Genomic DNA, 57671 nt, shown 5'->3' on the forward strand with positions numbered 1-57671 from the left:
ACTCACTCGTTGCTCAGTTTTGAGAGCTCAAACTCTCAAGCTTCGACGAATGTTTCATTCACACATCCGTGTGGAACCGAAATATTCATCGGGTTTCGCTTCGAAGAAGCGAATTGCACCTTGAAAACTGGATACCGAAACGAAATTGCGTTTTAGAATATTCCTTTAAGCTGATCTTGTGTAAACAAGTGAAATAAAGGTAGCTGCCTTGAGTTTCATTCACACGTAAGTGTTGAACCGAAATTCAAAGCGAATCGTATTTACCATGTAAATACTAGGTTAAGCTACAAAGAGCACACGGAGGATGCCTAGGCGCCAGGAGCCGACGAAGGACGTGGCGAACAACGATAAAGCCTCGGGGAGCTGTAAGCAAGCTTTGATCCGGGGATGTCCGAATGGGGAAACCCGGCTGTCTTCATCGACAGTCACTTTCTGCTGAATACATAGGCAGAATAGAGGCAGACCAGGGGAACTGAAACATCTAAGTACCCTGAGGAAGAGAAAACAATAGTGATTCCGTCAGTAGCGGCGAGCGAACGCGGATTAGCCCAAACCAAGGAGCTTGCTCCTTGGGGTTGTGGGACGTCTCACATGGAGTTACAAAGGAACCGGTTAGATGAAGAGGTCTGGAAAGGCCCGCCAGAGAAGGTAAAAGCCCTGTAGTTCAAAACTTGTTCTCTCCGAGACGGATCCCGAGTAGTGCGGGGCACGTGAAACCCCGTATGAATCCGGCAGGACCATCTGCCAAGGCTAAATACTCCCTGGCGACCGATAGTGAAGCAGTACCGTGAGGGAAAGGTGAAAAGCACCCCGGAAGGGGAGTGAAATAGATCCTGAAACCGTGTGCTTACAAGAAGTCAGAGCCCGATCTATGGGTGATGGCGTGCCTTTTGTAGAATGAACCGGCGAGTTACGTTCCCGTGCAAGGTTAAGGTGAAGAGCTGAAGCCGCAGCGAAAGCGAGTCTGAATAGGGCGAATGAGTACGTGGACGTAGACCCGAAACCGGGTGATCTACCCCTGTCCAGGGTGAAGGTGCGGTAACACGCACTGGAGGCCCGAACCCACGCATGTTGAAAAATGCGGGGATGAGGTGGGGGTAGCGGAGAAATTCCAATCGAACCCGGAGATAGCTGGTTCTCCCCGAAATAGCTTTAGGGCTAGCCTCGGAAAAAAGAATCGTGGAGGTAGAGCACTGATTGGGTGCGGGGCCCGCAAGGGTTACCAAGCTCAGTCAAACTCCGAATGCCATAGATTTAGTTCCGGGAGTCAGACAGTGAGTGCTAAGATCCATTGTCGAAAGGGAAACAGCCCAGACCATCAGCTAAGGTCCCCAAGTGTGTGTTAAGTGGGAAAGGATGTGGAGTTGCACAGACAACCAGGATGTTGGCTTAGAAGCAGCCACCATTGAAAGAGTGCGTAATAGCTCACTGGTCGAGTGACTCTGCGCCGAAAATGTAACGGGGCTAAACACACCACCGAAGCTATGGCTTGATGCTTGCATCAGGGGTAGGGGAGCGTTGAATGCGGGTTGAAGGTGTACCGTAAGGAGCGCTGGACTGCATTCAAGTGAGAATGCCGGTATGAGTAACGAAAAGATCTGTGAGAATCAGATCCGCCGAAAGCCTAAGGGTTCCTGAGGAAGGTTCGTCCGCTCAGGGTAAGTCGGGACCTAAGGCGAGGCCGATAGGCGTAGTCGAAGGACAACAGGTCGAAATTCCTGTACCACCGTAATCCGTTATGAGCGATGGGGTGACGCAGTAGGGTAGTGACGCGGACTGATGGATGTCCGTCTAAGCAGTGAGGCTGGTGTGTAGGCAAATCCGCACATCGTAAGGCTGGGCTGTGATGGGGAGCGAAAATTGTAGTAGCGAAGGTCATGATCTCAGACTGCCAAGAAAAGCCTCTAGCCAGGAGAAGGTGCCCGTACCGCAAACCGACACAGGTAGGCGAGAAGAGAATTCTAAGGCGCGCGGAAGAACTCTCGTTAAGGAACTCGGCAAAATGACCCCGTAACTTCGGGAGAAGGGGTGCCTCGGTAGGGTGAATAGCCCGAGGGGGCCGCAGTGAAAAGGCCCAAGCGACTGTTTAGCAAAAACACAGGTCTGTGCGAAGCCGCAAGGCGAAGTATACGGGCTGACGCCTGCCCGGTGCTGGAAGGTTAAGGGGAGTGGTAAGCCTTCGGGCGAAGCTATGAACCGAAGCCCCAGTAAACGGCGGCCGTAACTATAACGGTCCTAAGGTAGCGAAATTCCTTGTCAGGTAAATTCTGACCCGCACGAATGGCGTAACGACTTGGGCGCTGTCTCAACGAGAGATCCGGTGAAATTTTAATACCTGTGAAGATGCAGGTTACCCGCGACAAGACGGAAAGACCCCATGGAGCTTTACTGCAGCTTGATATTGAATTTGGGTACGATCTGTACAGGATAGGTGGGAGCCGTTGAATCTTGAGCGCCAGCTTGAGAGGAGGCATCCTTGGGATACCACCCTGATCGTATCTAGGTTCTAACTTGGTACCGTAATCCGGTGCGAGGACAGTGTCAGGTGGGCAGTTTGACTGGGGCGGTCGCCTCCTAAAGAGTAACGGAGGCGCCCCAAGGTTCCCTCAGAATGGTTGGAAATCATTCGAAGAGTGCAAAGGCAGAAGGGAGCTTGACTGCGAGACCTACAAGTCGAGCAGGGACGAAAGTCGGGCTTAGTGATCCGGTGGTACCGCATGGAAGGGCCATCGCTCAACGGATAAAAGCTACCCTGGGGATAACAGGCTTATCTCCCCCAAGAGTCCACATCGACGGGGAGGTTTGGCACCTCGATGTCGGCTCATCGCATCCTGGGGCTGAAGTAGGTCCCAAGGGTTGGGCTGTTCGCCCATTAAAGCGGTACGCGAGCTGGGTTCAGAACGTCGTGAGACAGTTCGGTCCCTATCTGTCGTGGGCGTAGGAAATTTGAGAGGAGCTGTCCTTAGTACGAGAGGACCGGGATGGACGTACCGCTGGTGTACCAGTTGTTCCGCCAGGAGCACCGCTGGGTAGCTATGTACGGAAGGGATAAGCGCTGAAAGCATCTAAGCGTGAAGCCCCCCTCAAGATGAGATTTCCCAATTAGTAAGACCCCTTGAAGACGACGAGGTAGATAGGTTGGGGGTGGAAGTGCAGTAATGCATGGAGCTGACCAATACTAATCGGTCGAGGGCTTATCCTAAGAATAAAACGCAAATAAGTTTCGGATCCAGTTTTCAGGGTGTAACCTTGAAAGTATGTACAAGTGACATATGATAAGCGCATGGCTATTCATTCACACGATAAGTGATGAACCGAATAACCGTACGATAGAATTTGCATAGCAAATTCATGTTTGGTGGCGATAGCGGAGGGGTTCCACACGTACCCATCCCGAACACGACCGTTAAGCCCTCCAGCGCCGATGGTACTTGGACCGCAGGGTCCTGGGAGAGTAGGACGTCGCCAAGCAAGATTAAAGAGCACAGCCTTAATGGGCTGTGCTCTTTTTGTATACCATAAGGCTTTCGCGTTTTGGAAAATATACAAGAAACCCATACATATACTCCATTCCACTAAATTAATATGATTGGGGGATAACTACAATAAAGCTTACAACACTCTGCATATCGACCGATAGTGAAGTCAAACATAATGAAATTTATAAAGCAGCAAGTCTCCAACAACAGGGAGCCTTGCTGTTTGCCGTTACTGTTTTTTGAGGGGGAAGATTAAAAGTAAGGCTATAAATTTCTAGAGAACAGGTACTTTTGAAGCGAGATAGAAACGTTTCTATTAGAGTTTGAAAAGAAAATTCATAGCTTTGGGAGAGAAAAACTCAATCCGAACTGAATTTTTTAGACGAAGAGTCAGAAAAAAATATGCAAAATATGGTCCTTTAGGACTATGAAATAACAATATTTATTACAAAATTAAAGAGTTATTAATTTTGGCTTATGTGAGCTTGATACAAATTCAATCCATTATTTAGGAGGTTAAAGAGAGTTGCGGAAAAAGGCGGAATTTGTCGGATGATATCAGGTTGAATTTGTTACATTTATGTTAATGGCATGTAAAGATAAAATTGTTGTAGGATAAGGGGTTGGAGCTTCAATGTAAATCATAATGAGTTTAGTTTTACAAAATTCGTGAAAACCAAAAATTTCGTTTTAAACTAAATTAACAGATCATGATTGACAGATAACTAATACAAAAAGTGAAATTGTTGCTTTTGAAGTTTGGAAACAAATAACATAATATGGATTTTGTTTTATTTTTATGAGCTCCATCAATTTAGCCCTTTTGTCCCATGCCAAGCGGTTTTAAAGTTTGTATATTTAAAAACAGTTAGAAAGTGTTGGAAGAAAAAAAGAGATATAAGGATTTACTGTAAAATTATGAACTGCATAGAGGATGGAGGAATTCATTTGACAACTCGATCACAATCTTGGTTCGCAAAAACAGAGGTCCAACCGACTGCGAAGCTCCAACTATTTTGCTTCCCCTACGCTGGTGGTGGCGCTTACATATTTAACTCTTGGAAGTCTAGGTTCGCGCCTGATATTAACGTGTTGCCTATACAACTTCCAGGACGTGAAAGCCGCTCAACAGAAGCTCCAATGGATACTCTTCAGGACATCGTTCAATCGTTGATTCCCGCTATGGCCCCATACATGCATAAGCCGTTCGCTTTTTTTGGGCACAGTATGGGTGCACTGATTGCATTTGAAACAGCACGACAGTTGTACAGCAAAACTGGAAAGCTACCTGTGCATATCATCATATCTGGTAAATCCGCACCACATCTTCCATACTCCAAAAAACGACTCCATGATTTAGCAGACGATTCTTTCACCGAAGAGCTTCGTTTGATGCAGGGAACACCTGAAGAGGTGCTGCAAAATGCAGAATTGATGCAAATTATTATGCCTCGTCTGCGTGCAGATTTTAAGGTATGTGAAACTTATGTTTATCAGCCGGGAAATCCACTGGTATGTCCGATGACCGTTTTAGGCGGAATGAAGGATTTTGAGGTTAGCACAGATTCACTCCATGCCTGGCAACAGCATACGACATCACCTATGGATGTTCAGATGTTCGAAGGTAATCACTTTTTCATCCATGAACAAGAACAAGAAGTTATGAGCGCAGTCGAGAACATTCTTTCTACATCCTCGCCGATGGCCCACGCGGCGGCAGCTCATACAGCTTACAACACAAGCACCCTACAACCACGATTCAGACAGAGTTGAATGTCCCACACATCACGATACACTTCGTTATTACCATCTCAGCAACAATCGACAACCAACCCACAAACAAGATGCAAATTCCAGCATAGTTCAAAATCGCATTTTATTCTGTACGGATACTCATGCATCCAAACCCAGAGTTTATCTCAACGACGTCCACAGCCAATATAAAAAGTTCGCACTGAAAAAGTGTGGGCAACGAAAAGAGGGATGCCCTTGTTTCGATCAAATTCTGCTTTTCGGAGACTCGCACGTTATGTAAGGCCGTATAATCTATGGGTTTTCATAACGGTGATCGCCTCCTTGTGTTTGGCAGCTATTGACATTATTTTGGGTAAGGCTATTGAGCAAATGGCACAGGGGACATTCTCCTCTACCCAGAACATGATCTATCTGGTTGTTGGGATGACGCTAATTGGAATGCCCTGTAAGTTTGTGATGAGGTACGCTTCAGCGCGTTTTAGTGTTAGTGCTCTGCGCGACTTGAGAGGCGATCTCGTACATAAGTTTTGCGATTTACCGGTTTCCAGCGTGGAAAGGAAATTTACCGGAGATTTGGTATCCCGTCTAACCAATAATACGGCAGTATTACAGAACTTTTTTATCCAGCAGTTTTCCAATCTGTTTTATTTACCGCTTGTGTTTACGGCATCACTCATATTGCTTTTACTGACAAGCTGGAAACTGATATTGGCAAGTCTTGCGCTCATGCCAATAGGAATGATCATAACATCACTAATGAGCAAGCCGATTGAAAAATATTCCGCAGATCTTCAGGAGAAAATTGCTCATTTGAACGCTGTGGGGCAAGATGCAATCGGAGGAATCCCTATCGTCAAGGCATTCAATATGCAAGCTGTGCTGTTGAAGAAGTATATGGTGATTATGGAGGAGGTCGTCAAGCGCGGCTTAAGGCTAGAAAAGCGCTATGCAGCCATTACTCCAGTAGGTGTGATGATGCTGGCAACACCAATTATTTTGGTCATTGTATACGGAGGATACCTGATACAACATGGAGAGCTGAATGCTGGAGGCATAGTACTTTTTTTATACCTGATTTCGTTCATATTACAGCCGATTGCCATGCTGCCGACAATCATTTCGCAAATGAAGGAAGCGGGTGGAGCCGCAAAGCATTTGTTTGAGGTGCTGGATTGGCAGAATGAACGTCAGGACGGCGAAATGACCTTGGTAGATCAGAGGCGAGAGAATAGGGCGCCTCATTTGGAAGACGATGCAGATGGGGAAGCCAACCGAATGAGTGAAGGCGGAGCAGAAAGCGATGATGGCGTTGATGGTGTTGCTGTAGTCAGCTTTGAGCATTTGACCTTTGGCTACGATGAAGGGAACACAGTGCTGAAGGATATCAGCTTCCAGGCAGGGCAAGGGGATATGGTGGCGATTGTCGGTGCCAGCGGTGGCGGTAAAAGCACGATTTTCAAGCTGCTTTGCGGATTTAATGAACCTGGAGAGCATGCCGGAACCATTCAACTATTTGGAAAGAGTTTGACAGATTGGAATTTAACAAGCCTGCGCAGTCATATTTCGATGGTATCTCAGGAGTCGTCGCTTTTTCCGGCCACCATTGCAGAAAATATCGGATATGGACGTCTGGAGGCGACTCGGGAAGAAATTGTCGAGGCGGCGAAAGCGGCACATGCGCATGATTTTATTGTTCAACTTCCCGAGGGCTATGAAACCCTGTTGAGCGAGCGGGGAGGCGGATTGTCTGGCGGTCAAAAACAGCGTATTTCTATAGCAAGAGCATTACTGAAAAATGCTCCGCTGCTTTTATTGGACGAGCCGACTTCAGCACTCGATAGTCAGTCGGAGGCTCAGGTGCAGAATGCGATGAATGCGGTAATGCAAAACCGGACGGTACTGGTCATTGCTCATCGACTGTCAACCGTACGTCAGGCGAACCGTATTATTGTACTCGATCAGGGGAGCATTGTGGAATCGGGTTCTCATGAGGAATTACTAGGTCGTGATGGTGTGTACCGAAAGCTGTATTTGAAAAATTTTGAAGAAGAACAGCATACGGCGGAAAACGGTAATTCGTTGCCTGAGGAAAGGAGTGAGCGTCGTGACCTTCAAGCAGGGGTTTTATGAATTTAAGCAGTTGATGTCCCTGATGAAGCCGCATCGAAAATGGTATTTTACCGGGCTGGTTGGCAATAGTCTGACCAATGCCAGCATCACGATTTTACTTTCTTTCGTGGTGCATTATTTGCTGAATTTTGCGGTTAATGGCGATGTACAGGAGCTATACCGAGCGGTCTATTTGGTCAGTGGTACATTTTTGGCATTAAGTCTTATTTCCCCCCTGTGCAGCTATATGTATAAACGGTGTGTAAAGCTGGCGATTGCCGATGTACGAATGAAACTATTTGGCCACATTGTCAAGCTATCGTACGAAAAAGCCGAAAAACACCATTCGGGTGATCTTGTATCCCGTATGACGAACGATGTACAGGCGCTGGAGCAGGCTTACACCGTTCATATCCGCTCGATTATACTAGAAATTTCGCTTTTCTTGGGCTCGTTGGTCATTTTGATGGTTCTGGATTGGCGATTTGGGATTATGGCGGTTTTACTTGGGCTGGCTTCAGCCTGGATAAACGCTCATTTCGCGAAGAAAATGCGAAAGACGAGTGAAGAGTTACAGGGACGGATGAGCAGGTTCACGGAACGATTGAGTGATTTGCTTTCCGGTTTGCAGACGGTGAAGTTGTTTGGGTTGAGGACAAAGGTAGGTGGACTTTGTAACGATGCAAGCGAGGACATAAACCGCATCAGCATTCGGCAGGGACGTCATATGGGCTTGCAGGATATGTGCAATTTTGTCATAGAGTTCATCACGCTGGGCGGTGTGCTTGTCGCCGGATTGATTCTGGTATCGCAGAAGCAAATGGAACTGGGGGTATTGGGACAGATTGTGCAGCTGCAAACCGGTATTTCAACGGTGTTTTTGGAGCTAGGGGCGGCTGTAACACTGTTACAAAACTCCTTGGCAGGCTTGGCGCGTATTCGCGAAATTCTGGATGAGTCGAAGGAAGAGGAGCAGTTCCCCGCGGCTAAAAAGAAGGGACCGCTGACTAGGCTTATCGATCCCGAGACGGCAGCTTTATCAGCCCGTGAATCTGGGGGATTCTATGGCGATGTTGAGACCTTGCGTACAGACCACGCCATTGAACAGACTCCGGCTGCGCTGGAGCTGCACGACATCACCTTTGGCTATCAGCCTGACCATCCAACGCTGCAAAGGTTAAACTTGGTCGTGGCAGAAGGGCAGGTAACCGCGCTTGTCGGCCCGAGTGGTGGTGGCAAAAGCACAGTCATGAAGCTGTTGCTGGGATTTTACCCACCGGACGAAGGTGTGCTGCGGGTTCGTGGTCGCTTGGCAGAAGAATTTCCGTTGGATGAGGTCAGGGATTTAATGGCCTATGTACCACAGGAGGCTACGCTGTTCCACGGTACAGTAGCGGATAATATCCGTTTTGGCTCACCGGCTGCCACGGATGAAGAAGTAGAGGCTGCGGCCAAAACAGCCTATGCCAGCGGCTTCATAGGCGAGCTGCCAGAGGGGTACGACACGATTGTCGGTGAACGCGGAGCCAATTTGTCCGGCGGTCAAAGACAGCGGATCGCAATTGCCCGTGCTTTGCTCAAAAATGCACCGATTTTGCTGTTGGATGAAGCGACCTCGGCTTTGGATGCAGAATCGGAATATGAAGTCCAGCAGGGCTTAAATGAGCTGATGAAGGATCGTACGACATTAGTTATTGCCCATCGATTGTCTACGATTGAACGGGCGGATACGATCTGTGTCCTTGCCGATGGCGAACTGAAAGAGCAGGGTACCCATGATCAGCTCCTTGCCGAGGGAGGTCATTATGCAGAGCTGTATGAGCTTCAATTTCGAAAGCATCCCGAGGAACAAACCGCATAAATATGCGAATGTCCTTTTTACCAATATCTATTTTGCGAGGAGAGAGACGGATGACACAGCAAGATGTTCAATTATTTTCGCTAAGCCAGCCACAGCAACGGATTTGGTATACGGAGCTTCTGTATCCTAATCGGAACACATCAACAATTATTGCAACAGTAAAAATCAGGGGAACTGTTCGTATAGATGCCTTGCAACAAGCAATGAACCGGGTGATTGCCCAAAATGATTCTTTCCGTATCAAGATCACTGCTCAGGATGGGATTCCATATCAATATGTAGAGCCGTTTACGGCGGAAAGTATAGAAACGCTCCAAGTTACCCCGGAAGAAGCAAAGGAATGGTTAAAGCGCCATAATCCACAGCCATTCTCATTGTTGGATTCGCAGCTGTACCGATTTGTTATCTTGCAGCTCGCAGCAGAAGAAACATGGTTTAATTTTAAAATGCATCATATTATTTCAGACGGCGTGTCCATGAATCAGGCCATTAATGAAATCACCGGACATTATATGGATATTGTGCATGGTACAGGTCAAGATGCACCGACCAAAGGCAATCCATATCTGGATTTTATCCAGGTAGAGCAAAGCTATGAGCAATCAGACCGTTACCAAAAGGATAAAACGTACTGGACAGAAAAGTTTGCCGATTTGCCAGAGACTACAGGTTTGAAATCATATAACCCGCTGACACTGAGCACAGCTGCACGCCGGGAGAGCTTTATACTGGAACATGAGTTGTATCGTGGTGTTACGGCTTTTTGCGAGGAACATAAAATTAGTATTTTCACGTTCTTCCTGGCGGCTCTGTATATTTATTTGCATAAAGTGACGGGAGAGCAGGACCTAACCGTGGGGACACTCTATGCCAACCGTACGTCTAAGAAGGAAAAGGATACCATCGGTATGTTCGTCAGCACCGTGGCTACGCGTCTGTTGGTCGAACCAGAATCCGAACTGCTGACCTTCCTGCAAGGTGTAGGGAAGGAGCAGGCGTCCATTTTGCGGCATCAGCGTTACCCATACAACAAAATTATTCAGGATTTGCGTGAACAGCAAAGCAGTCTGGACATTCAGCGTCTGTTTGGTGCTTCCATCCAGTATCGTACATTGAGTTTCTCCCGGTTTGATGAAGCCATTCAGCAGGTAGATAACGATTTCTGCGGAGATACGGTGAACGACTTCGATATTCACATGGTTGAAATGCTGGATGACGATAGACTCGTGCTGTACCTAGATTATCGTACCGAGCTGTTTAGTGAACAGGAAATTGCTCGAATTATTCGACAATTTTTGAGTGTGGCGGAGCATATGGTGCAGGGCCCACACAAGCGGATACAGGAATTGTCGCTGATCAGTGAGGAAGAACGGGCACAAATCGTCGACGTATTCAATGCTACTGCGGTGGAATATCCACACGAAGCAGGCATTCATGAGTTGTTTGAGGAACAGGCTGAACGTACACCGAATCAGACATCAGTCGTGTTCGGAAATGCCCGTTTAACTTATGGCGAACTGAATGTAAAAGCAAATCGACTGGCTCACACGTTGCGCGGACACGGTGTTACCGCCGAGCAAACTGTAGGTATCGTTGCTGAGCGTTCCACCGATATGATTGTCGGCATGTTGGCGATTCTCAAAGCGGGCGGCGCATATGTGCCGATTGACCCTGATTATCCGGCTGAACGTGTCCGTTACCTGCTGGAAGATTCGGGGGCGAAGTTGCTGCTGGTGCAGCATGCAGAACAGCAACTGGAGGAATACACCGGAATCGTACTGGATCTGAGCGATGCTAAGGTGTACGGGGCAGAGAATGACCAAGGCTTGAATACCGTACATTGGGAGCAAAACGAGGCTTATCATGCGGATTATACCGATTATACTAATCTGAAAAATGAGATTTTAAATGAATCATCCTCGTCTGTCGTAGACAGCACTGCTGGAGAACAAGAACGTAAATTTGGAAACCGACTAGCTTATTTGATGTACACTTCGGGCACGACCGGACAGCCCAAAGGGGTTATGGTAGAACATCGCAATGTCGTGCGTTTGGTGAAAAGTACAAACTATGCGCAATTAGATGCTGATACACGCATTTTGCAAACTGGCGCCGTTGTCTTTGACGCGTCCACCTTCGAAATTTGGGGTGCGCTATTGAATGGTGGACAGCTCGTGCTGGTAAGTCAGGATGTCATTTTGGACGCTCCAAAGCTCAAGGCAGCCGTGCGCAACCATGGTATCACGACAATGTGGCTGACTGCGCCGCTCTTTAACCAGCTATCTCAGCAGGACTTGGAGCTGTTCGAGGGGGTACAAGAACTGCTGGTCGGTGGTGATGTGCTGTCCGTACCGCACATTAACCGGGTGCTGGAGGCTCATCCGTCCCTGCGGATCATTAACGGCTATGGGCCGACAGAAAATACAACTTTTTCTACAACTCATGCGATTGCCAGCGTGCAATTGGAAGCGGTGCCGATTGGGCGTCCGATTCACAACTCGACAGCGTATGTCGTAGACCGTTCCATGCAGCTTCAGCCTGTCGGGGCATGGGGGGAGTTGATCGTCGGCGGCGACGGGGTGGCACGTGGCTACCGGAACCGTCCGGATTTAACGGCTGAAAAGTTTGTAGACAGCCCGTTCCGCAGCGGAGAGCGCTGCTACCGCACAGGCGATTTGGTGCGCTGGAATGAGGACGGGACGTTGGAATACAAAGGACGGATTGACGCACAGGTGAAAATCCGGGGCTACCGGATTGAGTTGGGCGAGGTGGAAGCACAGCTGCTGAAGCTGGAGGCGGTGCAAGAAGCCGCCGTCATTGCACGTGAGGATGAGCAGGGGCAAAAGCAGCTCTGTGCATATGTAGTCACCCTTGCGAATATCGCGGCTAGCGAGCTGCGAAGCGCCTTGAGCCAAGAATTGCCGGGTTACATGGTACCGTCATATTTTGTGCAGTTGGAGCAATTGCCGTTGACACCAAATGGCAAAGTGGATCGTCGGGCATTGCCGCAACCAGAAGGAAGCGTGGATTCCGGTGAGGATTACGTAGCGGCACGTAATGAGGTAGAACGTACGCTAGTGTCTGTGTGGCAATCTGTACTTGGTATTGAGCATATTGGTGTGCTGGATAACTTTTTCCATCTGGGGGGCGACTCGATTAAGGCCATCCAGGTGTCTTCAAGACTGCTGCAAAATGGTTACAAGCTGGAAATGAGGGAGTTGTTCCAGTATCCGACGATTGCTGAGCTGAATGGACGAGTGCAGCGGGTGAGCCGTGTTTCCGATCAAGGAGAAGTCAGTGGAAACGTGGCATTGACACCGATTCAACACTGGTTCATTGAACAGCAGCCATCCAATCCTGAACACTATAACCAGGCTCTGATGCTGCATCGTGAGGATCGATTGGATGAAACGGCGCTTCGTCAGGCACTGCAACGCATTGTCGAGCACCATGATGCTTTGCGCATCGTATTCCGCCAAAATGCGGACGGTGGGTATGAAGCATGGAACCGTGGCGTGCAAGAAGGAGAATTGTACAGCCTCGAAGTAGTTGATTTTACAAATGAGTCTGACTTTGCTCATTTGCTGGAGGACAAAGCCAGCGAAATTCAAAGCAATATCCGTCTAGATGAAGGCCCTTTGGTGAAGCTGGGTCTGTTCCGTTGCACCGATGGAGACCATTTGTTGGTAGCGATCCACCATTTTGTGGTCGACGGCGTGTCTTGGCGTATTTTACTGGAGGATTTGGCATCCGGTTATGAGCAGGCTTTACAGGGCGAGTCTGTCCGTTTACCCAACAAAACGGATTCCTTCCGTCTGTGGGCAGATCAGCTATCCGCTTATGCGAACAGTGGAGCGTTGGAGAATGAGCGTGCGTATTGGGAGCAGATTGAGCAAGCAGGGAAGAGTCAGACATCCTTGCCTAAAGATTACACTCGTAAATCTCAGGCTAAGCCACAGCTTCGCGATGATCGGACACTGACAGTAGCGTGGACGGTACAAGAAACGGAACAATTCTTGAAACAAGCTCATCGCGCCTACAATACGGAAGCAAACGACCTGTTGCTGACAGCTCTGGGCACTGCAATTCAGGAGTGGGCAGGCATCCGTCAGGTGCTTGTAAATCTGGAGGGGCACGGACGGGAAGCCATTTTGCCGGATGTAGACATTACGCGTACGATCGGTTGGTTTACCAGCCAATTCCCGGTTGTACTCGATATGGGCGAGAAACAGAATGTGGGACGGCGTGTCAAGAACGTCAAAGAAGGACTGCGCCGTTTGCCGCATAAAGGGATTGGATACGGGATTTTGAGATATCTTTCTGCGCCTAGGGAAGGGGAAGCCGCTTTTGTCGCCGAGCCGGAAATCAGCTTTAACTATCTCGGACAATTCGATCAGGATTTAAAGAATAATGCCTTTCGCATGTCTCCTTATTCCATCGGAGCTTCCATTAGTGACACGTTAACCAAGCGGTATGCTCTGGATATCAACGGCATGATCACGGACGGTGCACTGGAGTTGACGATCAGCTACAGCAACAAAATGTTCATGAAAAAGTCAATCAAAAAGCTGGCTGATCTGCTTCAGGAGAGCTTGCGTGAGGTATTGGCTCACTGTGTGGAAAAAGAGTTGCCAGAGCTGACGCCAAGCGATTTGTCCTTCCAAGGACTGACGGCTGGAGAGCTGGATCATATTGTAGAGCAGACGGCTGCTGCGGGAGAACTGGAAAATATTTATTCGCTCACACCCATGCAAAAAGGCATCCTGTTCCACGGCTTAATGGAGCCGAAATCCGGGGCGTACTTTGAGCAGGCGACATTTGATCTGCAAGGCAGCTTTCAAGTGGAGGCTTTTGCCGAAAGCTTAAATCAACTGGTGGATCGACATCAAATATTCAGAACTAATTTTTATAGCGGCTGGAATGAGCAGCCTTTACAGGTGGTGTACCGCCACAAACATGCCGGGTTCCGTTTTGAAGATGTGCGTTCAATGGGACAAGAAGAGCAGGGCGCATACATTGCTGATTTTGCTGAGCGTGACAAAGTCGAAGGTTTTAATTTCAGCTCAGGCGAGCTGATGCGGGTGTCTGTTTTGCGTACAGGCGAGGAGTCGTACCGTTTTGTATGGAGCTTCCACCATATTTTGATGGACGGCTGGTGCTTGTTCCTGGTTGTGGGGGAAGCATTTAATACGTACTTTGCCATCCTCGAAGACCGCAAGCCGGAGCTTGTCCCGATAACGCCATACAGCGAATATATTGAATGGCTGGAGCGACAGGACAACGCGGAGGCTGAACGGTTCTGGAGTGATTACTTTGCTGGTTTCGAGCAGCAGACGGTATTGCCGCAGGCAAAACAGCTGGACGGTCACGCTAAAGAATATGAAGCGGACAAGCTTTCGTTTACACTGGGCCGCGAAGTGACGGAACGGATGAACAAGCTGGTTAAGCAAAAGCAAGTGACGGTCAACACCCTTCTGCAAGCAGCATGGGGCGTTGTGCTGCAACGGTATAACAACAGTCGGGATGTTGTATTTGGCAGTGTCGTATCCGGCAGATCAGCGGATATTCCGGGCATAGACAAAATGATTGGTTTGTTCATTAATACGGTTCCTGTACGGATTCACAGTGAGAAAGATATTACGTTTGCTGCGTTAATGAAGCAGATACAGGAGCAGGCACTGGCTTCCCGTGCTTATGAAACCTATCCGTTGTATGAAATTCAGGCCCTGACAGAGCAAAAACAGGACCTGGTGAACCATATTATGGTGTTTGAAAACTACCCAGTGGAACAGCGTATGGAGCAAATGGGTAGCCGTGGTGAGAATGGTTTTACAATTACAAATGCTTCCGTATCGGAGCAAACGAACTATGATTTCAACATTACGGTTGTGCCGGGTGATGAAATTCATGTCCATTTAGAGTACAACGCGCGAGTATTGGAACGTACAGCTATAGAGCAAATCCGCGGGCATTTGCTGCATATTATTGAAGAAGCGATTAACAGACCAGATGCGCTGGTAGATGAGCTTGAGTTGGTGACTGCTTCGGAAAAAGCGAAAATCATCGACGGTTTTGGATCAGTGGGCGTATCTGCATGGAGTGATGAAAAGCAATCAGAAGGGTTGTTTCACGCCTATGTGGAAGAACAAGCGCAGCTTGTGCCGGATCACGTGGCAGTTGTATACGAGGAGCGGCAACTTACGTATCGCGAGCTGAACGAGCGTGGGAACCAACTTGCTCGTAGATTGCGGAATGAAGGCATTGGGCGTGAATCCATTGTTGGTATTTTGAGCGAGCGCTCGGTGGACATGCTGGTCGGCGTATTGGCGGTATGGAAAGCCGGAGGTGCATATGTACCTTTAGATGCGGATTATCCGTCTGACCGTATCCGCTTTATGCTGGAGGACAGCGGTGCTACGGTGCTGCTTACGCAAACAGGTTTGCAGGAGCGTGCCCAAGCATGGCTGAATGAAAGCCGATGGGCTTTGGCCGAAGGAAAGGCTGAAGGTGAGCTGGAAACGGCGGTTAGCATTGAAACGATGGAAAGAGACAGCCTTAATGAGGGATTAAGCTTGAAATCAGATTCGCCATCTGACAGCGAAGCAGCATCCGAATCCGCAGCGAACTTGCGTCTGCATGCCGTGCTGGCGCTGGACGATGAGTCGCTGTACACCGGGGATCCCACGGATGTGGAGCACATCAATGAGCCGCAGGATCTGGCGTACGTGATCTACACGTCCGGGACAACGGGACGTCCGAAGGGCGTCATGATTGAGCATCGCAGCTTGGTGAATACAGCTGCGGCGTATCGCCGGGATTACCGTCTGAACCAGTTCCCGGTACGGCTGCTGCAATTGGCAAGCTTCTCCTTCGACGTATTCGTCGGGGATATCGCGCGGACGCTTTATAACGGTGGCACAATGGTCATCTGTCCGAAAGATGATCGCATTGACCCAAGCCGTCTATACGGCTGGATTCGCGAATATCAGATTACGGTGTTCGAATCGACCCCGGCCTTGATTGTACCGTTTATGCAGCATGTGCATGAACAGGGACTGGACATGAGTAGTCTGGAATTGCTGATTACCAGCTCGGATAGCTGCAACGTGACAGATTATCGGGTGCTGCAGGAACGGTTTGGCGCAGATATTCGCATTATGAACAGCTACGGAGTCACGGAAGCGGCAATCGACTCCAGCTTCTACGACGAAGAACTGTCGAAGCTGCCGGACAGCGGCAGTGTGCCGATTGGTCAGGCGTGGCTGAATGCGCGCTTCTACATCGTGGACAGCCAGCTGAATCCGGTACCGATCGGTGTGCTGGGCGAGCTGTGCATTGGCGGTGCCGGGGTAGCACGGGGCTACCTGAACCGTGCGGATCTGACGGCCGAGAAATTCGTAGCAAATCCGTATGTACCGGGTGAACGATTGTACCGCACAGGTGACTTGGCGCGGTGGATGCCAGACGGCAATGTGGACTTTATCGGCCGGATGGACTATCAAGTGAAAATTCGGGGCTACCGGATCGAGCTGGGCGAGATTGAAACGGCAATTCAGCGGGTGCCAGGTGTGCGTCAAGCGGTAGTCATTGACCGGACGGACGAACGTGGACACAAGTATTTGTGCGGATATATCACAGGAGAATCCGAGCTGCAGATCGAGGAGGTACAGGCCGAGCTGGAAGCAGGACTGCCAGCACATATGGTACCTACACGCTTGATGCGTCTGGAGACCTTGCCACTGACCAGCAACGGCAAAATCGACCGCAAGGCCTTGCCGGAACCGGAAGGAAGCATCCATACCGGCGCAGCCTATGTGGCTCCACGTACTACGGTAGAACAGGTTTTAGCTTCAGTGTGGGCCGGGGTGCTGGGCGTGGAAACGGTAGGCACGCAGGATAACTTCTTTGAACTGGGCGGCGATTCGATCAAAGCGCTGCAAGTATCATCCCGCTTGCTGCAAGCAGGGTATCGACTGGACATGAAGGATTTGTTCAGCAATCCGACGGTAGCGTCACTCAGTCCTTTGCTTCGTACAGATGGCAAGATTGCCAGTCAGGAAGAGGCAGTAGGCCAGGTAGATCTGACACCCATTCAACGGTGGTTCTTCGAGCAACAGCCGGTAGACCTGCACCACAGCAACCAGGCGATGATGCTGTATCGAGCAGGGCGCTTTGACGTCGACGCGCTGCGCTGTACGATGGAACGCATTGTCCAGCATCATGACGCATTGCGCACTGTATTCCGTGAGACGGAGCAAGGCTATGCCGCCTGGAACCGCAGTGTAAAGGAAGGCGAGCTGTTCACACTGGACATCGTAGATTTTAGCGGAGTTGAAGACGAATCCACCGCTGTAGAAGCCAAGGCGAGTGGAATTCAAGCCAGCATTCATTTGAGCGAGGGTCCGCTTGTGAAGCTCGGTCTGTTCCATTGCGCTGGAGGCGACCATTTGCTAATCGTGATTCATCATCTGGTTGTGGACGGTGTATCGTGGCGCATTTTGCTGGAGGACTTGGCAGCCGGATATGAGCAGGCCGTTGCAGGTAAAACGGGTAAAGCTATTCAACTGCCGCATAAAACAGATTCCTACCAGGTATGGGCCAAACAGCTGTCAGCCTACGCAAATAGTGTGACGATGGAGCGGGAGTTTGCATACTGGCAGCATATCGAACAGGCGGAAGCCAGCCTCGCGAAGCCTTTGCCGAAGGATTTTGCGAATGACAATGCACTGCTCGGAGACAGCGAGGTTGTGACGGTCCGCTGGACGAAGCAGGAAACCGAGCAGCTACTCAAACAAGCTCATCGCGCGTACAACACGGAAATGAACGACCTGTTGCTGGCTGCGCTCGGAAAAGCCGTCTATGACTGGTCTGGTTCCGAACGAGTGCTGGTCAACCTGGAAGGCCACGGACGGGAAGCCGTTGTACCCGACGTGGATATTACGCGCACAGTCGGCTGGTTTACGAGCCAATTTCCGGTTGTACTGGATGGAAGTCTGGGACAAGGTGGAAATACCGCTCGGCTGATTAAACGGGTCAAGGAAGGGCTGCGTCATATTCCGCAAAAAGGCATCGGCTATGGTATTTTGCGATACCTGTCAGATATGAATGTTCTGGAGAAAGCAGGCGTGCAGTTAAAGACTCAGCCTGAGATCAGTTTTAACTATCTGGGTCAATTCGATCAGGATTATAAAGGCAACGATCTGGAGCCTTCCTCCTATTCCATCGGTGTGCCTGTTAGCACGAACGCGGCTATGGATTTTGCACTAGATATCAATGGATTAATCGAGGATGGCGAGCTGATGTTCACTATTCGCTACGGTACCACACAATTCCGGCACGAAACGATTGCACGGCTTGGAGAACTACTGGCATCCGGCTTGCGTGAGGTGATTAGCCATTGCATTGCGCAGGAAAGAACGGTGTTGACCCCAAGTGATGTCTTGTTAAAACATGTAACGCTGGACGAGCTGGAGCAATTGGTGAAAGATACACAAGATATGGGTGAACTAGAAAATGTGTATGCTTTGACGCCGATGCAAAATGGCATGCTCTTCTTCAGTCTAATGGATGAGAGTTCGGCAGCTTATTTTGAGCAGGCAACCTTTGAATTGAATGGACGTTTTGATGTGGTTGCTTTCAGCAAAAGCTTTGATTTGCTCGTACAGCGTCATGAGGCGTTACGGACGAACTTTATCAGTTCATGGAAGGATGAACCTGTGCAGGTCGTCTTCCGTAATCGTAGCGGGCAATTATATTATGAAGACTTGCGCGGACTAGAAAAAGAGGAACGAGAAGCTTGTGTTGAAGCTTTTGTCATCGAGGATAAAGCGAAAGGATTCAATCTTGCAGAGGATGCACTCATTCGTGTCTCCATTTTGCAAACCGGGGATGATACGTACCACTTTGTTTGGAGCTTCCATCACATTTTGATGGATGGCTGGTGCTTGTCCTTTATGACACAGGAGGTATTCGGTAGCTATCTGGCACTGCGTGCGGGTCATGAGCCAACGCTGGAGCCTGTCACGCCGTTTAGTCGATTTATTGAATGGTTGGAGCGTCAGGACCGTGAGGCAGCCTTGCAATACTGGCGTGGATATCTGGCAGACTACGAGCAGCAAATTACGCTTCCTCAGCAAAAAACACAGCCTAAATCGATGCAAGATGGGGAATATGTTGCTGAAGATCTGGAATGTGACTTCCAGCCGGAGCTGGTTGCTCAGATCGAACGGGTGGCGAAGCAAAATCAGGTGACGGTCAACACGTTGATTCAGACCGTATGGGGCGTTCTGTTGCAAAAATATAACAACAGTTCGGATGTCGTGTTCGGTAGCGTAGTGTCTGGTCGTCCAGGCGATATTCCAGGTGTGGAGCACATGATCGGGCTATTTATTAATACGATTCCAGTGCGTGTGCAGTCTGAAGAGGGCGAAGCCTTTAACGAGCTGATGAAACGAACACAGCGGCAAGCGCTGGCGTCCAATGCCTATGATGCGTTCCCGCTGTATGAAATTCAGGCACTGACCGAGCAGAAGCAGGATTTAATCAATCATATTATGATATTTGAAAATTATCCGGTGGAGCAGCAGGTAGAGCAGCTGGGAGGCCAAGGACAGGAACCGTTCACGATTTCGAATGTGGTGGCTACAGAGCAAACCAACTACGATCTGAACGTAGCCGTTATGCCGGGAGAAGGCATAAAGATTCGCTTTATGTATAACACGCTCTGTTTTGATCGGAAAGGCATTGAGCGTCTGTATGGACATTTTACTCGCCTCCTGGAGCAAATTTCGCTCAACCCAAATGTTCGGGTTGAAGAGTTGGAATTGGTCACAGCAGCGGAAAAACAACAGATTACAGCGGCATTTAATGACACTGCTTGTGCATTTCCGTCCAAACAGACGATCCATCAGCTGTTCGAGGATCAGGTGGAGTGTACGCCAGACCAAGTGGCATTGGTGTTTGGAAATCAGAGTCTGACTTATCGGGAACTGAATGAACGGGCAAACTCATTGGCCCGAATGCTTCAAGCCCAGAGAGTAGGACCTGACAAGCTGGTGGGTCTGATGGTGCAGCGCTCAGTGGAAATGATTGTAGGTCTCCTGGCCGTTCTCAAAGCAGGTGGTGCTTATGTGCCAATCGATCCCGAATTTCCGTCCTCTCGTATTGAATACATGCTGGAAGACAGCGAGGCCGCAGTGCTTCTGACCAGTCGTGAGCTGGCAGAAGAGCACCATTGCCATGCCCATACCATGTTTCTTGAGGATGCAGCATTGTATCAGGGAGAAAGTAGCAACCTGGAGACGATTGCCCGCCCAGAGCATTTGGCTTACGTCATCTATACCTCGGGTTCGACTGGAAATCCGAAAGGAGTTATGCTCCAGCATCGCTCGGTACTCAACTTTATTACCGGGATGCGCGAAGCCATTGACTTTGAAACGAGCCAAACCATTTTGTCACTCACGACCATTTCATTCGATATTTTCGTCTTGGAAACCATCCTGCCCCTGCTGGGTGGAATGTCTGTTGTGCTTGGCGACCGCCAGCATCAGGTGAATCCGCAGGCGCTTGGTGAGTTGATTACTCAACATTCTATTGAGATGTTGCAAATGACCCCATCCCGGTTGCAAATGCTGCTGGGTCATGAAGCAGGTTCCCGCGCGCTGCGAAACGTGAAGGTCATTATGGTCGGGGGTGAAGCCCTTCCGTCCAAGCTGCTCGCAGCACTGCAAGAAATAAACGGTCCCCGCATTTATAACATGTACGGACCTACAGAAACGACGGTGTGGTCGGCCGTACAGGAACTGACCCATGCTCAAGACATTAATATCGGACGTCCCATCGCGAATACCCAAATCTATATCATGAATGCGAGTGGAGAGTTGCAGCCCGTCGGTGTGCCGGGCGAGTTATGTATTGCAGGGGAAGGATTAGCCCGTGGGTATTGGAAACGTGAAGAACTGACGGCTGAGAAATTTGTAAATAATCCATTTGCTGGTGGCAAGGCAGGCCATGAGCGGATGTACCATACAGGCGATTTGGCAAGATGGACGCCGGACGGCAACATTGAATATTTGGGGCGGATGGACCATCAGGTAAAAATCCGGGGCTACCGGATCGAACTGGGCGAGATCGAATCGCAGCTGTTGCAGGTGGAGTCGGTACAAGAAGCGGTCATCATGGCCCGTGGGGACGAAACGGGCCAAACACAGCTCGTGGCGTACTACGTCGCGAGTCAAGAGCTTGGCGCCGGTGAGCTGAGACATGAGCTGGGGCGGGAATTGCCGAGCTATATGATGCCGTCGTATTTCATTCAGTTGGAGCAGATGCCGCTGACACCAAACGGTAAAACCGACCGCAAGTCCCTGCCAGCACCGGAAGGCAGCCTGCAAAGCGGAGCGGATTATGTAGAGCCGCGCACTGCACCGGAACGGGCACTCGTAGCGGTCTGGCAATCCGTCCTAGGCGTGCCAACCGTCGGAATGTTGGACAATTTCTTTGACCTGGGTGGCGATTCGATCAAGGCGATTCAAATCGTGTCCCGTGCGTTCCAGGCAGGCTACAAGCTGGACATGAAGGATTTGTTCCGCTATCCCATCGTCGCAACCCTGGCACCGCATATGCACGAGGTCAGTCGTATGGCAGATCAGGGAGAAGTGAGCGGAGAGACGGCGTTGCTTCCGATCCAGCACGGGTTCTTTGCACAGGAGCAAGTGGATGCGCATCACTTTAATCAGGCCGTTATGCTGCACCGGGAGCAGGGCTTTGACGAAGCTGCTTTGCGTCAGGCGCTTGGCAAGCTGACGGAGCACCACGATGCTCTGCGGATGGTGTTCAGCAAGACCGAGCAAGGCTATAAAGCGTGGAACCGCAGAATACAGGAAGGCGAGCTGTATCACCTGGACGTGCTGGACTTTAGAAATTTGACGGATGAAGCCATGCTCAGCGCGGCAATTGAAGCGAAATCCACCGAAATTCAAAGCAGTATCCAGCTTCAAGAAGGACCGCTGTTAAAGGCTGGTTTGTTCCACTGTGCCGATGGGGATCATCTGCTGATAGTGATTCACCATTTGGCGGTGGACGGGGTATCCTGGCGTATTTTGTTCGAGGATTTGGCTACTGCCTATGAACAGTCTGTTCATCAGGAAGTGCTTCAGCTGCCGAACAAAACGGATTCCTTCCGTTCCTGGTCTGGGCGACTCTCCGCGTATGCGAATAGCACAGCCATGGAAAGTGAACACGCCTACTGGGAGCAACTGAACGCAGCCGCTTGGGCTGACCAAGTGCGTTTGCCTGAGGATCAAGCGCAGGCTGAGCCATTTATCCTAGCTGACACGGATACAGTGGTCGTCCAGCTTACGGAAGAAGAGACTGAACGGCTGTTGAAGCAAGCACACCGCGCATATAACACGGAAGTGAATGATCTGCTTCTGACTGCTTTGGGCATGATGCTGTACACATGGACCGGCCATGAACGCAGCCTGATCAACCTGGAGGGACACGGACGTGAGGATATTTTGCCGGATACGGACATTTCTCGTACGGTAGGCTGGTTTACGAGTCAATATCCGGTATTGCTGGACATCGGTCGTGATCACGCTTTGTCGGGACGCATCAAACAGGTCAAAGAGAGTCTGCGTCATATTCCGAATAAAGGAATGGGCTACGGTATATGGAGATATTTGAGTGAATCCGGCCAAACGGTTGGTCAGCAAGCAGATGCACGGCACCTTGGTCAATATCAAGCTTTTGTCGAGCCACAAGTGAGCTTTAACTATCTCGGCCAGTTTGATCAGGACTTGCAAAATAGCGATATGCGTTGGTCTCCTTACTCGATTGGATCGGTCGTTAGTGCCCGGACGAAGATGAAATATGCTCTGGATGTGAGCGGAATCGTAACGAACGGTATCCTGGAACTGGACATTCGGTATAACGGCAAAGCCTTCCGTAAGGACACCGTCCACATGCTGGCTAATCTGTTAAAATCCAACCTGCTTGAAATGATCGAGCATTGTGTTACGCAGGAGCGGACCGAATTGACTCCAAGTGATGTATTGCTAAAAGGTCTGACCCTGGAGCAATTAGAAACGATTAAGGAGCAGACCAAGACGGTTGGGGAACTGGAAAATATGTATCCGTTAACCCCCATGCAAAAGGGGATGCTGTTCCATAGTCTGATGAATGCAGAAACAGGCGTGTATTTTGAACAGGCGACCTTTGATCTGGAGGGCCACTTTGAACCGTCCCTATTCGAGGAAAGTCTGAAGCTGCTGGTTAGCCGACATGCTATATTACGGACGAATTTCTACAGTGGTTGGTATGGCCAACCGTTGCAGATCGTCTATCGTCATAAAAATCCGAGCTTCCGTTATGAGGATGTCCGAGGCCGTGAGCACGCTATAGCTGAATTTGTGTCCCAGGATAAAGCTCAAAACTTTGATTTAGGCAAGGATGCGCTCATGCGCGTAACCGTCTTCCGCACGGGTGATAGCTCCTACCGTTTTGTATGGAGCTTCCATCATATTGTGATGGACGGTTGGTGCCTGTCGCTGGTGACGGATGAAGTGTTTGGTGCCTATGTTGCCCTGCTGGAGCACAAGCAGCCAGAGCTCGCACTTGTCAAGCCGTATAGTGACTATATCGAATGGTTGGAAGATCAGGATGTACAGGAAGCGACCCGTTATTGGAGTGACTATTTGGCGGGTTTTGAGCAGCAAACCTTGTTGCCTGGTGAGAACACGCAAGCTTCTGTAGTTGCACGGGATGAAGAACCAGACGGAAGCGGTGCGGGTTCCCATTCCGGCTATGTTTCGGAAAAGCTTCCATTTATGTTGGGTAAAGAACGGACCGCGGCATTGAACCAAATGGCCAAGCAACAACATGTCACGATTAACACCTTGCTGCAAAGCGTGTGGGGCGTTATTTTACAGCAATACAATAATCATCAGGATGTTGTATTTGGTGGTGTGGTATCCGGTCGTCCAGCAGACATTCCGGGTGTGGAGAATATGATCGGGTTGTTTATCAACACGATTCCGGTACGTATTTGCAGTGCACCGGATGCTACATTTGCAGAAGTATTGCAGCGCACACAGGAGCAGGCTTTGGCCTCTGGTGTCTATGACACGTTCCCGTTATACGACATTCAGGCACTGACTGCACAAAAACAAGACCTAATTCATCACATTATGGTCTTTGAAAACTACCCGATCGGGCAACAGATGAAGCAGGTGGGCGGTTCCGGTGAGACAAGAGCACAAAATGGCTTCTCTATTGCCAATGTGGAACTTGCCGAGCAAACCAACTACGATTTCAACCTGATTGTCGTGCCTGACGAGGATATCTCCATCCTGCTTGAATACAATGCTCTGGTGTATAACCGATCTGCTATGGAGCGTATCCAGGGGCATATCGACCATGTCATCGGACAAATTGTGGACAATCCGAATATCCGTGTGAATGAGCTGGAATTGGTAACCCCGCAAGAACAGGCGCAGATCGTTCAGGTGTGGGGAAATACGACGGCAGCCTACCCGCAGGATCAGACGTTAAGTGTGCTGTTCGAGCAGCAGGTAGCGAACACACCGGAGCAGGTGGCGGTGCTGTGCGGAGCGGAGTCGTTGACCTACGCGGAGCTGAATGAGCGAGCCAACCGTCTCGCACGCACCTTGCGTGCCGAAGGTATTGAACCGGATCAGCCGGTAGGCATTTTGGTTCAGCGCTCGCTGGACATGATCGTGGGTATCTACGCGATCCTCAAAGCAGGCGGAGCTTACGTGCCCATCGATCCAGAATATCCGGCGGATCGTATCCGCTTTATGCTGGAGGACTCGGGCGCGAAGCTGGTGCTGACGCAATCGCATCTGGCAGAGCAAGCATCGCTGAGTTTCGACGGCCAGGTGCTGGTGCTGGATCGCGAGGACATTTACCACGAAGACGGCTCGAATCTGGAACCACTGGCTGGACCGCACCATGTAGCCTATGTCATCTATACCTCTGGCTCCACCGGGAAACCGAAGGGCGTGATGGTGGAGCACCATTCTGTGCTGAATCGGATTTTATGGATGCATGCTCGTTACGGCTTGAGTGCGGAAGACACGATTCTGCAAAAGACGGCCTTCACGTTCGACGTGTCGGTGTGGGAGCTGTTCTGGTGGTCGCTGGTCGGCTCGAAGGTGAGCTTGCTGTCGGTGGGAGGGGAAAAGAACCCGGAAGACATCGTCGACACGATTGCCCGCGATGGCGTGAGCACGATGCACTTTGTACCCGCCATGCTGCATGCGTTCCTGGAGTACGTGGAGCAGCAGCCGCGGGAAGTGATGCAAGCGAAGCTGGGTACGTTGCGCCATGTCTTTGCCAGTGGTGAAGCATTACCGCCACAGCATGTCGCACGGTTCCAACGGCTTGTGTCGAGCCTGGCTGGAGCGAAGCTGGTCAACTTGTATGGCCCAACCGAAGCGACGGTGGACGTATCGTACTTCGATTGCGAGCCTAATGAAGCCTATTTGGTCATTCCAATCGGGAAACCGATTCAGAATATTCGTCTGTACATCGTGAAGGAAGGCACGGAGCAATTGCAGCCGATCGGGGTTGCAGGGGAGCTGTGCATCGGCGGTATCGGGGTAGCCCGCGGTTACCTGAACCGACCGGAGCTGACGGCCGAGAAATTTGTGAAAGATCCGTTTGCTGGCGGGGAAGCAGGCTATGAGCGGATGTACCGCACAGGCGATTTGGCGAGATGGATGCCGGACGGCAACATTGAATATCTGGGCCGGATCGACCATCAGGTGAAAATCCGGGGTTACCGGATTGAGCTGGGTGAGGTCGAATCGCAGCTGCTCCAAGTGGAATCGGTACGAGAAGCCGTGGTCATGGCGCGTGCAGACGAAACGGGCCAAAAACAAATGGTGGCGTACTATGTCGCGGGGCAAGAAATGGGTGCCAGCGAGCTGAGAAGTGAGCTGGGCCGGGAGCTGCCAAGCTACATGGTGCCATCGTACTTTGTACAGCTGGAGCAGATGCCGCTGAGTCCAAATGGCAAAATCGACCGCAAGGCCCTGCCAGCACCGGAAGGCAGCCTGCAAACCGGAGCGGATTATGCTGAGCCGCGTACCGCGCAAGAACGTGCTCTGGCAGCGGTCTGGCAGTCAGTACTGGGACTACAGACTGTTGGTATTTTGGACAATTTCTTTGATCTGGGCGGCGATTCGATCAAGGCGATCCAAATCGCATCGCGTGCGTTCCAGGCTGGCTATAAGCTGGACATGAAGGATTTATTCCAGTATCCAACGGTTGCAACACTGGCACCGCATATGCACGAGGTCAGTCGTATGGCAGATCAAGGAGAAGTGAGCGGGGAAACCGCTTTGCTTCCGATCCAGCATTGGTTCTTTGCGCAGGAGCGCGAGCGTCCGCAGCACTTTAATCAGGCGGTCATGCTCTATCGTGCCGAGGGCTTTGATGAGACGGCGGTTCGCCAAGTCATGGATCACATCGTGAAGCATCATGATGCGCTTCGTACAGTTTTCCGTCAGACTTCCTCGGGTTATACGGCTTGGACACGCGGTGTAGATGAAGGCGCGTTGTATACGCTGGAAACCGCAGACTACCGTGAACAAGTAGCCTATGCGGAAGTGATGGAAGCGAAGGCAAATGAAATTCAAAGCAGCATCCACCTGTCCGCAGGACCTTTGGTCAAACTCGGATTGTTCCGCACAGCAAAGGGAGATCATTTGCTCATAGCCATTCACCATTTGGTGATAGACGGGGTGTCGTGGCGGATTCTGTTTGAAGATTTCTCGACAGGCTACGAGCAGGCGATCAAGGGCGAGTCGGTACGATTGCCCTATAAAACGGATTCCTTCCAAACATGGGCACGGGAGCTGTCGTCTTACGCCAACCGTCCTGCGGAGGCATCGGATACAGTCTACTGGAAGGAGCTGGAACAGGCCAAAGCGGAAGCGGCGCCGCTACCTAAGGATTTTGCCTATGAGGGCTCCTTGAATGCAGACAGCGAAGTGCTGACGGTAGAGTGGACCGAAGCTGAAACCCAGCAACTGCTGAAGCAGGCCCATCGCGCCTATAACACCGAGGTCAATGATTTGCTGCTGACCGCGTTAGGATTGGCGATGCACAATTGGACAGGCGCCGGACAGGTGCTGGTGAATCTGGAGGGACATGGCCGGGAAGCAATCCTGCCAGAGGTGGATATAACACGTACAGTAGGCTGGTTTACGAGCTTGTATCCGGTGCTGCTGGACACAGATGTCAACCTGACGCTGGCCCAGCGGATTAAAGAAACGAAGGAAGGTCTGCGCCGCATTCCACATAAAGGGTTGACCTATGGCACATGGCGCTACCTGTCCCCTGCGTTCGCGTCGGATGAAGCGCAGGCGATTGGAGCAGAACCGGAAATCAGCTTTAACTACTTGGGACAGGTCGATCAGGATGTGCAAAATAGTGGAATCACATTGTCATCCTATAGCGCAGGGGAGACAGAGGATGCCCATTCACCGTTACTCTACACGCTGGATTTGAACGCGATGATCTCGGAAGGCACGCTGCACTTGACGATCGCTTACAGTCGTAAGCAGTATCGCAAAGAAACGCTGGAACGTGTGGCGGGACTTCTGCAATCCGCTTTGCAAGAGGTGATTACACATTGTGTCGCTCAGGAACAGCCGGAGCTGACGCCGAGTGATGTGTCCTTCCAAGGTCTGACGACTGGAGAACTGGAACACATGGCAGCGCAGGCCGCACATATAGGTGAGCTGGAAAATGTATACGCGCTGACGCCGATGCAAAAGGGCATGCTCTTTTACAATCTGATGGACTCGCAATCGGGAGCTTATTTTGAACAGGCCTCCTTTGATCTGCAAGGACATTTTAATATCGATGCGTTTGCGGCAAGTTTGGATGTATTGATGCAGCGGCATACGGCACTGCGCACGAATTTCTACAGCGGCTGGAAGGATGAACCGCTGCAGGTCGTGTACCGCAATAAGCGCAGCGAACTCTATGTGGAAGACCTGCGGGATATGGAGCAAGAGCAGCAAAACGAGTACATCCTCGAATATACGCGTAAAGACAAGCAGAGAGGCTTTGATCTGGCACAAGATGCCTTGATGCGTGTCGCTGTTTTGCGTATAGGTGAGGCTTCGTACCGTTTTGTATGGAGCTTCCATCATATCGTGATGGACGGCTGGTGCTTGTCGCTGGTGACCAATGAAGTGTTTGCAAGTTATTTTTCGATACTGGCCCATAAACAGCCGGAACTGGCCCCTGTAACGCCATACAGTCAATATATCGAATGGCTGGAGCAGCAGGATCGTCAGGCCGCATCAGGTTACTGGAGCAAGGTTCTGGAAGGATATGAGGAACAGTCCCGCCTGCCACAGGCTAAAATTCAGGGCAAAACAGGATATCAGGCGGAGCGTCTAGATTTTGACTTGGGCGCGGAGCTAACGGCAGGCATTCAGCGCATAGCCAAGCGTTATCAGGTAACGATCAATACGTTGATGCAGACGGTGTGGGGCCTTTTGCTGCAAAAATATAATGGCACAGATGATGTGGTGTTTGGCAGCGTGGTATCTGGACGTCCGGCAGACATTCCAAATGTGGAGCACATCATAGGTCTGTTTATCAATACCATTCCTGTACGCATCCGCAGTCAAGTGGACAGCTTATTCTCAGACGTGATGAAGCAAACCCAGGAGCAATCCATTGCTTCCCATGCCTATGATACGTACCCGCTGTATGAAATTCAGGGATTGTCAGAGCTTAAGCAGGATTTGATCAATCATATTCTTATTTTTGAGAACTATCCGGTAGAGGAACAATTGGAGCAATTAGGCAACGACGATGAGTCCAGCTTCAGTATCACCGGAGCCGAGTCTGTCGAGCAGACCAACTATGACTTTAACCTGGTGGTACTGCCAGGGAACACCATTCACATGAGTTTTGGTTATAATGCACTGGCCTTTGAACGGGAAAGTGTAGAGCAAATTCGAGGTCATCTGGTACAGCTGCTGGAACAGGTGACAGCGAAGCCGGACATTCGCGTACATGAGCTGGATATGGTAACCGCGCAGGAGCGTGAGCAAATCGTCGAGGTTTGGGGCAATACAACGGTAGCCTATCCAAACGAGCAAACGATTCATGGCTTGTTCGAGGCGCAAACCGCGCGGACGCCGGAGCAGACAGCACTGTTCTTCGAAGGAGAAGTGCTGACCTATCGCGAGCTGAATGCACGCGCCAATCGATTAGCTCGTACCCTGCGTAGTCAAGGTGTAACGAAGGATCGTCTGGTGGGTCTGATGACCGAGCGCTCGGTGGACATGATCGTAGGTATCTTCGGGATTTTGAAGGCCGGGGGTGCATATGTCCCCATCGATCCGACGTATCCAGAGGAGCGTATCCGCTACATGCTGGACGACTCAGGGGCGAAGCTGTTGTTGACACAAAGCCATCTGGTGGACAAAGCAGCTATCGACGGTCACGTGCTGGTGTTAGATGGGGAGCAAACGGTGTACCACGAAGATGATTCCAATTTGGAGCCGTGGTCTGGTCCGAACGATTTGGCGTATGTGATTTATACGTCGGGTACAACGGGGCAGCCGAAGGGTGTAATGCTCGAGCATCACGGGCTATGCAATCTGAAAACGTATTTTGATCAGACGCTTCGGATGAGCACGTCGGATCATGCGTTGCTGTTCGCCAGCTATTCGTTTGATGCGGCTTGCTGGGAAATCTTCCAAGCGCTGTTCTGTGGAGCCACGTTGTATGTGCCAACGTCAGAAACGATTTTGAACTACGAGCGGTTTGAGCAATATATGGCGGATCATCAAATCACCGTGGCCGCTTTGCCGCCGACCTATGCGGTGTATCTGGAGCCGGGACGGATGCCAAACCTGCGTATTCTGTTCACTGCGGGTTCTGCATCTTCAACAGAATTGGTGTACAAGTGGAAGGATCAGGTCGCGTACTACAATGGCTACGGTCCCACCGAAAACTCGGTGGCGACGTCCATCTGGCCGGTATCCGAGGATGAGAGAGCCGGACAGCTGATTTCTATCGGACGCCCTGTGCCGAATCATCGGGTATACATGGTGGATGTGCATGGACATTTGGCTCCGGTGGGCGTAGCGGGTGAGCTGTGCGTGTCCGGTCCGGGTCTGGCTCGGGGTTATCTGGATCGTCCAGAGCTGACGGCTGAGAAATTTGTATCGAATCCGTTTGCAGCTGGCGAAGCAGGCTATGAACGAATGTACCGTACAGGTGACTTGGCGAGATGGATGCCGGATGGAAACATCGAATATTTGGGCCGGATCGACCATCAGGTGAAAATCCGGGGCTACCGGATCGAGCTGGGTGAGGTCGAGGCACAGATTTTGAAAGTGGAGGACGTACAAGAGGTCATCGTACTGGCCCAGGCAGACGAACAGGGGCAAAACCAACTGGTAGCGTACTATGTCGCTGAACGAGATGTAAGCGCTGGTGAGCTACGCAGTTTACTGGGTGAGGAGTTGCCAAACTACATGGTGCCATCGTATTTCATCCAGCTGGAGCAAATGCCGCTGACACCGAACGGTAAAATCGACCGCAAGGCCCTGCCAGCACCAGAAGGCAGCCTGCAAAGCGGAGCGGACTATGTAGAGCCGCGCACAGCGCTGGAGCAGACGTTAGTGTCCATTTGGCAGGCTGTATTAGGAACGAAGAGAGTCGGGATTTTGGATAATTTCTTTGATCTGGGCGGCGATTCGATCAAGGCAATCCAGGTATCCTCCCGTTTGCTGCAAGCGGGCTATAAGCTGGACATGAAGGATTTGTTCCAATATCCTTCTGTCTCGTTGCTGAGTGGTTATGTACACAAGGTCAGCCGTACAGCCGATCAGCGGGTAGTTTTGGGAAGCGCCAAGCTAACCCCGATTCAGCAATGGTTCTTTGGACAATCCTCGGCAGAGCCGCATTATTTTAACCAGTCGGTGATGCTGTATAGAGCACAAGGCTTTGATGAAGCCGCATTGCATCAAACGGTGACCAAGGTAACGGAGCATCATGATGCGCTACGTATAGTCTTCCGTCAGACCGAACAGGGCTATGAAGCGTGGAATCGCGGTTTGAACGAAGGTCAGCTATACAGTCTGGACGTTGTTGATTTGACGGGTATCGAAGACGCTGCAGATGTGGCGGTGGCGATTGAAACGAAAGCCAATGCCATCCAAGGTTCCATTCGTCTGAACGAAGGACCGCTGGTGAAGCTGGGACTTTTCCGCTGCATGGATGGGGATCATCTACTGATTGCCATTCACCATTTGGTCGTAGACGGGATTTCGTGGCGGATTGTGTTTGAGGATTTTGCCACGGGATATGAGCAGGCGGTTCGTGGAGAAGCCATTCGTTTGCCCTATAAAACGGACTCGTTCTCCACTTGGGCAGAGCGCTTATCACAATATGCGAATAGTCCGGCCATCGAAGATGAACGCGAATATTGGCAGCGTCTTGCCCAAATAGAAATTGCATCGTTGCCTAAGGATCAAGAAAGAGCGGAAGGACAGCATTATCCGCTGAGAGACAGTGAAATTGTGACCGTGGCTTGGAGCGAGCAGGAAACACGACTGCTGCTACAGGAAGCACACCGTGCGTACCACACCGAGGTCAATGATCTGCTGTTAACCGCACTCGGTACAGCGTTATATAACTGGAGCGGTCAAGAGCGCGTGCTGGTCAATCTGGAGGGACATGGCCGGGAAGCCATTGTTCCAGATATCGACATCACCCGTACCGTGGGCTGGTTTACAAGCCAATATCCGGTGCTGCTGGGTGTGGACGGAAAGGCAGAAGTAGGGCAGCGAATCAAGCGGGTGAAGGAAGACCTGCGCCATGTACCGCATAAGGGCATTGGCTACGGCATTTTGAAATATATGTCTCAGGATGATGCCCATCATTCCCTTGCCTTGCAGCCTGAAATTAGCTTTAACTATTTGGGACAATTTGATCAGGACTTGGAAAATGGAGATATCACGCTGTCTTCACATCCAGGTGGAGAGCCGATGAGTGATCATACCGTACTGGAGCATCCTTTGAATGTGAACGGAATGGTTACAGCGGGCGCCCTGACACTGGAAATTCGCTATGACCGCAAAGTATATCATCAGCAAAATGTAGAAAACTTTGCGCAGTTGCTGCAGGAAAGCTTGCAGGAAGTGATCGCTCATTGTGCCTCCAAAGAGCGGAGTGAGCTAACACCAAGCGATGTATTGTTCAAGGGCTTGTCACTGGAACAACTGGAACAGTTGACGGAGCAAACTTCTTCTGTAGGCGAGCTGGAAAATGTGTATGCTCTTTCGCCTATGCAGAAGGGGATGCTGTTCCATAATCTGATGGAGCCGGAGTCAGGCGCCTACTTCCAGCAAGCGTCGTTTGATCAAAAAGGAAGCTTTGATGTTGAAATTTTCCGCAAGAGTCTGGATGTACTGACACAGCGTCATGAAGCGCTGCGGACGAATTTCCATATGTTTGAGACAGGGCACAGTCAGGAGCCATTGCAGATCGTGTTCCGTCACAAAGATAGCGACCTTTCCTTCCAGGATGTACGCGGCATGCAGGAAGCGGAGCAACAGGCGTATATCCAGGCGTTTAAACTGGAGGACCAAGCTAGAGGCTTTAATCTCGGAACCGATGCACTCATGCGCGTACAGGTATTGCAAACAGATGAAGAAACGTATCACTTGGTATGGAGCTTCCATCACATTGTCATGGATGGCTGGTGCTTATCGCTGGTTACTGGTGAAGTGTTTGGTACGTACTTTGCGCTGCTGGAGCAGAAGCAGCCAGAGCTTGCTCCTATCACACCGTATGGCCAATATATCGAATGGCTAGAGCGTCAGGATGAACGTGCGGCAAAAGAGTATTGGAGCAGCTATTTGGCGGGCTTTGAACAGCAGACGTTATTACCTGGATCGGATACTTCACCGAAAGACCAAGTGGCGGACAGCGGAGATCATACTGTATCCACTACAACAAGCGACACCAGCGAATATATCTCTGAAAAAATAACGGTAGATCTGGATCCAACGTGGAGCGAAGCCATACACCGGATTGCGAAGCAGCAGCAGGTCACGATTAATACGCTGATGCAGAGCGTGTGGGGCCTTATTTTGCAGAAATATAACAACAATGAGGATGTTATTTTCGGTAGTGTCGTATCGGGACGTCCAACAGATATTGCCGGCGTAGAGCATATGATCGGTTTGTTCATTAATACGATCCCGGTTCGGATTCAAAGTGAACGGAATGCCACTTTTGTGGAAGTGATGCGGAAAACGCAGGAACAGGCACTGGCCTCGGGAGCCTATGACAGCTTCCCTCTGTATGAAATTCAGGCGTTGACCGAGCAGAAGCAAAATCTGATTAACCACATTATGGTATTTGAGAATTATCCGGTAGAGGAGCAAGTTGAGCAGCTGGGTGAAGTTCGTCCGTCCGCTTTTGAAATTACGAATGTAGAGGTTGTTGAGCAAACGAATTATGATCTGGACTTGATTGTGATGCCCGATGAGCTTTTCCGCATCATGTTCAGATATAACGCCAATGTATACGACCGGTCTACGATAGAGCGGATGCAAGGACATGTACTGCATGTCATCGAGCAAATTATCGACAATCCGCATATCCGATTAAATGAGCTGGAATTGGTGACACCGGAAGAGCAGGCGCAGATCGTTCAGGTGTGGGGAGATACGGCGGCAGCCTATCCGCAGGATCAGACGCTAAGTGCAACGTTTGAGCAGCAGGCGGCACGAACACCGGATCAGGTGGCAGTGTTGTGCGGAGCGGAATCGTTGACCTACGCGGAGTTGAATGAACGCGCGAACCGTTTGGCTCGGACGCTGCGTGCGGAAGGTGTTGAACCGGATCAGCCTGTAGGCATACTGGTTCACCGTTCGCTGGACATGATCGTAGGCATCTACGCGATCCTCAAAGCAGGCGGAGCCTACGTGCCGATCGATCCGGACTATCCGGCGGATCGCATCCGCTTTATGCTGGAGGACTCGGAAGCGAAGTTGGTACTGACGCAATCGCATCTGGCCGAGCAAGCATCACTGAGTTTTGACGGCCAGGTGCTGGTGCTGGATCGTCATGAGCAGTCTGGCCAAGACATTTACCACGAAGATGGCTCGAATTTGGAGCCACTGGCCGGACCGCACCATATAGCCTATGTCATCTATACGTCCGGCTCCACAGGGAAACCGAAGGGCGTGATGGTGGAGCACCATTCCGTTTTGAACCGGATTTTGTGGATGCATGATCGTTATGGCTTGAGTGCGGAAGATACGATTCTGCAAAAGACGGCCTTCACGTTCGACGTGTCGGTGTGGGAGCTGTTCTGGTGGTCGCTGGTCGGCTCAAAGGTAAGCCTGCTGTCGGTCGGCGGGGAAAAGAACCCGGAAGACATCGTCGACACGATTGCTCGCGATGGCGTGAGTACGATGCACTTTGTACCTGCCATGCTGCATGCGTTCCTGGAATATGTGGAGCAGCAGCCACGGGAAGTGATGCAAGCGAAGCTGGGAACGCTGCGCCACGTTTTTGCCAGTGGCGAAGCATTACCGCCACAGCATGTCGCACGGTTCCAACAGCTTGTGTCGAGCCTGGCCGGAGCAAAGCTAATCAACCTGTATGGGCCAACCGAAGCGACGGTGGACGTATCGTACTTTGATTGTGAACCGGATGAGGAATATGGAGTTATTCCGATCGGAAAACCGATTCAAAACATTCGTCTGTACATCGTGAAGGAAGGCACGGAGCAATTGCAGCCGATCGGGGTTGCGGGTGAGCTGTGCATCGGCGGTGTCGGCGTAGCCCGAGGTTATCTGAACCGTCCAGAACTGACGGCCGAGAAATTTGTGAAAGATCCGTTTGCTGGCGGGGAAGCAGGCTATGAGCGGATGTACCGCACAGGCGATTTGGCGAGATGGATGCCGGACGGCAACATTGAATATCTGGGCCGGATCGACCATCAGGTGAAAATCCGGGGTTACCGGATTGAACTGGGCGAGGTCGAATCGCAGCTGCTGCAAGTGGAATCGGTACGCGAAGCCGTAGTCACGGCTCGCGCGGATGAAACGGGCCAGAAACAAATGGTGGCGTACTATGTCGCCGGACAAGAAATGGGTGCCAGCGAGCTGAGAAGTGAGCTGGGCCGGGAGCTGCCAAGCTACATGGTGCCATCGTACTTTGTACAGCTGGAGCAAATGCCGCTGAGTTCAAATGGCAAAATTGACCGCAAGGCCCTGCCAGCACCGGAAGGTAGCCTGCAAACTGGAGCCGATTATGTCGCACCGCGGACGTGGGTGGAAGTGAAACTGGCACAAATTTGGCAGGATGTGCTGGGTCTGGCGCAGGTCGGTGTGAAGGAAAACTTCTTTGAGATTGGCGGACACTCGCTGCGGGCGACGACACTGGCCTCGAAGATTCACAAGGAGCTGAACAAACCGCTTCCACTGCGCAGTATTTTTGAAGCACCAACCATTGAACAATTAGCAGTCGTACTGGAACAGCTGGATCAAGTAACATACGCGTCCATTCCGGTAACGGAAGAACGCAGCTTCTACCCGTTATCTTCGGCGCAAAAACGACTGTATGTATTGCATCAGTTCGACCCGAATGATGTGAACTACAACATGCCGTCGGTGCTGCAAGTGAGCGGCCCGCTGGATGTGAAACGAGTAGAAGATGTGTTCCGTCAATTGATCGATCGCCATGCAACCTTGCGTACCCGCTTTGAGCTAGTGGACAATGAGCCGATGCAATGGGTTGAGGACACCGTGCCGTTCGAGGTGGAATATACGAAGGTACAGGCAGAGCGTGCGACTTCGGATACAGATCAAGACACAGCTACGTACACGACGATCAGCCAGGAAGCACAAGAACGGGTTCGGCAGTTTGTCCGTCCGTTTGATCTGCAAGCTGCACCGCTGCTGCGGGTAGGCTTGGTGGACTTGGGCGTACAAGGAGCAGAGCAAGCACCACAGTATCTGCTCATGCTCGACATGCACCATATCGTTTCGGATGGTGTGTCGATGGAGGTACTGACCGATGAATTTGTTCGCTTGTATGGCGGTGAAGAGCTATCGCCATTGCGGATTCAGTACAAAGACTATGCGGTATGGCAGCAAAGCGAAGCCCATCAGGAGTGGATGCAGCGTCAGGAAGCGTACTGGCTGGGTACCTTCCGGGGCGGAGTGCCTGTGCTGGATCTGTCAACCGACTTTGCCCGCCCGGCGGTGCAGAGTACGGCAGGGGATACGATCGAATTTGCACTGGAGCGTGAAGTTAGCGAACGCCTGAAAGAACTGGCTTCGCAAACAGGTTCAACCTTGTATATGGTGCTGCTGGCGGCGTACACTACGCTCTTGCATAAATACACAGGCCAAGAAGATATCGTAGTGGGAACGCCGATTGCCGGAAGACCGCATACGGAACTGGAGAGCCTGGTAGGTGTCTTCATCAACACGCTGGCAATCCGCAATTATCCGTCTGGCGACCAATCGTTCCTGGATTATCTGCAAGAGGTGAAGGAGCATGCACTCAGTGCTTATGAGCATCAGGACTATCCTTTTGAAGAGCTGGTTGAAAAGCTGGATTTGACGCGGGATACGAGCCGGAATGCGCTGTTTGACACGATGTTTGAGTTGAAAACATTGGAGCAGCAGGAATTGCAGCTGGAAGGTCTGACCTTACATTCGTATCCGATAGCCAATAATACGGCCAAATTTGATCTGACCTTGGATGCAGTGGAGCAACCGGAGGGTATTCTGTGCAGTCTGGAATACAGCACGGCGCTGTACAAGTCTGAAACCATCGCGCGGTTGGCGCAGCATTTTACCGAGCTTGTACGTGCAATTACACTGCATCCGCAGCAGCTACTGGCAGCTTTGGAGCTGGTACCTGCCGAGGAAAAAGCACAAATCATCCATGGATTTGGAAATGTGGGGGTATCGGATGTTGCTGCGGTTGAAGCAGAAGCCTTATACCATACCTTTCTGGAAGAACAGGCACAGCTTGTGCCGGATCACGTGGCGGTGGTGTACGAGGAGCAGCAGCTTACGTACCGGAAACTGAACGAGCGTGCGAACCAATTGGCGCGTAGATTGCGGAATGAAGGCATTGGACGCGAGTCGATTGTCGGCATTTTGAGTGAGCGTTCGGTAGACATGCTGGTCGGCGTATTGGCCGTGTGGAAAGCTGGAGGCGCCTATGTACCACTGGATGCAGACTATCCGTCCGAACGTATTCGTTTCATGCTGGAGGACAGCGGTGCGACGGTACTGTTGACCCAGACGGGCTTGCAGGAGCGTGCACAGGTATGGCTGGAGGAAAGCCGTCAGGCCTTGACGGGAGGGCAGTTTAAGGCCGAGTTAGAAACAGCGGCTGGAGCTGGAACGATGGAATCAGGTACTCTCCATGGAACCTTGAATGGAACAGCAGATTCGCCACCTGACAGCGAAGCAGCATCCGAATCCGCAGCGAACTTGCGTCTGCAGACGATGCTGGCGCTGGATGATGAGTCGCTGTACATCGGTGATACAACAGACGTCGATCACATCAACGAACCGCAGGATCTGGCGTATGTGATCTACACGTCCGGGACAACGGGACGTCCGAAAGGCGTCATGATCGAACATCACAGCTTGGTCAATACGGCTGCGGCGTATCGTCGGGATTACCGTCTGAGCGAGTTCCCGGTACGACTGCTGCAGCTGGCGAGCTTCTCCTTCGACGTATTCGTCGGGGATATCGCGCGGACGCTCTATAACGGCGGCACGATGGTCATTTGTCCGAAAGATGACCGGATTGATTTTAGCCGCTTGTATGGCTGGATTCGCGATTACCAGATTACCGTGTTCGAATCGACCCCGGCCCTGATCGTACCGTTTATGCAGCATGTGCATGAACAGGGACTGGACATGAGCAGTCTGGAACTGCTGATTACCAGCTCGGATAGCTGCAGTGTGACGGATTATCGGGTGCTGCAAGAACGATTTGGCGCAGATATCCGCATTATGAACAGCTACGGCGTCACGGAAGCGGCGATTGACTCCAGCTTCTACGATGAAGAGCTGTCGAAGCTGCCAAGCAGCGGCAGTGTGCCGATTGGCAAAGCGTGGCTGAACGCACGCTTCTACATCGTGGACAGCCAGCTGAATCCGGTGCCGATCGGCGTACTGGGCGAGCTGTGCATTGGCGGAGCCGGAGTGGCACGAGGCTACCTGAATCGTGCGGACTTGACGGCCGAGAAATTCGTAGTGAATCCGTATGTACCAGGTGAACGATTGTACCGCACAGGCGATTTGGCGCGGTGGATGCCGGACGGCAATGTGGACTTTATCGGCCGGATGGATGATCAGGTCAAAATCCGGGGCTTCCGGATTGAACTGGGCGAGGTGGAAGCACAGCTGCTGACCGTGGAAGGCATTCAGAAAGCCATCGTCACCGCCTGGGAAAACGAAGACGGAGACAAGGATTTGTGTGCGTATGTCGTAGCCTCTGAGGCGCTGAATTTGCCCGAGCTGCGCAACATGCTGCAGCCCAAGCTGCCGGGTTATATGATCCCGACGTATGTCGTACAACTGGATCATTTCCCGCTGACACCAAACGGGAAAATTGACCGCAAAGCGTTGCCTGCGCCGGAAGCGCGCCTCGAAGGAGGCACGGCGTACGTGGCACCGCGGACACTGCTGGAAGAGCAACTGGTACGTATTTGGCAAAGCGTTTTGAATCATCGGCAGATAGGCATCCAGGATAACTTCTTTGAAGTGGGAGGACATTCTCTGCGCGCCACAACACTGATGGCGAAAATCCATCAGGAGCTGAACTACAAGCTGGCCCTGCGAGATATTTTCCAATATCCGACGATTGAGCAACTGGTGCAGGTGATGGGAGAAGATCAGACACAGCAAACGTATGTATCCATCCCTGTTGCGGAGGAGCGCGTATATTATCCTGTTTCCTCGGCGCAAAAACGGATGTACGTGCTGAGTCACTTGGAAGGTGGAGAGGTTAGCTACAATATGCCAGGCGCTTTGATCATTGAAGGTTCCTTGGATAAAACGCGACTGGAGCAAGCCTTCCGCCAGCTGATTGCCCGTCATGAAGCCCTGCGAACCCGATTCGACATGGTGGATGGCGAGGTGATTCAATGGATTGAATCGGGCGTCGCATTCAACGTGGAACATGTGCAGGCAAGCGAAGAAGAGACCCAGCAGTATGCACTGGACTTTGTACGTGCATTTGATCTCGCACAAGCACCGTTGCTGCGGGTTCAGTTGGTGGAAAACGGACCAGAACGTCACGTCATGCTCTATGACATGCACCATATTATTTCGGATGGCGTGACTGAAGGCATTATCGTGCAGGAGTTCTCTCAATTGTATGAAGGTAAGGAACTGCCGCCACTTCGCATCCAATACAAGGACTATGCCGTTTGGCAGCATGCTGATATGCAAAGTGAACGTCTTCGTGAGCAGGAAAGCTATTGGCTGAACACGATGGCTGGTGACATTCCAGCGCTGGATATGCCAACGGATTTTGCAAGACCAGCCGTACAGCGTCTGGAAGGAGCTAGATTGGAATTTGCGATCAGCCTGGAGGACAGCGAGCAGTTGAAACAGCTGGCCGCTCAAACCGGCTCCACCTTGTACATGGTGTTGCTGGCCGCGTATAGCACGCTCTTGCATAAATATTCGGGGCAGGAGGACATCATCGTCGGCACGCCGATTGCCGGAAGACCGCATGCGGAACTGGAGGGCTTGGTAGGCGTATTCCTCAACACGCTGGCGATCCGCAATTATCCGGCTGGCGACAAGACGTTCCTGGATTACTTGCAAGAGGTCAAAGAGCATGCGCTCAGTGCCTATGAACATCAGGAGTATCCTTTTGAAGAACTGGTTGAAAAGCTGAATTTAACGCGGGATACGAGCCGGAATGCGCTGTTTGACACGATGTTTGAGTTGAAAACATTTGAGCAGCAGGAGTTCGAACTGGAGGGTCTGACCTTTAAGACGTATCCGACGGACAATCATACGGCCAAATTTGATCTGACCTTGGATGCAGTGGAGCAGCCGGAAGGCATTCTGTGCAGTCTGGAATACAGCACGGCGCTGTACAAGCCTGAAACCATCGCGCGATTGGCACAGCATTTTACCGAGCTTGTTCGTGCAATTACGCTCCATCCGCAGCAGTCACTGGCAGCTTTGGAGATGGTAACCGTCGAGGAAAAGGCACAAATCATCTACGGTTTTGGAGATGTAGGGGTATCGGATGTTGCTGCGGTAGAAGCAGGAGCACTGTTCCATACCTTTGTGGAAGAACAAGCGCAGCTTGTACCGGATCACGTGGCGGTGGTGTACGAGGAGCAGCAGCTTACGTACCGCACACTGAACGAGCGTGCGAACCAATTGGCGCGCAGACTGCGAAATGAAGGTATTGGACGCGAGTCGATTGTTGGCATTTTGAGTGAACGTTCGGTGGACATGCTGGTCGGCGTATTGGCGGTGTGGAAAGCTGGAGGTGCCTATGTACCGCTGGATGCAGACTATCCGTCCGAACGTATTCGTTTCATGCTGGAGGACAGTGGTGCGACGGTACTGTTGACCCAAACGGGCTTGCAGGAGCGTGCACAGGTCTGGCTGGAGGAAAGCGAAGCTACAGTCGAACCCGCAGCGCACTTGCGTCTGCATACCGTGCTGGCGCTGGACGATGAGTCGCTGTATACCGGAGACACCACCGATATCGAGCACATCAACGAACCGCAGGATCTGGCCTATGTGATCTACACCTCCGGTACAACGGGACGTCCGAAGGGCGTCATGATTGAGCATCGCAGCTTGGTGAATACGGCTGCGGCGTATCGTCGGGATTACCGTCTGAACCGGTTCCCGGTACGATTGCTACAACTGGCGAGCTTCTCCTTCGACGTGTTCGTCGGCGATATTGCGCGGACGCTTTATAACGGCGGCACGATGGTTATCTGTCCGAAGGACGACCGGATTGATCCAAGCCGTCTATACGGCTGGATTCGCGACTATCAGATTACGGTGTTCGAATCAACACCGGCCTTGATCGTACCGTTTATGCAGCATGTATATGAACAGGGACTGGACATGAGCAGCCTGGAATTGCTGATTACCAGCTCGGATAGCTGCAGCGTGACGGATTATCGGGTGCTGCAGGAACGGTTTGGCGCAGATATTCGCATCATTAACAGCTATGGTGTTACGGAAGCGGCGATTGATTCCAGCTTCTATGATGAAGAGCTGTCGAAGCTGCCAAGCAGCGGCAGTGTACCGATTGGCCAGGCGTGGCTGAACGCACGCTTCTACATTGTGGACAGCCAGCTGAATCCGGTGCCGATCGGCGTACTGGGTGAGCTGTGCATTGGCGGAGCCGGGGTAGCACGAGGCTACCTGAACCGTGCCGACCTGACGGCCGAGAAATTCGTAGCGAATCCATATGTAGCCGGTGAACGATTGTATCGCACAGGCGACTTGGCGCGGTGGATGCCGGACGGCAATGTGGACTTTATCGGCCGGATGGATTATCAAGTGAAAATCCGGGGCTACCGGATCGAGCTGGGTGAGATTGAAACGGCGATCCAGCGGGTGCCGGGTGTGCGTCAAGCGGTAGTCATCGACCGGACGGATGAGCGTGGACACAAGTATTTGTGCGGATACATCACAGGAGAAGCAGAGCTGCGGATTGAGGAGGTACAGGCTGAGCTGGAAGCTGGACTGCCAGCACATATGGTACCTGCACGCTTGATGCGTCTGGAGACCTTGCCACTGACCCACAACGGCAAAATCGACCGCAAGGCCTTGCCGGAACCGGAAGGAAGCATCCATATCGGTGCAGCCTATGTGGCACCGCGTACCACGGTGGAGCAAGTACTGACTGCGGTATGGGCCGGGGTGCTCGGTGTGGAAGCGGTAGGCACGCAGGATAACTTCTTCGAACTGGGTGGCGATTCGATCAAGGCCTTGCAAGTATCCTCCCGATTGCTGCAAGCAGGTTATCGACTGGAGATGAAAGACCTGTTCAGTCATCCAACCGTGTCTGCATTGGCACTGAAAGTCCAAACGGTGACCCGATTGGCGGATCAGAGCGAAGTGGTGGGCGCTGTGAAACTGACACCTGTTCAACAATGGTTCTTTGAGCAGAACCTGACGGATGCTCATCATCATAACCAGTCCATTATGCTGCATAGCAAGGACGGTTTTGATGAAACGGCCCTGCGCACAGCGATGGATCACGTCGTGAGCCATCACGACGCACTGCGTATCATTTTCCGTCCTACGGAGTACGGATATGAAGCTTGGAACCGTGCGGTTGGGGAGGGCGAGCTGTATACGCTGGATCGGGCCGACTTCAGAAATGAGTCTGAGGTATCTGCGGCGATCGAGGCCAAAGTGAATGAAATTCAAGCGGGTATTCATGTAAGCGAAGGACCGCTGGTGAAGCTGGGGCTGTTCCATTGTCCCGATGGAGATCATTTGCTGATGGCTATTCATCACTTAGTGGTGGATACCGTATCTTGGCGCATTTTGTTTGAGGATATTACGACCGCCTACGAGCAGGCATTGAACGGACAAGCCGCTCGTCTTCCGCACAAAACGGATTCGTTCCGCACCTGGGCTGATGGGCAGTCTCAATATGCGAACGGCCCGGCAATGGTAGCAGAACTCGCATTCTGGCAAGAAATTGAACAGGGAATGTATGAGCCGCTTCCAAAAGACGAATCCCATTCTCATTCCTTGAATAGGGACAGCGAGAACATTACGGTCACGTGGACAGCTCAGGAAACGGAGCAGCTGTTAAAACAGGCACATCGTGCCTACAACACGGATATGAATGATTTGCTGCTTACCGCATTGGGACTGACGATTTATCGCTGGGCGGGCCTGGAACGAGTGCTCGTGAGCCTGGAAGGTCATGGACGGGAGTCCATTTTGCCAGAACTGGATATTACGCGCACCGTGGGCTGGTTTACGACTCAATTCCCGGTTGTGCTGGATATGAGCGTGGGGCAAGACCTTTCACAACGCATCAAACATGTGAAAGAAGGACTACGCCGCATTCCGCAAAAGGGCATTGGCTACGGGATGTTGAGATACCTGTCCGCAGCACGTGAGCAAGAGCGTTTTGTAACCGAACCCGAAATCAGCTTTAACTATTTGGGACAATTTGACCAAGATATGCAAAATCAATCCATTGGCGTATCTCCTTACTCTAGCGGTGCAGAGCTTAGCGCCCATGCAGCTAGAACGCACACGCTGGATATGAACGGACTGATTTCCGAAGGCGAGCTGCAATTGACGATCAGCTACAGCAAGCAGGAGTATCGCCATGAAACGATGGAGCAGCTAGCTGAAGCGTTTAGAATCAGTTTGCAGGAAATCATTACGCATTGCACAAGCCGCAAACAGCAAGAGCTGACGCCAAGCGATGTCATGCTTAACAATGTAACCATGGCCGAGCTGGATCAGTTGGTAGAGCAGACTCGTGACATGGGGGAACTGGAAAATGTATATGCGCTGACGCCGATGCAAAAAGGCATGTTGTTCCATAGTCTGATGGATGCAGAGTCGGGAGCTTATTTTGAACAAACGACCTTTGATTTGCACGGACGCTTCCAAGCGGATATTTTCCAAGATAGCTTGAATCATTTGGCGCAGCGGCATGAGATATTTAGAGCCAATTTCATCAGCGGTTGGCAGGATGAGCCCGTGCAGGTCATTTTCCGCCGCAAGGATGTTGGTTTCAAATGTGAAGATTTGCGTCATCTGAATGAGCAGGAGCGTGACGCGTATGTGCAGGAATTTATTCGCAAGGACAAGGCAGCCGGATTCGATTTGTCCCGGGATGCGTTGATGCGCGTGGCGATTTTACGAACAGGTGACGAGGATTATTATTTTGTGTGGAGCTCTCATCACATCTTGATGGATGGCTGGTGTGTGGCGTTAGTCACGGATGAGGTGTTTGAGGCTTATTTTGCAGCCGTGGAGCATAGAGAGCCGAAGCTTGCCCCCGTTACTCCATACAGTCAGTATATTGAGTGGCTTGAAGCACAGGATGTAGGGGCTGCAGCTTCCTATTGGAAGGATTATTTGCTCGGCTATGATCAGCAAACTTCGATTCCGACCGGAAAAGTAGGCGTGAAAGCGGACGGTGCACAATTTGAGCATATCCTGTGCGATCTGGGCAAGGACTTGACCGGACGTATGGAAATGGTGGCCAAGCAGCACCACGTGACCGCGAATACATTGCTGCAAACAGCCTGGGGCTTGCTGCTCCAAAAGTACAACGGTAGTGACGACGCTGTTTTTGGCGGTGTAGTGTCTGGTCGTCCAGCGGATATTCCGGGGATCGAAAATATGGTGGGCTTGTTCATTAACACCATTCCAATACGGATCCGCAGCGGGGCTGAGGACACCTTTGCCGACATGATCAGAACGAATCAGAAGCAGGCGCTGACTTCTCAAGATTATGAAACGTATCCGCTGTATGAAATTCAAGCCTTGAGCGAGCAAAAGCAAGATCTGATCAACCACATTATCGTGTTTGAAAACTATCCGGTGGAGGAGCAGGTCGAGCAACTTGGCGAAGGTGCAGAGTCGGATTTTGAAATTCGCAATGCGGGCATGATTGAACAAACCAACTATGATTTCAATCTGGTCGTTATGCCGCAGGAAGCGATGAAAATCCGATTTGAATACAATGCGAAGTTATATGATCGTGAAGCCGTTGAACGGACTCAGGGCCATCTGATACAGCTGTTGGAGCAGGTGGTGGCGAAGCCGGACATTCGAGTGCAGGAGCTAGATATGGTAAGTGAGCAGGAGCGCGAGCAAATTCTCAGCGTATGGGGAAATACAGCTGCTGAGTATCCAAGCGAGCAAACGATCCATGGCTTGTTCGAGACACAAACGGCGCAGACACCGGAGCAGGCAGCGTTGTTCTTCGAAGGAGAGCAACTGACCTATCGCGAGCTGAATGCACGTGCGAATCGTCTGGCTCGTACCTTGCGTAACCAAGGCGTGACGAAGGAGCGTTTGGTGGGTCTGATGACCGAGCGTTCGGTGGACATGATCGTGGGCATCTTCGGGATTTTAAAAGCCGGGGGTGCATATGTACCCATCGATCCGACGTATCCAGAGGAGCGTATCCGCTACATGCTAGACGACTCGGGTGCGAAGCTGCTGTTGACGCAAAGCCATCTGGTGGACAAAGCAGCTATCGACGGTCACGTGCTGGTGCTAGATGGGGAGCAAACGGTGTATCACGAGGATGATTCCAATTTGGAGTCGTTGTCTGGTCCGAACGATCTGGCGTATGTCATTTATACGTCGGGTACAACGGGGCAGCCGAAGGGTGTTATGTTGGAGCATCGCGGTCTATGCAATCTGAAAACGTATTTTGATCAGGCGCTCAAGATCCGCACGTCGGATCATACGTTGCTGTTCGCCAGCTATTCGTTTGATGCGGCTTGCTGGGAAATCTTCCAGGCGCTGTTCTGCGGAGCCACGTTGTATGTGCCAACGTCAGAGACGATTTTGAATTACGAACGGTTTGAGCAATATATGGCGGATCATCAAATCACCGTGGCCGCTTTGCCGCCGACCTATGCGGTGTATCTGGAGCCGGAGCGGATGCCAAACCTGCGTATTCTGTTCACTGCGGGTTCTGCATCTTCAACAGAATTGGTGTACAAGTGGAAGGATCAGGTCGCGTACTACAATGGCTACGGTCCAACTGAAAACTCGGTGGCGACATCCATCTGGCCGGTATCCGAGGATGAGAGAGCCGGACAACTGATTTCCATCGGACGCCCTGTGCCGAATCACCGGGTATACATGGTGGATGTGCATGGACATTTGGCTCCGGTGGGCGTAGCGGGTGAACTGTGCGTGTCCGGTCCGGGTCTGGCTCGGGGTTATCTGGATCGTCCAGAGCTGACGGCTGAGAAATTTGTATCGAATCCGTTTGCGGCTGGCGAAGCGGGCTATGAAAGGATGTACCGTACAGGTGACTTGGCGAGATGGATGCCGGACGGCAACATCGAATATTTGGGCCGGATCGACCATCAGGTGAAAATCCGGGGCTACCGGATCGAGCTGGGTGAGGTCGAGGCACAAATTTTGAAAGTGGAGGACGTACAAGAGGTCATCGTACTGGCACAAGCGGACGAACAGGGGCAAAACCAACTGGTGGCGTACTATGTTGCTGAACGGGAAGTGAGCACTGGTGAGCTGCGCAGCTTACTGAGCGAGGAGCTTCCAAACTACATGGTGCCTTCGTATTTGGTGCAGCTGGAGCAGATGCCGTTGACACCGAACGGTAAAATCGACCGCAAGGCACTGCCAACACCGGAAGGCAGCCTGCAAAGCGGAGCGGATTATGTAGCACCGCGGACATGGGTGGAAGTGAAGCTGGCGCAAATTTGGCAGGATGTGCTGGGTCTGGCACAGGTCGGTGTGAAGGAAAACTTCTTCGAGATTGGCGGACACTCGCTGCGGGCGACGACGCTGGCCTCGAAAATTCACAAGGAGCTGAACAAGCCGCTTCCACTACGCAGTATTTTTGAAGCGCCAACGATTGAACAACTGGCAGCGGTCATGGAAGGTCTGGATCAAGTGGCGTATGCGTCCATTCCGGTGACGGAAGAACGCAGCTCCTACCCGCTTTCCTCGGCGCAAAAACGACTGTATGTGCTGCATCAGTTCGACCCGAATGATGTGAACTACAACATGCCGTCAGTGCTGCAAGTGAGTGGTCCGCTGGACGTGAAGCGAGTGGAGGACGTGTTCCGTCAATTAATCGCCCGCCATGCGACCTTGCGTACCCGCTTTGCACTGGTGGACAGTGAGCCGGTGCAATGGATTGAGGACACCGTGCCGTTCGAGGTGGAATATACGAAGGTACAGGTAGAGGGTGCGACTGCGGACACGATGGTCAGCAAGGAAGCACAAGAACGTGTGCAACAGTTTGTACGTCCGTTCGATCTGCAAGTCGCTCCGCTGCTGCGAGTAGGCTTGGTAGATTTGGGTGTACAAGGAAACGAGCAGGAACCGCAGCATTTGCTCATGCTCGATATGCACCATATCGTCTCGGATGGTGTGTCCATGGGAGTACTGACCGATGAATTTGTCCGCTTATACGACGGTGAAGAGCTTTCGCCAATGCGTATCCAGTACAAGGATTATGCGGTATGGCAGCAAAGCGAAGCCCATCAAGAGTGGATGCAACGCCAGGAAGCGTACTGGCTCGACACCTTCCGGGGTGAACTGCCTGTGCTGGATCTACCTACGGACTTTGCCCGTCCGTCGGTACGAAGTACGGCAGGTGATACGGTGGTGTTCGGGCTGGAGCGCGAAGCTAGCGAACGTCTGAAGGAACTGGCGGCGCACACAGGCTCTACGCTGTATATGGTGCTGCTGGCTGCGTACACCGCGCTCTTACACCAATACAGCGGGCAAGAAGATATTGTGGTCGGCACACCGATTGCCGGACGACCGCATGCAGATTTGGAACCGATCCTCGGGATGTTCGTCGGTACGTTGGCATTGCGAAACTATCCGACAGCGGAACATACCTTCCGCAGCTACGTGGAAGAAGTGAAAGTTTGTGCTCTGCAAGCCTATGAACATCAGGACTACCCATTTGAGGAACTGGTGGAAAAGCTGAACGTGAAGCGGGATATGAGCCGCCATCCGCTGTTTGATACGATGTTTACCCTGCAAACCACCGAGGAAGGCGAGTTGCAGCTGGCAGATCTGAGCTTCCGTCCATACGGCTTGGAACAAACGCCAGCGAAGTTTGATTTGACGCTGGAAGCCAGAGAGGAAGAGGCAGGTATCCAGTTCGGATTGCAGTATGCAACTGCGTTGTACGAGCGCGAAACGGTAGAACGGATGACGCGTCACTTTGTTCGCTTGGCCGAAGCCGTCGCGGCGAACCCGGATGCGAAATTGGGTGAGCTGGAGTTGATTACGGCAGAAGAAACCGAGCAGATTCTGAAGGTGTTCAATGATCCGAATGCGCACAGCCTGCTTGGAGCATTACAAGGCCGTTCGCTCAGCGAGCGCTTTGAAGAGCAAGCGAAGCGCAACCCTGAGCGGATAGCAGTTGTGTCTGGGGCCACCGCGCTGACCTACACTGAGCTGAATGAGCGTGCGAACCAATTGGCTCGTGTGTTACGAGCGGAAGGGGTCGAAGCAGATCAACCGGTTGGCGTATTGCTGGAACGTTCTGCGGATATTCTGGTGAGCATTCTGGGGGTACTTAAGGCCGGAGGCGCATATGTACCAATGGATACGGTGTATCCACAGGAGCGCATCGACTACATGCTCCAAGACAGTGGGGCCAAGATCGTGATTACAAGCAGAGTCGCCAACCTGTCGCTCAGCTTGCCATCCACAGTTCGAGCTGTAGTCTTGGATGACGAGGACGTTCAAGCTCAGTTGGGAGCACAGGATGCTGGCAATCTGATCCCTGTCGCTGGCCCGCACAACCTGGCCTATATGATTTACACGTCAGGTACCACCGGTCAGCCGAAAGGGGTCATGATCGAGCAGGGCAGTGTTAGCAATCTGGTAGATGCTTTATTGGAACGAGTATACAGCCGTCATGAACAGCCGCTTCATGTCGCATGGCTGTCGGCATTTGTATTTGACGCTTCAGTGAAGCAAATCTTTGCCAGCTTGCTGTTAGGCCACACCCTGCATGTGGTGTCCCGTGACGTCAGTCTGAGCGGAGAGCATTTGATCACCTACTACCGCACGCACCGGATTGATCTGTCGGACGGCACACCTGCGCATCTGCATATTTTGAACGAAAGTGTCAGTGTGACGGAAGCGCCGGAAGTGAAGCATTACCTGATCGGTGGCGAAGCATTATCCGTGCAACTGGTAAATGTGTTCTTGCACAAGTGGTCCGGGTATCGTCCAGTCATTACGAACGTGTATGGCCCGACCGAAACGACGGTAGATGCGACTGCTTATACGATTGAAGATGTGGAGTCCCTGAACGTACTGCTGGAAAAAGGGGAGCACACAGTATCCATCGGAACGCCGATAGCGAACCAGTCGGTGTACATCCTGAACAGCCAGCAACAGCTGGTACCGATCGGTATCGCAGGTGAGCTTTATATCGGAGGTGCAGGTGTGGGACGAGGATACCTGAACCTGCCGGAGCTGACGGCAGAGAAGTTCGTCCTGAATCCGTTCGCTGATGCGGCAGCAGCTGATCCAGCGGATCACGCAAACCGGATGTACCGGACGGGCGACTTGGCACGGTGGATGCCAGACGGCAGTATTGAGTATTTGGGCCGGATCGACCACCAGGTGAAAATCCGGGGGTACCGGATCGAACTGGGCGAGGTGGAAGCGCAGCTGCTGACCGTGGACGGCATTCAGAAAGCCGTGGTCACAGCATGGGACAACGAAGACGGACACAAGGACCTGTGTGCCTATATCATAGCTTCAGAGTCCCTGAGTTTGCCGGAGCTGCGCAATGCGCTGCAGCCGAAGCTGCCGGATTACATGATCCCGACGTATGTGGTACAACTGGATCGTTTCCCGCTGACACCGAACGGGAAAATCGACCGCAAGGCGTTGCCGGCACCGGAAGCACGCCTCGAAGGAGGCCTGGAGTACGTTGCACCGCGGACACCGCTGGAAACCAAGCTAGCCCAAATCTGGCAGGATGTCTTGAAGCTGTCCAGCGTAGGAGTTACCGACTCATTCTTTGACGTGGGTGGACACTCCCTGCGGGCAACGACGCTGGTGGCTAAAATCCATCAGGAACTGGACAGTCGGATTACGCTGCGTGAGGTGTTCCAACACTTCACGATTGAGCAGCAAGCCCAGCTCATCGCAACGCACGGTACAGACACCTATACGGTGATCCCTGCGGCGGCGCAACAGGCGTACTACCCGGTTTCCTCGGCTCAAAAACGATTGTACATTTTGAGCCATCTGGAAGGTGGGGATCTCAGTTACAATATGCCGGGTGTATTAACCGTGGAGGGACCGCTTCAGGCCGATCGGCTGGAGGATGCGTTCCGTCAGTTAATAGCCCGCCATGAAACGCTGCGGACTTCCTTTGAAATGGTGGAAGGCGAGGTCGTTCAGCGGGTTTACGATCAAGTGGAGTTTGCAGTAGAACACCTGCAGGCCAGGGAGTCCGAAGCCGAAGCCTATATCGAGTCCTTTGTACGCAGCTTTGATCTTCGCCAGGCACCACTGCTGCGTGTCCGTCTCATTCAAACTGGACCAGAGCGCCACCTCCTGATGTACGACATGCACCATATTATTTCAGACGGTGTATCGTCTAACAATATCGTGCAGGAGCTGGTACAACTGTACGAAGGGCAGGAATTGGAGCCGCTGCAAATTCAGTACAAGGACTATGCCGTATGGCAGCAGCAGGAGACGCAGCGTGAGTCATACCAACGCCGGGAACACTTCTGGCTGGAGCATTTAGCCGGAGAATTGCCGATACTGGATTTGCCAATTGCTTATCCTAGACCTGCTGTTCGCAGCTTCGAGGGTGCGATGTATGAATTTACAGTGGACGCGAATGTATCTGAGCAACTGCGCCGAATTGCGGCACAGACTGGAAGTACGCTGTACATGGTGCTATTGAGTGCCTACACCGTTCTGCTGTCCAAATACAGCGGTCAGGACGATTTGATCATCGGTACGCCAGTAGCAGGACGCTTGTTACCTGAACTGGAGCCGCTGATCGGAATGTTCGTCAACACGCTAGCCATCCGGCATCAGCCGAGGGGCAACCAAACGTTCCACAGCTACTTGCTGGAAGCCAGAGATCGTACGTTGCAAGCCTTCGAGCATCAGGATTATCCACTGGAAGAGTTGGTGGAAAAGCTGGATGTAGCACGGGATGCAAGCCGTAACCCGTTATTCGACACTATGTTTGTACTGCAAAATACGGAGTCACAGGAAGCGAAGCTTGAGACGCTGTCCTTCAGCCCGTATGTTCAGGAGCATCGTATCTCTAAATTCGATTTGACTTTGTCCATGAGTGATGAAGATGGGGAAATCAAGGGTTCCTTTGAATATTGCACGAAGCTGTTTGGGGCCAACGCTATTGAGAGATTAACCAGAGATTTGATAGCAATCCTGTCCCAGATTGGAACCGACCCAGATTTGCTGTTAAGCGATATTCAGGTGAACACGGACGAGCAGCCAGAAGGCTTCTCGCCGGATTCCATCGACTTTGTTTTCTAAATCAGTTTTCTAAGATGCAATGATTTCACTTTGCTGTGCAGAGGGCGGCGGCTTGTCCGACTGCCCTTGCCTGCAAAGTATTCTTTTTCTGACACAACGCTCATGTACGTAACAACGCACCATCCAACCGGGGGAACAGGCCCCGAGAAGCAGGAGGGATGTCATTGAAAGCCTTATTTGAGAAGGAAAAAAATTACTGGAGTCATAAACTGGAATCTGAGGATCATATCATCCGCCTACCATACACCAACCATGTGTCCAGAAGTACAACTGTAACGAGTTTAAATTCCCATACGTACACACTCACATTTCCAACTGAAATTTCCCAAAGAATATCATCTATAACAGGTGGCGCTCCATGGGCCGTGTTTATGGTCCTGCTTGCTGGAGTAGAGAGCTTATTGCATAAATACACAGGTGAGGAACGTGTGCTGCTGGGCATCCCGGTAGCCAAGTCTGGCAACGGTGCTACAAAGCCGATCAACCATCTGCTTTTATTGAAAAATACGCTGGATTCCAGCACAACCTTCAAAGCTTTGCTGTCTCAAATCAAAACCTCTGTCGGCGAAGCTATTGAACATCAAAACATTCCTTTTTGGAACTATTCTGAATTACTTGACATTCAACGTAATGAGGATGAAAAGCCTCTTATTCACACCACAGTATCCTTGCAAAATATTCATATTTCTGATTTTTTAAATCACGTACAATCTGAACTGGATTTCCAGTTTCAATGGGAACATGAAGCGGTCTCCCTGAACGTAAAGTATAGTAGCGACCGTTATAGCGAGACGACGATTGAGCACTTTGTTGAGCAGCTTCTGCGGCTGTACACTATTGTTTTGCAGCAGCCAGAGTTGGCGATTTCCACAGCACAAGTACTGTCAGAGCAAGAAGTAGAGCAGCTGGTCCATACCTTCAACGATACAACTGTGGATTATCCACGTCATGCGTCTATTCATGAATTGTTTGTGAAACAGGCGAAGCAGGCACCACAGCAGGTGGCGGTAGTGTGTGGGCAAGATAGCCTAACCTATGCAGAATTGAATGAAAAGGCCAACCGACTGGCTCATTCTTTACGTAAGCAGGGAATCCGCACTGAGCAGACGGTCGGCATTGTAGCTGAACGCTCGATTGAGATGATTGTCGGTATGCTCGGAATTCTCAAAGCAGGTGGAGCGTATGTACCCATTGATTCTGATTACCCGGATGAGCGTATACGCTATTTGCTGCAGGATTCCGGTGCGGACATACTGCTCGTGCAGCGAATGGAACATCGGCCCACTGATTTTAAGGGAATGGTGCTTGACCTTAGCGATGCTGCAATTTATGGAACGGATGATGCTAATCGTTACGATCCAATTTTACCGAATGATCACGGGACGAATACTGATCCGGGATACGTGGACTGCCTAGATCCGTTCTACTCCATTTTCGCCAGTCCCGAACTTGCTTTTACGACAACCATACAACCAGAAACCATGCAACCAAAAGCTACGCAATCAGAACAAGCAGAACAAATACAGCAGGCTTATGCAGCTGGAGAACAACCGAAGGCGAGCGCAGCTGGTCGTTTGGCCTATATTATGTACACCTCAGGGACTACAGGCCAGCCCAAAGGGGTTATGGTGGAGCACCGTAATGTCGTGCGTTTGGTGACAAACACAAATTATGCACGCTTGAATGCCGACACGCGCATTTTGCAGACCGGGTCTGTTGTCTTTGACGCGTCCACCTTCGAAATTTGGGGTGCGTTATTGAACGGTGGACAGCTGGTGCTGGTGAGTCAGGATGTTATTTTGGACGCGCCCAAGCTCAAGGAAGTTGTTCGCAATCACGGCATTACCACGATGTGGCTGACCGCACCACTCTTTAATCAGCTATCCCAGCAGGACTTGGAACTATTTGAGGGGATACGGGAGCTATTGGTTGGTGGTGATGTGCTGTCCGTACCGCATATTAACCGGGTATTGGAGGCCCATCCGAATCTACATATCATTAACGGCTACGGTCCGACGGAAAATACGACCTTTTCCACCACACATGCCATTACCGGCGTTCAATCGGCATCTGTGCCCATTGGTAGCCCGATCCATAACTCGACAGCATATGTCGTGAACCGTTCGATGCAGCTCCAGCCTGTTGGAGCGTGGGGAGAACTGATCGTCGGCGGTGACGGGGTGGCTCGCGGATACCGCAACCGCCCAGAACTGACGACCGAAAAGTTCATTGACAGTCCGTTTCGTGGCGGCGAACGCTGCTATCGAACAGGGGACCTGGTGCGTTGGAATGCGGACGGGACGCTGGAATATAAGGGACGAATCGACGCGCAGGTGAAAATTCGAGGCTACCGGATTGAGCTGGGCGAGGTGGAAGCACAGCTGTTGAAGCTGGAGGCAGTCCGAGAAGCTGTTGTAATTGCACATGAAGATGAGCAAGGGCAAAAGCTGCTCTGCGCATATGTGGTCACCCATGCGGAAGTAGCAAAAAGTGAGCTGCGTAGTGCTTTGAGCCAGGAGCTACCGGGCTACATGGTACCGTCGTATTTTGTACAGCTGGAGCAATTGCCACTGACGCCCAACGGCAAGGTGGATCGCCGAGCGTTGCCACAGCCAGAGGGAGGTGTAAGCTCAGGCGCAGAATATGTACCTCCTCAAAATCAATTACAAGCACAATTGGCTAGCATCTGGAAAGATGTGCTGGAGCTTGAGCGCATTGGGATTAAGGATAACTTTTTTGAGGCAGGAGGACATTCCCTGCGGGCGACACATGTCATATCACTCATCTATAAGGAATTGCATAAAAATGTGCAGCTAAAGGATTTGTTCCAGCATCCGACAATTGAACAGCTGGCGCAGGTTATTGAAGCACTGGAGCAAACCACCTATGAAACCATCCCTGTTACGGAGAATAAGCCATTTTATGCGGTCTCTTCGGCTCAAAAACGGATGTATATCCTCAATCAGCTTGATGGAGCGGGAATTAGCTATAACATACCTGGTGCCCTGACTCTGACCGGTTCACTTGATCACAAGGCACTGGATAACGCGTTCCGTCAGCTTATTGAACGCCATGAAACATTGCGCACAAGTTTTGAGACCATGAACGGTGAACCTGTCCAGCGAGTACATGACGAGGTTCCTTTTCGCATGGAATTGACCTATGCTCACGGAGCTGCCTCAAAGGAAACGGATGAGCTGGTACATAACTTTGTTCAGCCGTTCGATCTGGGGCAAGCTCCGTTATTCCGAGTTGGTTTGATTGAAACAGACCCAGAGCATCATATTTTGCTCATAGATATGCATCATATCATTTCGGACGGTACCTCTATAAATGTACTGATTCAGGACTTCATTCATTTATATGCAGGCGACACGCTGCCATCGCTGCGCATTCAGTATAAAGACTACGCCGCTTGGCAACAGAAGCAGCAGCAAAGTGAACGCTACCGGGAACAGGAAAACTACTGGCTCAATACCTTCGCAGGAGAGCTACCTGTGCTTGATCTACCGACTGATTATTCACGCCCAGCGGTGAGAAGCTTTGAAGGAGATGTGCTGGAATTTACGCTTGACCAACGACAAAGTGAAGGCTTAAAAAGCATTGCGGTGCAGACGGAATCGACATTATATATGGTGCTGTTGGCTGCCTATTCGGCTTTGCTTAGCCACTATAGCGGGCAGGAAGATATTATTGTCGGTTCGCCAATTGCAGGGCGGCCCCATGCAGATCTTGGCAGTCTGATCGGGATGTTCGTGAATACACTGGCAATCCGTAATTATCCAGAAGGCGGGAAAACGTTCCGCGATTATGTGTTGGAGGTCAAGGAAAACGCGTTAAAGGCTTTTGAACATCAGGATTATCCGTTTGAAGAGCTGGTGGAGAAGCTGGGCGTGGATCGAGATTTAAGCCGTAATCCGTTATTTGATACCATGTTTGCACTACAAAACATAGAGCAAAAAGAGCAGCAGCTGGCGGGGCTGCAATTGGCATCTTATCCAAGTGAACAAACGGCGGCCAAATTTGATTTGAGTCTGTTCGCAGTGGAGGATGGAGAACAAATTTCCTGTGCTCTTCAATACGGAACTCGGCTGTACAAACGGGAAACCATCGAACGACTGACTGAACATTTGCAGCAGCTTATCAATGCGGTTATAAAACAGCCGGATATCGCTCTTTCGGCTATAGAAATGGTTTCGGCCCAAGAAAAAGAGCTGCTTGTGCAGAGATTCAATGATACGGTAGCAGACTATCCGTATCCACGAGATCAGGCACTGCATGTGCTGTTCGAGGAACAGGTAGCGCAATCACCAGATCGGCTGGCCATCACCTTTGCGGACATGCAGCTTACCTACCGCGAGCTGAATGAACGTGCCGACCGTCTGGCACGCGTACTCGCTTCCCATGGGATACGGCGCGGGTCCGAGCCAGAGACACAGCGAGTAGGGATTATGGCTGAACGCTCCATTGAAATGGTCGTCGGTATGCTGGCGATTTTGAAGGTCGGAGGGGCTTACGTTCCCATTGATCCTGATTATCCTGAAGAGCGTATCCGTTATTTACTGGAGGATTCCAGTGCTGGGCTGTTACTGTTACAGCGACGTGAGCAGATTCCTTTTGAACCCGGCATTCCGGTCATCGATTTGAGTGATGAACAGCGATGCAATAGCAAATCTGAATGTGACGCTCAGACGGATGGAACAATTGCGATTACAACAGGGGGATCTTCCTCCGATCTTGCGTACGTGATCTACACCTCTGGTACGACAGGCAAGCCGAAGGGCGTGATGATTGAGCACCGTAATGTCGTGCGCCTAGTGAAAAACAAAAGCTATGCCATGCTTGATGAAAATACACGTATGCTGCAATTGGGCGCAGTTGTGTTCGATGCCTCCACATTTGAAATCTGGGGAACGCTGCTGAACGGGGGACAACTGTATGTGGTAAGCCATGACACTATTCTGGATGCCTCCAAGCTCAAACAGGCAATTGACAAGTATCGTGTTAACACGATGTTCATGACCACGGCTTTATTCAATCAGTATTCGCAGCAAGAAATCGGAGTGTTTGCGTCCTTGAAGGAGTTGCTCGTGGGTGGTGATGTGTTGTCTGTACCACACGTCAATCGTGTGTTGAAGGAGTACCCGCAGCTTCGCCTGGCCAATATTTATGGGCCGACGGAGAACACCACCTTTTCCACCATCTATGACATTACAGAACCGCAAACCCAGGCTATTCCCATTGGACGTCCAATTGATCACTCGACCGCTTATGTGGTCAATCGTTCGTTGAAGCTGCAGCCTATCGGAGCCTGGGGAGAGCTGATCGTCGGTGGCGACGGTGTTGGGAGAGGATATCTGAATCGGCCCGAGCTTACGGCGGAAAAATTTATTGAAAGTCCATTCCGGTCTGGAGAATATTGCTATCGTACAGGTGACTTAGTGCGTTGGCGTGCTGATGGTGTACTGGAGTACAAGGGAAGAATGGATGAACAGGTCAAAATTCGCGGCTACCGCATTGAACTGGGTGAAATTGAAACCCGATTGTCCACGATTCCAGGTGTGAAGGAATCGGTTGTTACCGTGCGGCAGGATGATCACGGACAAAAACAGCTGTGTGCCTATTTTGCAACAGACAGTGAATTGAGCGCCAGCGACTTACGTAACATTTTGTCGCAGGATCTGCCTGGCTATATGGTGCCGTCTTACTTTGTGCAGCTCTCCAGACTGCCTTTGACGCTGAATGGCAAAGTAGACCGCAGGGCACTGCCCGCACCTGAGCACAATCTCGATACAGGTATGGATTATGTGGCACCCGAAACGGATGTCCAACAGGCACTGGCTACGGCTTGGGGAGCCATTCTTGGTATCCCGAAAGTCGGAATACAGGATAACTTTTTCCATTTGGGTGGTGACTCCATCAAGGCCATCCAAGTATCGTCCCGCTTGTTTCAGGCTGGATACAAGCTGGAAATGAAGGACTTGTTCAAATACCCGACAATTGCGGGACTAAGCACATATATTCAGCCTGTTAACCGAATAGCCGAGCAGGGCGAGGTTACAGGAAATGTAGTGCTTACACCGATTCAGCGCTGGTTTTTTGAACAGCCAACGGAAGAACCACACTATTTTAACCAATCTGTCATGCTCTATCGTCAGGAAG

5 protein-coding genes and 2 rRNA genes (1 of these 7 running past the window's edge) are annotated in these 57671 nt (G+C 51.3%); all 7 read left to right on the plus strand.

The window, feature by feature from the left end:
• Window positions 1-277 precede the first annotated feature (277 nt).
• Window positions 278-3202: ribosomal RNA gene (locus tag ACUUJN_RS11800) — 23S ribosomal RNA — on the plus strand.
• A 152-nt stretch (window positions 3203-3354) separates the two neighbouring features.
• Window positions 3355-3471 (plus strand): 5S ribosomal RNA (gene rrf, locus ACUUJN_RS11805).
• 956 nt (window positions 3472-4427) lie between these two features.
• Window positions 4428-5252, plus strand: a complete 825-nt coding sequence (locus ACUUJN_RS11810; protein ID WP_028541396.1) for a thioesterase II family protein — start codon at window positions 4428-4430, stop codon at window positions 5250-5252.
• Window positions 5253-5468: 216 nt separating this feature from the next.
• Window positions 5469-7364 carry an ABC transporter ATP-binding protein gene (locus tag ACUUJN_RS11815; RefSeq protein WP_028541395.1) on the plus strand — a complete coding sequence of 632 codons (1896 nt, stop codon included), beginning with the start codon at window positions 5469-5471 and terminating at the stop codon, window positions 7362-7364.
• Window positions 7339-9204 carry an ABC transporter ATP-binding protein gene (locus tag ACUUJN_RS11820; RefSeq protein ID WP_053325359.1) on the plus strand — a complete coding sequence of 622 codons (1866 nt, stop codon included), beginning with the start codon at window positions 7339-7341 and terminating at the stop codon, window positions 9202-9204. The genes ACUUJN_RS11815 and ACUUJN_RS11820 overlap by 26 nt, the downstream gene beginning before the upstream one ends.
• A gap of 50 nt (window positions 9205-9254) precedes the next feature.
• Window positions 9255-51509, plus strand: coding sequence for a non-ribosomal peptide synthase/polyketide synthase (locus ACUUJN_RS11825; protein WP_484669663.1), 42255 nt, complete (start codon window positions 9255-9257; stop codon window positions 51507-51509).
• Between the two features lie 164 nt (window positions 51510-51673).
• Window positions 51674-57671: the 5' portion of an amino acid adenylation domain-containing protein gene (locus ACUUJN_RS11830; protein ID WP_484669664.1), read on the plus strand. It continues 5216 nt past the right edge of the window; the window shows 5998 of its 11214 coding nt (coding positions 1-5998); its start codon is at window positions 51674-51676; its stop codon lies off the right edge, out of view.

Source organism: Paenibacillus sp. LRG-1, assembly GCF_057220305.1.

What these genes read in the sequence shown, in the direction of transcription:
- ACUUJN_RS11825 (WP_484669663.1), top strand. Translation starts at nt 9,255, where the DNA reads ATGACACAGCAAGATGTTCAATTATTTTCGCTAAGCCAGCCACAGCAA.